The sequence below is a fragment of the Pseudomonas trivialis genome, assembly GCF_001439805.1.
GTDB lineage: Bacteria > Pseudomonadota > Gammaproteobacteria > Pseudomonadales > Pseudomonadaceae > Aquipseudomonas > Aquipseudomonas trivialis.
In genome coordinates this window covers 1-57,671 of the sequence record NZ_JYLK01000010.1, presented here as the reverse complement: position 1 = coordinate 57,671, position 57,671 = coordinate 1, and the positions used below count along the sequence as shown (strand labels likewise).

Below are 57,671 nucleotides of genomic sequence, written 5' to 3'. Positions count from 1 at the left end.
TTCTCGCAAAAGTGGCAAGGTCCCCTGACCCTGCGCGCTCTAATCAATGCAGCCTTTCCCAGGGAGCAATACGACCACGCTTCATCGCGCGTCGATAGGTGGAACGGCATTATCCTGCTTATGCTGGGCTTTCCCCTTGTCGGTGTCATCGCCATTAATGGCATCGCTATCGCCGACAACGCAGGCGCTTATCTAAACGCTGAATTCGGCGCCCAGGAGCCTGTGATCACAACGAGCTGGCTAATGGTCTCGGTTCAGTTTCTGGTCTATTTCCTGAGCGTGGACTTCGTGGGGTACTGGGTACACCGTTGGTGCCATACCCATGCACTGCTCTGGCATCTTCACAAGCCTCACCACACCGCTGAAACACTCACGCCCTGGACGCTCTTTCGACAACACCCCATCGAGTTCTTTGGCCTGAATATCATTCCGGCGATTTTTGGTGGGGCCTTCACCGGGGTTGTACTGTATGCAACGGGAAGCCAAATTCATCCGGGCATGGTCGCTGCAGTCACCACAACGGCCTATATCGCGTTCTTTGTGATAGATGTTTTTTCTCACGTCCATATGCCGATCTCCTATGGGTGGCTGAACAGGATCATTTTGGCTCCCGTCATGCACAACCTGCACCATAGTATGGAGCCCCATCACTGGGACAAGAATAACGCGGTCATACTGACACTCTGGGATTGGATGTTCGGCACACTGTACCTGCCCAAACAGGGCGAAACCTGGCGTTGGGGATGCAACGACGAAGAATATGGCGCCAACAATCCACACAAAACCCTGAAGGGGTTCTATATCGATCCTTTCAAGACCTTCTGGCGTCACTTGAAGGAAGGCGAGAGCCCAAATCCATAATGGGTACTGCGCTTGGCAAGCTAAAAGACAAGACCTCAATTCCAGTAAAGGAAATCACCATGGCATTGAAAGACACACTCCATTGGCGCTATGCAACCAAGAGCTACAACGGCGACAAGGTGGCGCAAGAGAAGATCGATCCGATCCTGGAAGCCATACGTCTGGCCCCCAGCAGCTCGGGCATGCAGCCTTTCAAGGTGTTAATCATTACTAACCCTGAGTTGAAGGCGCAGTTGCAGCCGATCTGCGCCAACCAACAGCAAATTACTCAATCGTCCCATTTATTGATTTTTGCTGCCTGGGATGAATATACGCCTGAGCGGGTCAACGGTTTTTTCGAATACAGCAATGCGATACGTAACCTGCCTGCCAGTGTCACCGATGATTACCGGCTATCGTTGCTCGACTCGTTAGGCAGCATGAGCAAAGAGCAGCAGTTTTTTCACGCTTCCAAACAATGCTACATCGCGTTGGGATTTGCGCTGCTGGCGGCTGCTGAACTTGGCGTGGATGCCACGCCCATGGAAGGGTTCGACAGCAGCGCGGTGGACGCGCTTCTGAAGCTTCCCGAACAGGGGTTGAACAGTTCGGTTCTTTTGGCCCTGGGGTACCGGGATACCGAAAGCGATTGGCTGGTAACACTCGAAAAAGTCCGGCGCGACAAGGCGCATATGTTCGTGGAGATTGCCTAGGGTCTACTCCCGTCTCTCGCACGCCACATCTGACTGACGTCAAGCGGGCGTGCGATCAGTAACTCTGCCGATAGGTTCGACGGACCAAACGTACGCACCTCGTACAGCGCTTCGAAGGCCTCGCTATCACCTAGCTGGGCCTTCAAGCGACTCAGTTCGGCACTGTTCGAGGCGATCTTTGCCGCTTCTATCAGGGCAGGATCCATAATGCCGGCCACGACGACGATGTGATTTCCTGCCGGTCCCGGGAAGCTGGCAAGGTACGCATAATCACGGCGCATGATTCTTTCAGTGGTTGGCTCGGCCCAATCGGATTGAAATTGATCCCCGCTCGCTCGATCCACAAGGGTATCGCCGCTGGCCGATAGCGAAAAACCGGAAAGGTCGAAGAACGGTTCATGCAGATCGCCGAGGGTGTCGAGCAAACCGACATAGACAATATCGTGATCGCTCAGCATCTCATTGGTGAAGCGTGATGTTGTCACATCCTTGATCAGGCTTGAATTGCCAGGCCTCGTTGCGGCCACGATTGGCGTCACCGAAACCAGAGCCGATGAGAGCCCACTCGGCAAGTGATGGGCATTCATGTCGACATACCTCTGGCCGGCCCCAGGCATCTGCTGCTTGTACTTATTGAGATCCTCGCTGGAAGCAATGGTGTAATCAGCGACCATGCGAAGAATGGAGCCATCAGCGCCTTGTTCACCGAATACGTAAAAATCACCGGAAACGATCAATAGCTCAGCTGGATTTTTCGTCAGACCACTCCAGAGAATGCTCTCGACACGCGCGTCATTGGGTGATTTCCCCGTCAGCCAGAGCCAGCACATTGCGTTGAACGCAAGGAAAAGCGCCACGCCGGCAAAATACCGCCAATCAAGCAAACGTCGGCGCGCAGGGTTGGAGTGGTTGTCTTGCTCATCGGGAGCAGCGACCACCAGACGGTATTCGCCACGCGGCAGGACAAGACGCTCGCCACGCTCATCGACGGGCGCAGCCTCGAGTTTTTTTCTCAGCCGATGAATATGCACTCGAACCGTGGCATCAGCCGCGAGATCCACGTTGGTGGGGCGACCAAACACAACGAGTGCAATCTCGACCTCCTTCGTTGGGGTCGCCGTGAGTGATCGCTCAAGCAGAAACTCGAAAAGACGAATGATCTGCCGCGATTTACCGAGCGCACCACTCTTTAAAAGTCGTTGAGCGTGCGCCGCGAGTCGATTGTCCTCTTCAACGTCTTGTGACTTATCCATTGCACATCCTCACGACGCCCGTCGCTATTGACGCAGGCCAATATTCTGCAGCCCCTGGACATCATGACGTTGGCGATCAGGTTATTTCATATCCCTGACTTGCACCCACAGCACCGCGTCCTGGGAAAGGGGTTTGCCTTTATAGGTTTTGGTCGCACCGATGTTGAGCGCGGCAATGCCCCACCAGCCGGCACGTGGCAGGCCGATCGTCACCACACCCTGGGCGTCCGAATAGGTACTCAGGGATTTGAACGAGGCTTGGGGGGCCTTGACAGAGTCCTGCTTGCCGAAGGCGTTGTCTTTGATGTCGACAGAATGGTTGACGTATTCGAGTTCTATCTCAGCGAACGGAACGGGCTTGCCGTCAGCCAGGACCACTGCGCGGAACACGCCGCCCGTCCAGTTTGCGTAGGGCTTGTTGAGGGGTTGGATCTCAACCGGCAACCCCTGGGGCTCTGACCCGTTACCGGGGACGCCACCCACGTTGACGACGAGCTTGGTGAACTGCTGGATGTAAACGTCTTCCTCCTTTTCCAGATAGGGCTCAGGCTCGAGCACGAAAATATGGTCGCCCAGTGAGCGCACCAACTCCCGTGGAATCGATGCACGATAGGCGGCCGCTTGATTGTCGCGGCTCTGCCACTGGACGGGCTTGAGGTATTGGCGCAGGTCGGTCTTTTTGCCGCCTTGGGCGCTGATGAGATTGAACGCGCGGGGTTCACCCATATTCATCGTCGGGCCGCCGGAGAACGGGTGCGTGAACACTATGGCGAAGTCCAGATCGGCCGCACGTTGCAACGCCGTTTCGTCGAGGTAGAGCATCTGGAAGTGAGCTTGCGCGGCGCAGGTCATGCAACTGAAGGTCGCGGTGGCAAGGGCTTGAAGCAGTCGTCGTTTGATCGGCATGGTCGGTTTCACTGTGTAATGTCGGAGGACTGAATGGTGGCGCCATGGTTTTCGCCGCCCAGAAACTCAACGGAGTACGCGCCGGCGGGGGCCTGGAACGTGTAGCTGTTGTCCTTGCCGACAGTGCCTTCAAGCAACAGCTTGTTGCTCGTGTCCTGGACATGGATTTTTCGACCCACGGCGGAACTGCCGTCGGTGTAGCCCGCTTCGCACTTGACCCAGTCGTCGTGCTCGATATAACAGTCGAAAACCGGGCCATGGGCCAGGGCGGCCTGGCAGAACAGCAGTGCACTTGCCAGCAGGATCGGGTGGGCAAACATTTGCGCTTTCATAAGGTTCAGCCTCTAGGGTCGAGATGAATCACTGCGGCGCCGCTGCTTGAATGGCAGCCGCAGGGGGACTGGCCGGCGCAAAAGCCGCCAGCAAGGCGTCCAGGTTGGAACTCAACAGCGCCTCGTAGCTGTTGGCCTTGTTGGCGAGCATGCCCGGATTGCCGATATCCAGGATCAGCAGGCGTGCGCCGCCGTCCTCGATGGCTCGTACAATCCTGGCGTCAGGCGCCCATTTGTGGACCACCACGCGGATATCACGCTCGCGAAGGTAGCGAGTCAGGGCGGCGCGGTCGGCGTCAGTCCAGTCGATGTCCTGGCGTACGAACCAACCGTCTACGTACACGCCGAACTCGCCGAGCAAGTAGACCGGCTCGCTGGTCAGCGACAGAACGCGCAGGTCCGGCACTTTCAGCAGCCGGTCACCGTAGTCGGCCTTCAGTTGGCGGATCCGGCCGTCGAGCGCGGCGAGGTTGCGCGCGATTCGTGGCGCGTCGTCCGGGGACAGCCGCGCCAGGTCAGCGGCAATCAGCGCCGACATGCGCATGGCATTCACGGGCCCCAGCCAGGCGTAAGGCGACGGGGGGCCTTCGGCGTTGCGAACGTCAGCCCAGGGCACATCATTGGCGGGCACACGGGTGGTGGCCACACCGGGCTTGAGGTTGTCCCATGAATGCGAAGCATCGATTTCGACGATCCGCAGAGTGTGGCGCCGCGCCGTCGCATACAGCGGGTCAGCGCGCCACAGGCTGCTCAGGGTGACCACGGCGACGGCCGTCTGGAACACGGTGGGGTCCAGGCGCGACAGCGCGTTGGCCTGGCTTTCCATGGGGACGGCGGCGTCCAGCGGAACACGTACGACCTCGAGGTGTGTGCCTTCGCCGAGTGCCGACGTGAGTGCATACACCGCCGGCAGGGCGACCAGCACTTTTTGTTGGTTGACGTCCGCGAAGGCTGACGGCGCGCCGCCCAGCAGCCATGCCAGCAGCACCAGCCAGGGGCGAATGGATGGGTTGAACCGTGTCATACGCTGGCCCCTCTGAACTGCGGCGCGGTGCCGCGGATGATGGTTGTGAACGCAAACACCAGGGCCGCGACGATCACGATGGCGCCGCCCGTGGGCACGGGAATATGGAACTGCATCGGTGCCAGAATGCCGACCACGCAGGAAAAGGTCGCAATCAGCACGGCCCATGTGACCAGGCCAGGCAATGAATGGCTGATGTTGCGGGCGGCCGCTGCCGGTATCAGCAGCAGGGCCTCGACCAGCACGGCACCGATGATCTTCAGGCAGGCGACCGTTACCAGGGTGACCAGCACCACGAACAGGTACTCGACGCTGCGCACCTTTACGCCGCGCGCATGGGCCAGGCTTGGATTGAGGCTGGAAAGCAACATGCCGTTGTAGAGGGGCAGGCCGATCAGCGTGCAAATCACGGTCACGCCCAGCAGTACGTTCATGTCGGTGTGGTCAACGGCCAGGATCGAGCCGAACAGCACACCCTCCATCACATGCGTGTTGATTTTCGCTGACACGAACAGCAGCAATGAGGCACCGACCGCCAGCGAGATGGAGAGGAATACGCCGATCAGCGTGTCATTGGCCAGGGTGGTGCGGTGCTGGGTGTACTTGAGCGTCAGGGCGAACAGCAGGCAGAAGCCGAACATCGAAAAGTAGGGCGAGGTGTACGACTCGCCGATCAGCACGCCAATGGCCACGCCGGTCATCGCCGCATTGCCCACGGACTGGCTGAAGAACGCCATCCGCTTGATCATCACCATCGAGCCCAACACCCCCAGCAACGGACCGATCAGCACTGAGCACATCAACGCATTGATCACGAACTCGTATTCGAAGGGTTGCGGCAACACGTGACTTGCGGCGAGCGCCTGGAGGTGATCGCGAATGAAGTCATACAAGGCATTCATCGAATGACCTCCAGTCGGCTGTCGATCTGCTCGGCGGGGCCGTGAAACAGCACCCGCTGGTTGATAACGGTCACGGACTGCGCGATGCGCTTGACCTGTTCGAGGTCGTGGTTGATCCACAGGATGGTCACCCCACGGGTGTTCAGCTCAGTCACCAGTGCCTCCACCAGGCGCACACCGGCTTCGTCGATCCCTGCGGTCGGCTCATCGAGGATCAGCAGCCACGGCATCGGGCTGATCGCCTGAGCCAGCAGCACACGTTGACGCTGGCCGCCGGACAAGCTGCCAAACGGTTTTTTACCCATTCCCGCCATGCCGGTACGTTCCAGGGCCTGGTCATTGGCTGCCCTGGCCGCGCGGCTTGCGCCCAGGAAGGCGGGCCGGCGTTGACCCAGCAGGGCCATGAGATCGTTGACGGTCATCGGCACATTGCGGTCGAAGTCCGGCAACTGCGGGACATACCCCAGGGGCGTGGTGAATTCACCCTCGAATCGGATCGTCCCCGAGTGCGGCATCTGGCCCAGCAGCGCACGCACCAGCGAGGTCTTGCCGCCGCCGTTGGGGCCTACCAGGCAGTGCAGGGCGCCGGCCTCGATGCGCAGGTTCACCTGATCGAGCACCTGCGTGCCGCCCAGTCGCAGGCAGACGTTGTCGAACACAATGGCGGGCCCGCGCATTGCGTATTCCTCCTTCAGCGCGTTCATTGCTGGGTGTACTCAACGGCTTGCGCCAGGGTTTCGAGGTTTTCGCGCATCGCCACCTCGAACTCGTCCGCGCTGTAGGTATCGCCGGTGATATGGGACAGGGCGAACACCTTCACGCCGGTGGCGGCTTCGATGGGTTTGGCCAGGTCGAGGGAGAAGTTCTTCTCGGCGAACAGCACCTTGACGTTGGCTTTCTTGATCGCCTCGATGGTGTTGGCCAATTGGCGAGCTGTGGGCGCGACGCCGTGGCGCGGCTCGATCACGGCGCTTACGAACAGGCCGAACTCCTGCATCATGTAGTCGTAGCCGGCATGGGTCGTCGCGCAGCGGAACGAAGACAGGTCCAGTGCGGCGAAGCGCGTCATGAAGCCTGCACGCAGCTCGCGGATACGGCCGGCATACGCCAGCGCATTTTTTCTATACGTGGCAGCGTTGTCCGGGTCCAGTTCACCGAGCCGGCGAGCGATCTCGAACACCTGTTGTATCGCCGCCGTGGTGGAGACGAACGTGTGCGGGTTGACCACCTTCACGCCTTCCTGGTCGCCGCCGATGGGAATCAGGGCCACCGTCGCATTCGCCTGGATAATCGGCAGGTTTTCCGTACGGCCGGCGGCCTTGATGATCTGGAAGGCCCATTCATCGTGGCCGATGCCGTTGACCACCAGCACATCGATATTCATCGCGCGGGTGATGTCATCGGGCTGCGGCTGGTAATTGTGCGGGTTGGCCTCTGCCGGGATGAGCGCAACGACTTGCGCCCGATCACCCACGATATTGGCCACGAAGCTGTAATAGGGATGCAGGGTGATACCGATTCTGAGTGGCTTCGCCGAGGCCAAGGCCGGGGCGGCGAGCGCGATGGCGGGTATCAGCACCCACAGCGCGATGCAACGGCGCCACAAGGCGCGGGGTTTCGTGGCAACAGTCATGGCTGGGTTCCTTTTACGCGTTCGATTTCGCTGGCGCCGTCGTACGGGATGACTTGGCGCCAACCCTCGCCGACCAGGGATTCGGGCTTGACGATGGCGGGGTAGGGCGCGTTTGGGTCGCGGTGGACCCAGATCGTCGCCTGGTTGGCCCACATCACACCGGCATGGGCATGCCCGATGATCAGCAGGTAGGCGCTCTGGCCGGGCGCGTGGCCGGCTGAGCCGTAGTAGACCGTCGCGCCCTGGCCCAGGGTGGCTTTAGACACGTCGCTGGCGGTCTGGTCTGCCGCCGTGGCATCGTCGTCGCCGCCCTTATGGGCCAGGTGGGTGCCGGGCAGAATCAATTGCCAGTGCACTTCACCATTGGCCTTCCAGAAGGCATCCCGGTAGAAGGGCGGCAGCAACAGTTCCTGGGCACGCTCCAGAGTGACCCAGCCGCCGGTATCGTTGTTGTTCCAGATGATTTCTTCACCGGCCGGCAGCAATGCGCTGTGGATGGCCTGATCGACCGCACCCAGGCCATCGAAGGAACGTACCTGCCAGCTCAACGGGGTGGGCGGGCCAACGCGTTCGGGGCGCAGCAGCACGTAGCCTGCCACGCTGGCGATGACGGCCAGGGTCGCCAGCACCAGGGCCAGCGACTCCCAGCCGCTGGAGCGTGGGCGCACCCGCGTGACGGCAGCGGCTGAACGCGCCATCAGAGAAATGCAATCCAGCGGCCGAGGAACACCACGCCCGCCCACAGCAGCAACGAGCTGAAGCCGGCGACACGCGCCTGACGGGGAGGCGGCAGTTGGGTGTCCCATTCGGCGATTCGGCGAAAGGCCCCCAGGTGGAACACCGCCATGTTGATGCCTGCCAGCATCAACAGGCCCATTTTGAAAAGGAACGCGGTGTTCTGCACATAGGTCGTGCCATTGGCGCAGAACATCAGCAGACCGGTGATCACACAGGTCACGAACGCAACCCAGGTGTAGGGCAGTAAATCCTGGATCAGCTTGAGCGCGCCGCGCCGGTGGGCGGTCACGCCAAGCAGGCGCAAGTCCACCACGGCGATGGTGCCGTAGACGATTGCAATGCCGATCACATGCACCGATTCGAGCATCGGAAAAGCCGAGCCTGACTCGCGGATGAGCGTCGCGACAGAGGTGTCCTGAACGGCTTGCAGCAGGGGTTGAATATCCATGGCGAATACCTGATAACTTTCGTTGAAAACGCTTAGATCGTGTAGGCGATCCAGCGACCGCAAATGATCACGACGCACCACAAACCGATCGACAGCCACGCAAGTGCCTTCACCGGACGCGATGCGTCGTCGCTGCCTGCATGGCTGGCGGGGCGCATCAACGGGCGGCGCAGCAACCAGGTCATGCTGAACGCTGTCACCACCAGGGCCATCTTCAGCCAGAACGTCGAGTTGACGAGCACCCGGTCGGGCTCGGCGATGATCATCACCAACCCGGTGCACAGCAGCACGATCAGCGCATTGCGCATCCACGGGTAGTAACGGCGTACGACGCCGCGCAAGGGCTCATCGCTGGCGAACACGCCCGCCAGGCGAAGATCGGAAATCAGTGCCGAGCCGAAGAGCACGGTGATGGCGATGATATGAATGCTCTGCACGGTGGGGATCACCCACAGGATGTCGCGGATCGCAGTGCTCAACGGTGACGCGTAGATCCAGGCAATGATGAGTGAAGATGACATCGGCTTTTCTTCCGCAGTGGGTTAGAAATCTTGAGGGGTTGCGATCGGATGCAGGCCCGCCGCATCCTCCGGCAGCAAATAGCCTTCCTTGATCGAAACGGCTTTGGCGTCTTCGAATTTCTGTGCGTAGCGGTTGAAATTTCCATAACGCTGGCCGAGCACTTCCTTCGAGTAAGGCACCTTGGTGTCGTAGATCAACCCGCAGCCGGTCTCTTGATCGGTGAGGTAGGTGGCGCTGGGCACCTGGATCCACGGCGGGCGCACGCCGCCTTGCAGGTTGCCGGTGGCGGGCGCACGGGCAGCGGCCTTGCCGTCACGGACCACCCGGGGCGCGTTGGGCATGGGTTTGCCGTCACGTACCCATTGGTCCATGCCATCGAGCAGCGCCGAGACCACCCGTTCGACCGGTTCGTCATACAGCGTCCGGCACCGCGGGTCGTCGCCCTTGCCGATGTCGGCAGCGAGCCGTTCGGTGTGCTCCGTACCAAGGTCGGCCAGGCGCAGATGGGGCATGCCAGTGACTTCGTAGTAGCGCAGTTGCGGAGTGTCGGTGTCCGGGGGCAGGGGGATGCCTTCGATCACGTCGTGCATCAATTCGGACTGGCTGAAGACCGTCACGAACGGCACGCCTTCGGGCATCTGGCGGGGCACTCGGATCACGTCGCCGCCCACTTCTCCGTAGGCCATGCGGCCGGTCATGTAGGCGTCGATCAGCGGCGTTTCGTCGGGCATGCGCCACTGCTGGTGACGACCCTGGTCGAGATAGTCCATCCAGACTTGTGCGGTGACGGCCCAGCTATTCACATAGACGCGCTGCACGTCGAGGCCGGCCAGTGGGCTCTGTGTCCCCTTGGTTTTAAGCAGCAACGCCAACTGCGCGCCGATGCCCTGGGATTGGGGTGCAAACGGATCGGGCGCTTCGCCACGTGTGAAGTGTGCCGGGTCGTAGTAGGTGCCCAGCGGCGCGTAGCGGGCAAAGTCGAAGCGGCGCATGAACTCGAAGTTCACGATCCGCCCGTACTGGGCGATCTGTTCGGCTTCGGCCGCCGGGGTTTCGGAGATGAACTTGGGGTCCACCGCCGGCTTGTTTACGTTCAGCGTGTACCCGACGTACGCGTAGCCGCGCCGCAGCAAATAGTCGCGGGTCAGGATCCAGCCCGCACCGCGCTCGCCGAACCAACTGAACGGCTCGATCACCACCGTGCCATTGAAACGCGCCGGGTCCGCCGGTTTGCGTACCAGAATGCGCGTGGTGTAAGGCGCTTCCAGCAGGGTTTTGCCGGCGGCAGTGATGGCCGGGGCGACGCCTTGCAGGTAGTACTCCTGCTCGACGTAACCATAGTGATTGAGGTCGCTGTATTCGGTGCCCGGGCGTGTCGCCGACGACAGCGGTGCCTTGTCGGAAGGCGGCACCGCGATAGCCGTGGGCATGCGCGGCACCTCGGCGAACGTGTTCGACGCGACAAGCAGCGACAACACAACGCTGATGCCGATAGGGGTCAGGCGTTCCATTCTTAGCGCTCCAGAGGGGGGGACGGGCGGATTCACTCAAGGCTCAGAGATGCCTTGCCCTCGCTGTCGATCACGATCTGGTTGTTCTCGCACACGTATTCTTGAATGGCGTAGTTGGAGCGCTTGTACTCGAACGTAAAGCGATAGGGGGTGTTGAGTACCTGCGGGTCTTCGATCAGGACCTGGTTTTCCAGGTGATCCGGCCCGCGCAGCCGGATGCGTTCGGTGATCTTCATCGCCGGCCCATGAGGCACGTCGTAAAAGCGCACGTCAGTGCGCACCCGTTGGGTCTCGACCACCAACGTGTCGCCCTCCCAGTACCCGCGCGAATGGCCCTGGTACAGCGGGTCGAGAGTGTCTGTCGGTGGCATGGGCTGGTTCAAAAGAATCCGCCGCACCTGCTGGAGATACTCGCCGAGGATGATCACCTGCTTGTCGTCGCGAATGATCTGGATCGGGAAGAGCGCTGCCATCATGGTCGGCATGCCCTCGGGCAGGCACTTGGAACTGGTGGTGGCAATCGGCGTTCCGGCTTCGTTGGCCACAGCCTCTTTCTTTTTGAGCTCAACGTACTCGGCGGCATAGGGTGCCTTGAGATCCATCGGACCGCCGGGGTGTACCGGGTCGTCCGGGTTTTCGCCGAACCAGTCGTCCGGGGTTCTTTCCCAGGTGCCGCTGATGTCTGGCCGGGTGGCCACGCTGTGCTTGTCGGTTTGCGGTTTTGACGCTGTCGCGGCGCTGCTCATCCCGGCGACAGTCACGAGCACCATTCCCAGGAAGAGCATGGCTGTGCTGCAGGTTCGTGCTGGTTTCATTGAAGTGTCTCCGCGTTGCTGGTTTGCCCAGTTCTGTTGTTGTCGCACTCGGGAGGGGTCGCGTTTAGCCGCCGCCCGAGAGCACCACGTCACCCATCTTGATCTCCACCAGCAGCCCGCCCGGTTCACCGTTTTTCAGCGGTTTGAAGGACACCTCGGCGGTTTCGCCAGCCTTGACCGAATTGGCTGTCCAGCCCGTGCGTTGCAGCGCATTGACGCTGCCGGTCTCGATCTTGAAGCGCTGGGCCGGTGGCCCGGGAACGTCGACATAGATGGTGATGTGCGGGTTGGTCCAGGCGAAGCGCTCGACCACACCTTTGATCGTGAGCGTCTGGGTCTGGTCGAACAGCGCAAAGGAATGGTGGGCACTGGCAACAGGCGCTAATGCACTGCAGGCGATGAGGGTCAAAAGACAAAGCCCCTGACGGAACAGCGGGGAGGGTGACAAAAGGGTCATGACGGGTGCCTCGGGTTTTTATGGTTCTTATGGGCCCAGCATAGGGCGCTCACGGTCAGAAGCCTTAGCCCAAAACGGCAACCAGTGAAGGCGCTGAGGCGTTGTTGCGCGCAAGGGGGCCGCTCGACGACGGATGGGCGATCTGGCCCTTGTACATGCTGATTTGGGTTACCGCATTGCCGAGCCAAGCCGGAACACTCCTGTTTCGCCTCACAACAATAAAAACAGGAGAGACGTTATGCGCATTCCCCCATACGCGCCGTTGCTGTCGCTGGTTGCACTCTGTGCAGTCGGCTCGCAGGCACATGCTTACGCGCTGTACAACGAAGACAACGGAGCAACCGTTTTGAATGCCGACCTGGGCGCCGCATTTGGCTGGTTTGGCGGCACCCATAACTACCTGGGCGATCCGCAGAAAAAATCCGGCGGCATGCATTGGCAGGAGGGTTACGTCAAATACGGCCTGAATGGCTCCACGGGCAAGCTGGTTGCCGGCTCGGTCTATGGTGGCTTCAGCCTGCTCAGCAGCGGGTCGTGGGGTGACGGAGACATGGGGGCGACCACGGCGGGCGATGAGCGACGAACCGCTGTGGAAGACGCGTTCCTGGGCTGGAAATCAGGTGACCTGCTACCCGCCCTGGGCAAGGATGGCGTGGATTTCTCTTTTGGCCGCCAGATTGTCACGGTGGACGGCTTTCTGATCACCGACGATGGCTTCGACGCGGGTAATGCGTTCAGTCCCATTGAGGGCGTGCGTGATGGCCGGTTCAACCGGGGTGGCGCCTTTTACCTGGGCCAACGCCTGGCGTTTGGCAACACGGCGGTGCTGAAACTGGGTGGCAAGGAAGGGCTGCACGGCAGCTTGATATGGTTGAAATCCGACAACGCCGGTCAGTCCAAGACCGAACTGGCAGTGGGCACGATCGACTACACCACCCCCATCGGTTCGATCGGTACGACCTACGTGCATGGCCTGGATGTGGACGAGAAATACGCCTTCGCCGATCGGCTTGAGCGCAAGGGCATGAACGTCTACAGCATCCGAGGGCAGGGCAATGCCGGGATCGAAAACGCCGATTTCGCGTTTGAGGTGGCCCGCCAGGAAAAACGGTCCGGCTCACAGCGAGCGATGTTCTTCGACGCGGGCTACACCTTCGTCGACACCCCATGGCAACCGACTGTCAGCTACCGTTATTCGCGCTACTCCGAAGGCTGGGACTTCCTGTTCCAGGGCGGTTATCGCAAACGACTCCAGGGGGAAATAGGGCTTAATTACGCGGGTTCCGTGACCTCGAACATGCAGATCAACGACATACTCCTGTCGGTCAAACCGACCGAGAAATTGACCCTTAACGCGATGGCGTTCGACTACCACCAGCTTTCCCGCCGTCATGAGCTGGATTTCGCTGCGCAGGAGCTCGATCTGTTTGTGGATTGGGCCGTCACGGATAACATCACGCTTTCGCCGCTGGTGGGCTTCTATAAACCGCAGAAGTGGCTGGGCAACGGCGGCCGACAGAGCGGCGACGCATCAACCAACACGTACATGCAGTTCATTGTGTGGGCGACGTTCTGAGTCGTTATTGAGCTTTGTCGCGGCTCCAGGCAGGCGTTGACGCTTTGCGCCAACGCCTCATACCGTCTGAGTCTGCGGCGCGGTCTCGCCTCTGATGTCCATCGTCTGTTCGTGCAGCGCCTTGATGAGGGTGTCTGCAACGGGCGTTCTCAGCCCGTTACGCAGCAGAATGATACCCACCGGCGGTAATTCGATCGGCACCTCCAGCGGCACGGTGTAACCCAGTCCTACGGACTCGAGGTAGTGCGCGACTTTAGTGGCGACGAAACAGACGCAGCTTCGTTGCCTCATAAACGTCATCATCACCAAAAAGGACGAGGTTTCGATGATGTCGGCGGGTGGTTGCAGGGTGTGTTTGTAGAACATCTGATTGAGCTTGACCCGCGAGGATGCCCACGCTGGGGGAACAACCCAGGGCAGCGTCGCCAGATGCTCCCAGGTGGGGTGGGCCAACGTGGCCAGCGGATGATCGGCGGCGACGACGACGCGCATGGTGTCGGTGTATAACGCCTGCGTTTCAAGGTCAGGAGAGCTGTAGCCCGGCTCCAGCCGACCCACGATCAAATCCAGCTCGCCTGTGCGCAGCCTCGGCAACAGGCGCGTGAGATCACCTTCCTCGATGGACACCGTCGTGTGTGGCGAGCTGAGCTTGAGGCGGCCGACGGCGCCAGCCAGCAAGCCAGGCGTGGCGACGACCATTGCGCCGACACGGATACGGCCGGCGCCGCCGCTGGCGACAGAGGCGATGTCTTCACAGGTGCGGTCAAAATCCACCAGCACCGAACGCGCAAAGCGCACAACCTGCTCGCCATAGGCCGTCGGCCGGGTCCCTCGCGTTGAGCGGATGAATAACTCAAGCCCGAACATTTTTTCGATTTCCGCCAGCGACTTGCTGACTGCCGGCTGGGTGAGCGACAAGAATTCCGCTGACCGCCCCAGATGACGGAATTCATCCAGTGCAACGACGAGCTGCAGATGCTTGAGTTTGAGATTGGAGCGCAAAACTCTATCGATGTCGCTCACCTGTTTTATCCCCGGCAGAAAAGCTTAGATGTCAAAAGGGTTATGAAGTATGTCCGCTTATTCATTGTTCAGCAATGTAGGCGCGAGTCAGTATTGAAGAACAAAAACAAAAACCGGAGACAAGCAATGCGCACTCCAATGCCTACAAAACCGTTAAATGACACCGCAGTGAAGCAAGGCAGGAAATCCAACGCTCGTTGGGTGGTGGCAGGTCTGATGTGGTTTGCCATCGCCATCAACTATATCGATCGCACCGTTCTTTCCGTCGCTGCACCCGAACTCATCAAAGAGTTCAGCCTCACCCCCGAGATGATGGGGATCGTGTTGTCCGCGTTTTTCTGGTCCTACGCGCTGCTACAAATTCCTGCCGGCTGGGTGGCAGACAAATTCGGGCAGAAAATGGGGCTTGGGATAGCCGTAGGCTCATGGTCGCTTGCGACGGCGGCGACAGGACTTGCGACAGGTTTTGCCTCCCTGGTTGGCCTGCGCGTGGCACTGGGCGTCGGTGAAGCCGGCGCTTATCCGGCCAACGCCGGGATCGCGTCAAAATGGTTTCCCGACAAGGAACGGGCAACTATTTCCGGGCTTTTTGACAGTGCCTCGAAATTCGGCGGTGCCGTGGCGATGCCGCTCATCGTGACCTTGATGATGACGTTCGACTGGCGCATGACTTTTGTGATCGTGGGCTTGACCGGTCTGGTCTGGAGCCTGATCTGGTGGTGGTACTTCTCGGACACGCCGGAGACGCACAGAAGCGCAAACGCCGCCGAGGTGCAATACATTCGGGGTGGTCAGGCCCAGCAGCACGGTGTCGATACCACGATTGCGATGAAGTGGTACGAACTGCTCAAGCACCGCAATATCTGGGCGATGTGCCTGGGCTTCTTCACCATCAATTACATCTCGTACTTCTTCATCACCTGGCTGCCCACCTACCTTGTGAAAGAGCAGGGGATGGGCCTGCTCAAGATGGGCATGGTTGCTTCGCTTCCGCTGATCTGCGGCCTCTTCGCCGAGATCGCGGCCGGGTGGCTTTCCGACAGGGTGGTCCACAGTGGACGCCTGTCGCTGACCGCGACACGCAAACTGTTTCTCATCGTGGGCCTTTCAATGGCGCTGTGTATCGGCCTGGCGCCGTTGACCACGTCGGTCGGGCTCACGGTCCTGCTGCTGTGCATCGCAAAGGCCGGAACCACCGTCGCAGCCTCGCAGGTCTGGGCGCTGCCGGGAGACGTCGCGCCGAAGAACATGACGTCCACCGTCGCCGGGTTGCAGAACATGGTGGCGAACTTCGGCGGCGTACTGGGGCCGGTGATTACCGGCTTCATCGTGGCCTCGACCGGATCGTTCAAAATGGCGCTGGTCTTCTCGGCGGTGCTCGGAATGCTGGGCATCCTGAACTACGCCCTGCTGCTGAAGAAGGTCGAGCCCATCGTTGCGTCCACACCAACCGAGCCTCGGCACGCCGCCGCCCCCCCCCCCCCCCCCGCAGGTGTTGAATGAACCCTATAGCCGCTAAGCGCCAATGCCGGGATGACACCGGCGTTGCAACCCCGACGCCGTAATCTGATGCCAGGATTGTTTTATGACCCCTACCTCGACCCATGCCACTCACCGACTGATACGTCTGCATGCCAATGACAACGTCCTTGTCGCCCGTCAATTGATCGGCCTTGGCGACGAGTTACCCGAGCTGGGCGTACGCATCCGCGCGCAAGTGCCGGCCGGGCACAAGGTTGCAGCGCAGGACATCCTGTGCGGCGAACCCGTGCGCAAGTACGACACGGTCATCGGCGTCGCTTCGCGCAATATCCTCAAGGGCGAGCACGTTCACTCCCACAACATCGCCCTCATCGATTTCGACCGAGACCCGGGCTTCTGTGAGGATGTGCGCCCGGTGGACTACGTAGCAGTCGATAAGCGCGCGACCTTCATGGGTATCGTGCGGGCAGACGGCCGTGTCGCCACGCGCAACTTCATCGGGCTGCTGTCGTCGGTGAACTGCTCGTCGACCGTGATCAAGAAGATCGCCGAACACTTCACGGCCGAGCGGCTCGCCGCGTACCCGAATGTGGACGGCGTCGTCGCATTCGCCCAGACAAGCGGATGCGGCATGTCGTCCCCCAGTCATCATTTCGACGTGCTGCAGCGCACCATCGCCGGGTACGCACGCCATCCCAATCTGGCCGCTGTACTGATCGTCGGGCTGGGTTGCGAGCGAAACCAGGTGGCCAGCCTGGTCGATGCTCAGCAACTGGTGCCCGACAGCCATCTGCGCACATTCGTGATGCAGGATACCGGCGGCACACGTGCAACCATCGCTCAAGGCATTGCAGCGATCGAAGCGATGCTGCCCGAAGCCAACGCTGTCAAGCGTGTCCCGGTCAGTGCGGCGCACCTGAAGATCGGCTTGGAATGCGGCGGCTCCGATGGCTTCTCGGGCATCACCGCCAACCCGGCATTGGGGGCTGCGATGGATATTCTGGTGCGTCATGGCGGCACCGCCATTCTGTCCGAGACGCCCGAGATCCACGGTGTGGAGTTCATGCTGACGCGCCGTGCGATCAGTCCCGAGGTGGGCCAGAAGCTACTGGACCGCCTGGCCTGGTGGGAAGAATACACGCGAGGTCAGAATGGGCAGTTCAATGGCGTCGTAGGCCCCGGTAATCAGGCCGGCGGTCTGGCCAATATCTTCGAAAAATCCCTGGGGTCCGCCATGAAAGGCGGCACGACACCGTTGCAGGCGGTGTACGAGTACGCTGAGCCGATTGACAAGGCCGGGTTCGTGTTCATGGATTCACCGGGCTACGACCCTGTCGCGGCAACCGGTCAAATCGCCAGCGGTGCAAACCTGATTTGCTTCACCACGGGAAGGGGCTCGATGTTCGGCAGCAAGCCGGCGCCTACGATCAAACTCGCCAGCAATACCGCGATGTTCAACCGTCTGGAAGAAGACATGGACATTAATTGCGGCCTCATTCTTGACGGTGAGTTGTCGGTTGAGCAGATGGGCGAACGCATCTTCGAGCACATCTTGCAGGCGGCTTCAGGCGCCTCGACCAAGAGCGAATTGTTGGGGCTTGGGGATCATGAGTTCGTGCCCTGGCACCTGGGCATCGTCAGCTGATCCAACCCGTTTTCACACATATTGAGGAACCTCGGCATGAGCTTGAAACTGACCCGCACTGACCTGATTCGAACGCAGAATTTCATTGGCGGTCGTTGGCGCAGCAGCGATTCGCAGACGCTGCTGACGGTCACCAACCCGGCCGACGACAGCCACCTCGCCCAAGTGCCCGACAGCAACGCGATTGACGCCCGTGACGCCGTCGATGCCGCTCATGCGGCTTTTGCCGCCTGGCGAAATACACCTGCCAAGCAGCGCGCGCAATTGATCAAACGCTGGAACGATCTGATTCTGGAGCACCAGGAAGACCTGGGCAGGCTCATTTCGCTGGAGCAGGGCAAGCCGCTGGCAGAGGGAAGGGGCGAAGTGGCTTACGCCGCCAGCTATGTCGAGTGGTTTGCCGAGGAATCGACGCGCTCCTACGGCGATGTGATCCCGGCGCCGGTTTCGGGTCGCCGCATGACGGCAATCAAGGAACCTGTCGGCGTAGTGGCAGCGATTTCACCCTGGAATTTCCCGGCGGCGATGATTGCCCGCAAGATCGCGCCAGCACTGGCGGCCGGTTGCACCGTCGTCTGCAAGCCCGCCGAAGACACGCCACTGACCTCCCTTGCGCTTGTGCGCCTGGCTGAGGAAGCCGGTTTTCCGGCAGGCATACTGAACATCGTCACCGCTTCGCGCGAGCGTACACCCGAAGTGGTCAACGCTTGGCTGGCTGATTCACGGGTGCGCAAGATCACCTTCACAGGGTCGACCCCAGTGGGCAAAGACCTGGCCCGAATGTCGGCCGACACCTTGAAAAAGTGCTCGCTGGAGCTGGGCGGCAATGCCCCCTTCATTGTGTTTGACGACGCGGACCTCGACGCTGCAGTGGACGGCCTCATGGTTTCCAAATTTCGTAATGGCGGTCAGACCTGCGTGTGCCCCAATCGAATCTACGTGCAGAGCGCCGTTCACGATCAGTTCGTTGAAAAGCTGGTGGCACGCGTCAGTGCGCTGAAGGTTGGGCCGGCCTCCCACGGCGATTCCCAGATCGGTCCGATGATCAACGCGCGCGCCATCGACAAGATCGCCCGCCATGTGGATGACGCGGTTGCAAAAGGCGCAGAAATAGCCACGGGTGGTCGCCGTATCCGCGATGCAGTGGCTGACGGCCCGAACTACTACGCGCCGACCGTGTTGATCAATGCGGCCTCGCACATGGAACTCTGCAATGAAGAGACATTCGGCCCCGTGGCCCCCGTTTTCCGCTTCACGACTGAAGCGCAAGTGATCGAACTGGCCAACGACACGCCATTCGGGTTGGCGGCCTACTTTTACACCCAGGACGTCAAACGCGTATGGCGTGTGGCCGAGGCGCTGGAGTCGGGCATCGTGGGCATCAACGAAGGTGCGCTCGCCGCAGAGGCCGCGCCGTTTGGGGGTGTCAAAGAATCGGGGTATGGCCGAGAGGGTTCACGCTACGGCCTGGAGGACTACATGCACATCAAATACCTGTGTCAGGGCGGCCTGAACTAGTTCCGACAACGACAACAGAGGAGTACAGGCAATCATGGCAAATCCGTTCAAGACCGCGCTTTCGCGAGGCGACAAGGTCATCGGCCTCTGGCTTTCACTGGCCAATGCCTACAGCGCCGAAATTTGCGCCACGGCAGGTTTCCAGTGGGTGCTGATCGACGGTGAACACGCACCCAACGACGTGCGCAGCACACTGGCACAGTTGCAGGCTGTTGCACCTTACCCGGCCCATCCCGTGGCCCGCACGGTGGATGGCAACCCGGCAATGATCAAGCAGTTGCTCGACATTGGTGTGCAAACGTTGCTGGTGCCCATGGTCGATACCGCCGAGCAGGCCATTGCGCTGGCGGCCGCGACCCAATACCCGCCGCAGGGCACCCGAGGCGTGGGTGCAGCGGCCGCGCGTGCTTCGCGTTGGGGAGGGCACGCGGACTACCTGGAGACAGCCAATGACGATGTATGCCTGTTGGTGCAGGCTGAATCCAGGGTCGCGCTTGAGAATCTTGAAGCCATCTGCGCCGTCGACGGCGTGCATGGCATCTTCATCGGGCCGGCTGATCTGGCCGCATCCATGGGGCATCGTGGGCATCCCGAGCACCCTGACGTGCAGCAAGCGATAGAGAACGCTATACGCACCATTGTTGCCAGTGGCAAAGCCGCCGGCACGCTGACAGGCGATGTCACTCTCGCTCGGCACTATCTCGAACTGGGCGCCAGCTTCGTCGCCGTGGGGCTGGATCTGACCCTGCTGGCACGGGCCACCCGCAGACTGGCAAACGATTTCGGTCTCGGTGTGTTTGCGACACCTCACGCAGGCGGGGCTTCGCCTTACTGACGAGTCGTGGATAGCGATTAGCGATTCCATGCCAGGCTATGCTCGACGACCCAACTGGCGGGTTTGATCACGCCCTGCGGTCCGAACACCAGCGGTCGCTGCGCCAGTGGTCCCATCGAAGGGGTAGCACCGGTGCGGTGCGCGGTATCCCATACACCCCAGGTCAAAACGGCGGATACCGTGCCCGTGCCGAGCACGAGGTCCAGGTATCGCTTGTAGGTGCCGGCCACGATGGCGTCGCGTTGATTCGCGTCGCCCGTCACGTGGCTGTCGTCGACGTCGAGTTCGGTAATGTAGACGCTGAGGCCCAGGTCATGCACCTGCCGCAGGAATGCGGCGAGCCCGGGGCCGAAGCCATGCGGGTCCGCTGCGCGCAAATGGGACTGGATGCCCAGCGCATGCACCGGCGCGCCGCGCTGCTTCAGGGTTCGCAGGAGGGCAAGCACGGCGGCGCGCTTGCCCGCGCCAGCGGGTGAGTCGCTTTCCAGTCCGTATTCGTTGTAGCAGAGTGCGGCGTCCGGATCGGCGCGGTGCGCGGCCTCGTAGGCCAGGTCGATATAGCCGGGACCGAGCATCCGGTACCAAAAGGCGTCGCGCAGCCCGCCTGCCTGCCCGTCGTCAACTTGAATGGCCTCGTTGACGACATCCCAGGAGGCAATCCTGCCCCGGTAGCGGCCGACCACCGCGGCAATGTGTTGCGTCAGTACCTCCTTCGCGTTGGCGGGTGTCACCGTGCGGGTGACCCAGTCGGGCAGGGCGCGGTGCCAGCACAGTGTGTGGCCGCGCATGCGCTGATGGTTCGCCTGCGCAAACGCGAGGATAAGGTCCACGGGGGCGAAGGTGTAGCGGTCCGAGGCGGGGTGGACCTGGGCCCACTTCAACGCGTTTTCCGGCACCACGATGCCCGCTTGCCGGGCCACGACGTTCCGATACGACGGGTTGCTATCGAGCAGGGCGGGATCTACCGCGAAGCCGAACGAGAGCCCGTGTTGCGCAGCGACTGCGCGCAATGGCCGAAAGGTGTCGTCGGCAAGCGCGGGGCGAACACGCAAAAGCGGCGTGAGGGCCATGGCCTGCAAAATCGAAGTGAGGAAGCGTCGGCGATTAAATGGCTTCATGCGTGGGCGCTCCGAGCGTGGGAGCTGTGAACTCCATTGGATCGGGATAGATGGCGGTGGACTGAAAGTGCCCATAACTTATTGTTATAAAAATCTTTATGGGGCTCGGTTACAGGCTGTCAGGGTCGCCAAAGAACATTTTGACTGGGCTCTGGGACGGTGGTTTCAGGTCGAGAAATTTTTAGCTGCCCCCCATTTTTGCCCCCAACGCTCACCGGGCTCAGGCGGAAGGCAAACCTTCATCCAAAATACGGTTCTGAGCAGGCCAAAATAGTCCTTCCGGCCCTTTGGCCTTATGGTAGATAAGTCCAGTAAATTGTGGCTAAAGCTAGAAATTAAGCGATAAGGCACAGATTTAGTGAATTAAGTCACTTGATAGGGCTGTGCGTTAATTCTATAATTTTGGGGACTAACTGGCACAGAATGGGCTGGGTACACACTATGTTGGATTTAAGCTTCAGCAAGCCGAGCGAAGTCGTCAAGCGCCTCTGCGATCGCTTGCGCACAGAGCGCTTGGCGCTGGACATGACACAAGCCGACTTGGCCGGACGTGCCGGCATCGGCACAAACACGGTGTCCAACCTTGAAGCAGGGCGCAATGTCGGATTCGAGAACGTCGTTCGTGTGGCGATGGCTCTTGGTCGAACCAAGGAACTTGAAGGCCTGTTCCTGCCAAAGCTGGACAGCATCGAGGATATTCGGCGCTACGAAAACAGCGCCAATCGTCTCCGTTCAAAGAGGAAGTCCGGCAATGCTTGAGCAGGTGAACGTCTTCTACGAGGGCTGGGGTGAGCGATGGCAATGGGGGACGCTGGTCTCCACGACCGCCTTGACCGGTCGCCCGCTGATCGTGTTCGAGTACAGCAATGAAGCCAGGCAAAGGGGCTTGGAACTGTCCTCCTACACGCTCCCGTTGGCGGGGGCTCAGTTGCGCCAAGATTTTCCAGACCACCAACTGTACTTGCCAGGGCCTGTTTACGACTCCTTGCCCGATGGGTGGGGCATGTTACTGATGGACCGTATGTTCAGGCGCCGCGGGCTCACCACGGCGCGCATCGGCTCACTGGAACGGCTAGCCTACATCGGTAGCAATGCAATGGGGGCCATAACGTTTGAGCCCGTGGCACCAGAAGGGCAGGAGTCTGAAGTCCATATCCCGCTGGAGCAGCTTGCCGCCGAAGTGCAGGAAGTGCTCCATGGAGACGGTGGCGAGTTCCTGCAGACGTTGCTGCTGGTGGGTGGCTCGCCTCAAGGTGCAAGGCCTAAGGCCCTCGTCTATCGCGATCCAGAAACTGGCCGTTTTACCACTGCCGTTACGGCGGGCTTTGAAGCTTGGTTGGTCAAGTTCCCGGCGAAAGAAGAGCATGCCGAGGTGTGCGCTATCGAAATGGTCTACGCCGAGTGCCTGCGCATGTGCGGCATCGAGACCCCTGACACGCAGTACTTCAGTCTGCCTAATGGGTTGGCAGCGTTTGCCAGTAAGCGATTTGACCGTCGGAATGGTCTGCGCGTACCCATGCAAAGCCTAGCGGCCTTTACGGGGGCAAATTACCGGTCTCCGGGGGTGTTGGACTACGTCAACTTCTTGCGGGCAACACAGATGTGTACCAACGACGTGCGAGAGATGGCGGTGGCCTTCGAACGTGCCGTCTTCAACGTTGCGTTCAACAACAGAGACGATCATCCCAAGAACTTTGCCTACATCATGTCGCAAGACGGTCAGTGGAGACTGTCGCCGGCTTACGACGTGACCTTCTGCGAGGGGCCAAGTGGATATCACCAGATGGATGTGATGGGCGAAGCCCTGTCGATTTCCCGCACGCAAATGCTTCGGCTTGCCGAGGAAGCCGAGGTGCCCCCGGACGTTGCCGGCAGAATGATTGACGGCATTTGCGATGTGGCGAGCCGGTTTGCAAGCATCGCCGAGAACCTATGCCCACAGGTTATTACTCAAGACACCTTGCGCACGATCCAAGGCCGCATCGATCAGAACGTAGCTCGGTTACACAGCGGTCATGCGGGCAGCGGTCGCCGCTGAAGATCGGGAGGAGCGTGCGACTCTCATAATCAATGCTGTACCAGATTTTTAAGTTAACCCATAAAAATCAGGCGTTGAATGAAAAAATGTTGGCCTTCCAGGATCTGGATGTACGTGAGAATGCGATCAACGAGGCGGCCGAGGCACTGAAAGCGCGGATGACGGCGTTAGGCGTGCGTAAGCCCGATGAGATCATGAGCAAGCTGGTGGACGCATCGAAAGCAACTGCAGAGCTGGATCGCTTGAAAGTACTCATGACCCAAAAAGATCAGGAGCTGACTGCACTCGTGGCAATCGAAAAAGCCTTGATAGAGGTTGCTGGGCAGAAAAAAGGCGCCGACGCCAAACAGCTCATTTTAGAAACGATGATGTCGTTTGAGCAGCTAAAAAAGCTGGTCGTCGATCCTGCTGATGAAGAGGCGTACAGCCTACGGATGTGGTGAAACGCATCGCGGCGCTCAAGGCTCAGGACGACATGCTAGCGGCTGCATTCGGGACAAACGCCGACCAAACGAAGGACCAGCTCCAAGAGGCGATCAAGCACGCCGTTGCCATCGCACAGGCGGAAAAAAGCGGTACGAGTCCAATTGAATTAAAGAAGGCCAATAAAGACTTACGAGGCCAGGTTCAGTTCTTGCATAACCGCTTGAATAAGGGCCGGGGTGGTGACCTTTCGCCGTGTTGGGTGAATGAAGTCACCGGTAAAGCGCAGATGTTTCTCACGGTAAATCGGCGCCGACTTATGGTTGAGAATTTGTTTTACAAGGTTGAAGTCAGGCGATAGGGGCGTGTTGGCGAAGTAAGGGGGTGTGCGTCCGCGCAGGTATCTACGTAGGCGTTACCTGAGCAAACGGTAAATACGCCTACTGAACGCCAGAATTAAGGTCGATGGTGTCCGCCTGTTTTAGACCTGGGGGCATCCTTTTCAAACCATCCATAGCATGTCCCCAGATGCCTCGTGCTCTGGAAATGGGTAGATCTCCATGGCCTATGAAAAGCCGGAAATGATCAGGCTGAACAGCTTCCTGACGACACCTAAAGACTCTCAGGATCCCCAAAAAACATCTGAATCCGCGACCTCAACCACCGCTCCCCCGGATCATTATCCTGTGACCCGCGCCACGCCATGTGCAGTTCAAAGCTGCGCACCGGCAGCGGTGGGTCTTCGGCGCGCAAGCCGCCGGCCGAGGTCAGGGCTTCGGCGGCGTAGTCGGGCACGGTGGCGAGTATGTCGGTGCCCGCCAGCAAGGTGCCCAGGCCGTTGAACTGCGGCACGGCCAGCACCACATGACGCTTGCGACCGAGCTTTTCCAGTTCTTCATCGATAAACCCGCTCAGGTCGCCGGCAAACGACACCAATGCATGGGGGCGGCTGCAGAAGTCGTCCAGGCTCAGGGAGCCGGGCACGCTGTCGGCGCGCAGCAGTTTGGGCAGGCTGCGGCGCAGGACCTTGCGCTTGGCGTTGGCGGGCAGGTCGGCGGTGTAGCTGACGCCGATGGAGATTTCGCCCGAGGCCAGCAGGCCTGGCATCAGGATGTAGTTGACGCGGCGCACCACCAGCACGATGCCGGGGGCTTCGGCGCGCAGGCGTTTGAGCAGTTGGGGCAGCAGGGCGAACTCGACGTCGTCGGACAGGCCGATACGGAACACGGCGGTGCTGGTGGCCGGATTGAATTCGGCGGCGCGGCTGACGGCGGTGGAAATCGAGTCCAGGGCTGGGGAGAGCAGGGCGAAGATCTCGACCGCGCGGGCCGAGGGCTCCATGCTGCGGCCGGTGCGCACGAACAACGGGTCGTCAAACAGCCCGCGCAGGCGCGACAGGGCGGCGCTGATGGCCGGCTGGCCGAGGAATAGTTTCTCGGCAGCGCGGGTCACGCTGCGCTCATGCATCAAGGTTTCGAATACGATCAAGAGGTTAAGGTCGACACGACGCAGGTCGTTACGGTTCATCTTGTGTCCTGGAAGAGTCTGCAAACTTGACGAGAGCGGTCGTGTGTAAACAATGACCGGCATGAATCTTACGGGGAAAGGCTGATACTCTGCACAAGATAATTGAGTTTTCCTACGAAAGCTGAGGTCTGTAGCTTAGTCGCGGAATCAATGACAAGCATGTCGACTATTAATGGCGACCGGTGGCCTTACCCGCAAAGCCCAGATAAAGTTCATGGCATTAGAGGTTACTTTGACGAGGTTTGCGATGTCCCGCACGATCCGTTTTCACAAGTTTGGTCCGGCCGAGGTGCTCAAATGCGAAGAGCATGCAGCCGCGCAGCCCGCACCGGGCGAAGTGCAGGTGCGTGTCGAAGCGATTGGCATCAGCTGGTACGACATCCTGTGGCGCCAGAACCTGGCGTCCTCCCATGCACGTTTGCCGTCCGGCCTTGGTCATGAAATGGCCGGCGTGGTGGTCGCCCTCGGCGAGGGCGTGGATGACCTGGCGGTGGGCGATAAAGTGGCCAGTTTTCCGGCCGAGAGCCCCAATGATTACCCGGTGTATGGCGAACAGATCGTCCTGCCCCGTTCGGCCCTGACCCGTTACCCGGATGTGCTGAGCCCGATTGAAGCCAGCGTGCATTACACGCCGCTGTTGATCGCCTACTTCGCCTACGTGGACCTGGCGCGGGTCAAACCCGGCCAGTTCGCGCTGGTGACCGATGCCAGCCACTGCGCCGGTCCGTCCTTCGTGCAACTGGGCAAGGCGCTGGGCGTGCGGGTGATTGCGGCGACCAAGGACAGCGCCGAGCGTGACTATCTGCTGTCTCTCGGGGCGGAAAAGGTGATCGTCACCGAGGAGCAGGACCTGCTGATGCAAATCAACAAGTTCACTGACAATCGCGGCGTCGACGTGGTGTTCGATGGCCTGGGCGGCCCGCAGATGTCGTTGCTTGGCGATGTGCTGGCGCCGCGTGGCAGTCTGGTGCTCTATGGCCTGCAAGGCGGTAATCAGACACCGTTTCCGGCCTGTGCGGCGTTCCAGAAGAACATTCAGTTCTTTGTGCACTGCATTGGCAATTTCACCGGCAAGCCGGAGCTGGGCATTATCCAGGACCAGGTCGCCATGCAGCGGGCGTTGCGTGATATCAACCAACTGACCGCCGACCGTGTGCTGGTGCCGCTGAAAACCACGGTGTTTGCCTTTGACCAGTTCGTTGAAGCGCACCGTTATATGGATGAATGCCCGTGCCGTGAGCGGGTGGCGCTGCAAGTTTAAGCTGTTTCGTGTGTAGGAACATTCGTAAACGACTGTTCCACGCCCTGGGCGTATGGGACAAAACCGCCATTTGACAGGGCTTACCCCGCGCGCTTTCCACGGTGTGCAATCGCCCCTCAGCCCCGTAAACGATACCTTTGCCCCGGACGCCGCCCTGAATTCCAGCGCGGCGTTGTCGTGTCTGGGTGATCCACCCTGCGCTTGAGCCTGAACTGAACTGGTTTTCGGCCGGCTTCTGTATCTGTTAATCATTATTCCAGCCTTGATAATTGTGTTCTTACTTTCAACTCAAGGACCGAGTAATGATTGACGCATTGATACGGCGGCGAGTATTTCCTGCGGCGTTTAATAATGGCGCATTTGCTGCGGGCCCAAGTGCCGGGCAATTTTATGCTGACGCTCAATCAACTGACATTCATGGAGCACTGCCTGACAAATTTTATTTGTCGGATAGATCTTTTAATTCGGGGTTAAGGGAATGTAGGAGATTGTCTGAATATTCCTAGGAAGGTCGCCAATCCCCACGGGCGGCGTGGATGTCGGCGTTCGAGGCCATGGAGGTCCGGGCAAAACGCTCTGCGCAGTCAATGTCGATGGGTTGCAAGGTGCTAGTGTTCGGTCACTGTCAACACGATACCGCAAACGACTTTCCTGGCAATTCAATAGACCAAGCAACTCGGTTTGATAGTTGTTTGAAAGTTATATTTCAACTCAGGTAGTAGAGCTATGAGCGCTATTCACGAACAGGCTATGACGTATGTTTACCAGCAAGTTCAGCAACGCTTGATCGGGTACTTCAGTCGCGCGGAACGCACGGCGCTTCAATTGTTGATCCAGCGTATTGTCGTGGCGGCAGGGGGGATGGAGTACATCGGCAATTACAAGGTGCTGGTCGCCCACGGTGGCGGTGAGGTCAGCAGTTACACGTTGGCGATGCTGCGCGCCGCGCAATTGAGCATCGCCGGGCGATCACCGACGACGTTCCAGCTGCGGGTAGCGACGTTGCGCCATGCCGGCATGACCCAGCGCACACTCGATACCCTCAACAACGGTTATAGCCGCCTGTTTTTCCATGACGATGATCGCGTGGAACTGCTGATGGTGGAAAACCATGAGGTGCTGCCATTCAATCATCAGCGCCCGGTGTCAACCCAGGGCTGTGAAGCGGCGCAGCGCAACCGGCTGATGGTGGGGCACCTGAGCGGCGGCGATATCTGCGCAACGCTGTGCAACGACACCTACCTTGCCCTGGGGGATTTCTATCAGCGCGTCACCGCGTGGGACGGCGGTGTGCATGTGCTGGTCAGCGGCGACTCTGCGAGTAAACAGAGCCAACTGCTGGCGTGGCTGAAAAAGGCGGCTCAGGCCGGTTCGGACAAGGTCCGGGCAGCCAGGCCCCTGTCCCTCGACCGGCTGTTTGCGCGAATGGACCAATGGAGCGAAGACTTCTATCGCGACCTGTATGGCGAGCACTATCAGCCCAGGGCTGACATCAGCACCGGTGGGTACCGTCCCCTGGCGTATATCGGCTTTGCCGACCTGCTCGAGGACATAGACCCTGCCAGTGCACCTTTGCTGACCGAGTTCATGGCCTATACCCCAGACCCCTTGGGGTTTCATTTCAGCCATCCGGCGTTTGCCAACCCCGTGTTGATGGCGCACCTGCGTGGCCTCAAGGCCGAATGCCTGCGTGAATTGCCGTATGGGGAAGGTGTGGAAGAGTTCCTGCTGCTGGCACAGGAGCAGCTCAAGCATGTGCAGATCCCGCAGGAGCTGTTGGTCCAGGCCGGCAGCGATGAAGGACGCGCAGCGGCCACCGCCTACGCCCGGCAGTTTTTTGGGCTGGATGAAAGCCAGCTGATCTGCCTGATGTTTTCGCCCTTCATCCATCATGGCGAACGGCTGGAAAGCTACCTGCGCCAGTGCCATCCAGGCATGCTCGTGGCACTGCCCGAACTGCACAAGGTGCTGCAGGGCAAGCCGGCTGCCGAGATGCTGCAACAGTGGGTGACTGTCGCCAGCGGTTTGCCGCTGCCCTTGCTCCAGCATCTGTATCGTCAGCGGCCAATGAACCTGCTGCCCGGCAGCAGTGCGCGCAAGCACGACCTTGAGCGCGACCTGACCTGTGACGACATGGCTCGGCAGCTGTCCGCTCGATGACGTTGCGTGGCACGCGACAAGCGGACTTCGCCTACCAGGCGGTGTATCGCTACATGATCAACCTGATCAATGAGGTGAGTACCGATACTCGGGTAAAACTGCCGTCGCTGCGAGAGCTGTCGCAGCGCCTGAACGTCTCGATTTCCACCATCCAGTACGCCTATTCGCTGCTGGAGAAGGAGGGGCGGGTGTACTCGGTGGCCAAGTCCGGGTATTACGCCTGGCCCCTTGCCAACAGCACCGCGACATTTGCCAGCGGCGACTTGCTCGAACGGCTGTACGTGGCCGCCAGGAGCCCCGCCATGGCGGTGCTCAGCGGTGATGAACCGGCGTTGCTGGCCAATCTGGACGATACCTTGCTGCGCCTGGAGCGCGAACTGGTGCGTCAGTATCCGCGCCAGTCGCAGCACAGCTCCCAGTCGTGCGGCGTGTGGGAATTGCGCGCGGCGCTGGCGGCGCGCTACACCTCATCGCCCACGCGCTGCTGGCACGCGGATGATGTGTACGTGGGGGCCGACCTGCGTGGCGTGCTCGACATCCTCATCGAAGTGCTGGGCTTGCGAGGGGCCACTGTGCTGGTCGAGTCGCCCTGTGACTGGTTGATCCTGCGGCTGCTGCAGGATGCCGACGTGCGAGTGATCGAGTTGCCCTGGATGCACGGCGGCCGCCTGAATCTGGTGTCCCTCGAACGGGCGCTGCGCGAGGAGTCCGTGCAACTGTTATTGATGTCATCGTCGCTGAGCCTGCCGGCGGGGGTGGCCGTGCAGCCACAGGACCGTCTGGAATTGGCGCAGTTGCTGGACCATTACGGCTGCTGGCTGCTGGAAAACGACCTGTATGGCGAATTGAGCTTCGTGCCGACTCAAGCGCCATTGCGCGACCTGGTCAACCCCGAGCGGCTGATCGTGTTTTCCTCGTTCGAGAAAACCCTCGGTCCGGAAGCGCCCTACGGTTATCTGCTGTCGCGGCACATGAGCAGCCAGTTGCAGCGCCAGTTCCTGCTGCGCTCGTTTCGGTTATCGGCGATCCGCCAGCGCGCGATTGCGCGGCTGTATCACAGCGGGCGCATTGATCTGCACCTGCGTAGCTTGCGCGCATTATTGCTGGAGCAAGCCAGCGCCATGAGTGAGCTTCTCGATCAGCATCTCGGGGGGCTGGTCACGTACCGGATGCCGGTCGGCGGCGCGACATTCTGGCTGGAGTCCGCCAGAACGGTGGATATGCGCCAGGTGTTCCAGTATTTGCTGGCCCGCGCCGTGGTCGTTGCGCCCGGCGAACTGTTCAGTATCAGCGGCCTGCATCACCAGCACCTGCGCGTGAGCCATACGTTTCAGGGGCTGCCAAATCTTCACACAGCCCTGGCTGCGCTGGGTGAGGCACTGCGCCAGGCACATCAGGGCTAGTTGCGTGAAATTTCTCATCATGAGGTAGGATCGATACCGTCGCGCAGTAGTCCAAGTGCCAGTAAACTGCCTTTTTCCGACTTCTTCTTTTCGAGGTTCATGCATGACAATCAGTCCTTTTGCGGGCAAACCGGCGCCGGCTCAGTTGCTGGTGGATATCCCGCGACTGGTCACGGCCTATTACACCGGCCAGCCTGATGCAGCGATCTCCACCCAGCGCGTGGCGTTTGGTACGTCCGGGCACCGTGGCAGCTCCCTGGAACTGAGCTTCAACGAATGGCATGTGCTCGCCATCAGCCAGGCGATCTGCCTGTACCGCGAAGCCCAGGGCATCGATGGTCCGCTGTTTGTCGGCCTGGACACCCACGCACTGTCGACCCCGGCCGGCGCCAGCGCGCTGGAAGTGCTTGCCGCCAATGGCGTGCACGTGATGCTCGCCGAGGGCGATGAATACACCCCGACGCCGGCGATTTCCCACGCCATCATCTGCTACAACCGCGGCCGTACCCGTGGTCTGGCGGACGGTATCGTCATCACGCCGTCGCACAATCCACCGCAAAGCGGCGGCTACAAATACAACCCGCCCAATGGCGGGCCGGCCGATACCCACGTCACCAAGTGGATCGAAGCCAAGGCCAACGAGCTGCTGGCCAACCAACTGGCCGGGGTCAAGCGTATTACCCACGCCCAGGCGCTCAAGGCCGACACCACCCATCGCCATGACTACCTCAATACCTACGTGGCGGACCTCATCAATGTGATCGACATGGACGCTATTCGCAGCGCCGACCTGCGCCTGGGCGTCGACCCGCTGGGTGGAGCAGGGGTGCGCTACTGGTCGGCGATTGCCGAGCATTACCGCCTGAACCTGGAGGTGGTGAACACCGAAGTCGATTCGACCTTCCGCTTCATGAGCGTCGACTGGGACGGCCAGATCCGCATGGACCCGTCCTCCAGCTACGCCATGCAAGGCCTGATCGGGCTCAAGGAGCGCTTTGACGTGGCGTTTGCCTGCGACCCGGACCACGACCGCCACGGCATCGTGACGCCGTCCGGCGGGTTGCTGGCACCGAACAACTACCTGGCGGTGTCGATTGACTACCTGTTCCAGAACCGTCCCCACTGGCGTGCCGATGCGGCCGTGGGCAAGACCGTGGTCAGCAGCGGCTTGATTGACCGGGTGGCGGCAAACATCGGCCGTCGCCTGTATGAAGTGCCGGTGGGCTTCAAGTGGTTTGCCGATGGCCTGTTCGAAGGCTCGCTGGGCTTTGGCGGTGAAGAAAGTGCCGGTGCGTCGTTCCTGCGCAAGGACGGCACGGTGTGGAGCACCGACAAGGATGGCCTGATCCCGGCTTTGCTGGCGGCCGAAATGACTTCGCGCAAAGGCCAGGACCCGAGCCAGATCTACCGTGGCCTCACCGATGCGCTGGGCGAGCCGTTTGCCATTCGTGTCGACGCCAAGGCCACACCGGCGCAGAAAGCCCTGCTGGGCAAGCTGTCGCCGGAGCAGGTTACGTCCACCCAATTGGCCGGGGAGAGCATCCAGCAGATCCTCAGCCACGCGCCGGGTAACAACCAGGCCATCGGTGGTTTGAAAGTGATGACCGAAAACGGCTGGTTCGCCGCGCGGCCATCGGGCACCGAGGACATCTACAAGATCTACGCCGAGAGCTTTATCGGCGAAGATCACCTCAAGCAGTTGGTGGAGGAAGCGCAAGTGCTGGTTGATGGCGCTATTTCTCAATAACCCCCCCCCTGTAGAGCGGGCCTGTTGTGGCGAGCGGGCTTGCCCCGCGTTGGGGTGCGAAGCGCCCCCAATCCAGCAAAACGCGGTGTACCTGATACGGCTCAGCGCCTGGTTTTGGGGCTGCTGCGCAGCCCAACGCAGGACAAGCCTGCTCGCCACAGGGAATCTGCGCTTAACTGAACGGCATTAGGACAAGCCCGCTCGCCACAGAGACCCCGGTTTGCTGCGCGACAGCGCTAAGTCGAAGACTTGGCGGAGCCTTCCATGTGAATCAGGCCAGGTCGACCAGCACAATCTCGCTGTCTTCAATCGCGGTTACCCGCAGCACTGGCTCATCTTCCACCGCCACACCGTCCCGCGCCTGGGCACGCAGGCCATTGACCTCAATCACCCCCGTGGCCGGCACCAGATAGGCGCGGCGTCCGCCGTCCAGGCGGTACTCGGCACTTTCTCCGGCTTTCAGGTTGGCCGCCACCAGGCGGGCATCGGCGCGTATGCGCAGGCTTTCGCTGTCGCCGCTCTTGCCGCTGGCCAGGGTCACAAAGCCCTCACGACCGTCCTGCGGAAACGGCTTGGCGCCCCACGACGGTGGCAGCCCGGCTTCATTGGGAATAATCCAGATCTGGAAAATCTTCGTCGGCGTGGCTTCCAGGTTGTATTCACTGTGGGCAATCCCGGTGCCTGCGCTCATCACCTGCACGTCACCGGCTTCGGTGCGGCCTTTATTGCCCAGGTTATCGGCATGGCTGATGGCGCCTTCGCGCACATACGTGATGATTTCCATGTCCCGGTGCGCATGCTGCGGAAAACCGGTGCCCGGCGCGATGATGTCGTCGTTCCATACGCGCAGGTTGCCCCAGTGCATGCGTTTGGGGTCGTGATACTCGGCAAACGAAAAGTGATGATGGGCGTCGAGCCAGCCGTGATGGGCGCCGCCCAGGGAAGTGAAAGGTCGAAGTTCAAGCATGATCGTCTCCTCTGAATGCACTCCATCATCCTTGAGCTCTTGATCGGTAAAAAGCGTAAAAACTGCCTGATTCCTATCAATCGATTAGATGGATTAACCGGGTTTTGACTTTCACTTCGTCGCCTAACTGCATGACGGCAAAGCAATTGGCTGGTACTGAGCGGCAATTCCGGCGACCATGGCCCATTCGCCAGAATCACTACCATCGCTGGAGTTCGCGTGCCGCAGCAAAAGCCTGATTTGCCCCCTGATCTGCTTCCGCCTGCAGAAATGCCCTTGTTCAAACGCCTCGCCGCACGCCTGTTTGGCCATGGCCTCACACGGCTGCGTGCCCAGCACCGGTTTTCGTGGTTGCACGGCCAGGCCGATGGGTTTCGCAGCGGGCATGAGGCGGGCGTGGAATACGGCTACCGTGAGGGCATGGCCGAAGGCATCGAGCAAGGCCGGCAAGTCCTGCTGATTCGTGATTTCCGCCCGGATGAGCACCGCGCGCCGGGGGTGGACGACAATCTGTTTGACGATTGGCGCCTGCCGCTCACCGCCGAGATCAAAAAGCGCATCAAGGCCGACGTGGCGCGCCTGCTGCCGGCCCATGCCCAGCCCAGCACCGCGCAGTGGAAGATGATCTTCAGCGATACGCCGTCCACCTCGGTGATTGCCGGGGCCGGTGCCGGCAAATCCACCTCGCTGGTGTTGCGCATTCTGCTGCTCACCCATTACCTGGGCTTTGAACTCAGTTCGATGACGGTGGTGACCTTCACCCGTGAGTCGCGAAAGGACTTCGTCAACAAGTTGATGGACATCCTCGCGCTGTGGGGCCAGCCCCTTGCCTTGAAAGAGGCTCAGGCCGTGGTGCGCACCTTTCACTCACGCATTCTGCCGATGGTGCGCAGCCTGCCGGGGTTTGAGCGTCTGCAGGCCTTCGAAAACCTCAGCGCCGGCGTTAACGACGCCGACAGCAACCCCTTCGACCTGCGCATCAACGACGCCCAGCGCCAGCAGATGAACGCCTGCTACCACCGGCTGCACAGTCGCCACGCGCGATTTCGCGAATTGATCGCGCCGCTGGCCCGCCATGGCCTGCAGCTCAAGGAGCTGGAGCGCGACCACCCGGACGTGCAGAAGCGCATCGCGGTGACGGAGCTGGCGGCCAAGCGCGATGAAGAGCTGTGCGATTTGATCGAAGACCTGTGGTTTCGCGCGGGCGCCTGGCCGATCAAGGGCATCGAGCCCAGCCGTCAGACGTTTGAAATCAACGGCGCGACCTTTCACTGTCACGGCTATATTCCCGAGCTGGACGCCTGGGTGGTGCTGGGCTTCGATGCGCGGGAAAACCCGCAGATCAGCCGACCCAACGCCAAGCTGTCGGTACGCGCCGAGTGGGCGGTAAAGCGCACCCTGTTTCAAGCTTTCTGTCGCAAGCCTTTGATATGGCTGGACAGTTATGAATCATCAAGGCGTCTCATAAGCAGCTTGGCGGGTGACGCTACCGCTGGACCCGGCTTTGATTACAAGGTCAAGGGCGAACTGGCCTCCGCGCCGTTGCTGGACTGTTTTGTCACCGCAGCGGGCTTTATCGAGAACCTTGGCCTGGACGTGCCCACCGCCGTCGGCCAGATGACGTTCGCCAGGGATGATCCCGACCGCTTGTTCTTTGAGGCACTGAGCCTCTTCTGGAAAGCCCTGGAAGAGCATCTGCTCGAACAATCGCCGCCGATCATGACCTATAACCGCATGTTCTCCCTGTTTGGCGAAAACATGCCGGAAAACCTCACGTTGCTCAGCGACCCACTGCTGCGGCCAATGTCGCACTTGATGATCGACGAATTCCAGGATGTGTCGCCGCAGATCGTCTCGTGGATCCGCGCCAGCCTGCGCGAAATCCGCAGCCGCGGCCCGGCCATGCACGTGGGGCGCGGTGCCCAGCGTTCTTCGTTGCTGTGCGTGGGCGATGACTGGCAGTCGATCTATGGCTGGCGCGGCAGTTCGCCCAAGTACTTCATGGACTTCAACACCGAATTCCCGTCCCCCGGCACCACCCGCGTGATGCTGGGTGAGAACTACCGCAGCCATCAGCACATCATCGATGCCGCTGAGCATATCGTGCGCGCCGCGCCAGCGATCCCCGGCAAGAAGGCCAAAGCCAGCGGCGTGCCCAAGGCGCTGGTGCCCGTTCAAGTGCTGACCCGAGACGATGCTGAACTGGGGCGGCAGTTGCAGGCGCACTATCAGCAGGGCGATTCAGTATTGATGCTGTATCGAAAAGGCAGCGATAAGCTATTGATTCAAGAGCATATTCAGGCTGTAGTTAATGCTGATTCGAGCCTGCCGGCGCCAGCGCGCAGATTGAAACAGCTGACCTACCACAGCGCCAAGGGCCTGCAGGCGGATGCGGTATTTCTATTGGGCGATTGCCAGCACGTCACCAGCTCGCCGTACAAGAATCAGGTGTACCGCATGGCGGGCCTGGGCAAGGCTGGCGACAGCGAGCCCTATGACACGGCGCAAAAAGACGAAGTGCTGCGCCTGGCCTATGTCGGCATTACCCGGGCCGTCAGCCATTGCTATTGGTATGTGGAAAAGCCCGAAGGCGCAGCGGTCAATGTGCCGAGGGCGTCCGAGCGGGTAGACGGCAAAAAGGCGTTTTTCGATGATCAACGGATTTGAACGTAAAGTTGGTCAATGTGGGAGGGAGCAAGCCCCTCCCACAGGCTCAGGCCCGTAATGACTGCGGCGGCACAAACGACGCCAGTTCATCCTCAATCGCTTCGATGATGCGCTCCACATCGGCAGCGTTCATCACCGAGGCGCAGGGAATGCCGGCAATCGCAATCAGCGTTTCACCGCTTGTGCGATCGAACAGCCGGGCGACCATGCTGCCGGGCGCGTCCATGCTGCCCTCGAAGCCGGTCGGATGAAAATGCCAGCGCATCAGCTGGCAGGCATTCGGGAACGTCACTTTGTTCATGTTGCCCACCTTGTTCATTGAGCACTTCCTTTAGCTCGCGGCAGGGGCCAGACCCTTGTGTGGTCATGGCGTCGTGAGCTTAAAAATAGCATCCGCTCGCAGAGGCCAGGTGAAAATTTTCGCTCCGTTCGGCGGTTGTTCGCCCGGGCATTGACCTGGGTCATGAAACGTCATCAGACGAGGTCTGGAAGCAGGTCCGCCGTGCAAAACCGACACAAACAACGGGATAAGTTATTTGTCCCGGTAATAGGGGGCAATATTCACCGTAAATAATAAGTAGTGGCTCTTTAATGTTGCCAATGACACCGTGACAATAATTGGATCCATTATTCGGCCGTGCGACGCAAGTTGAACACTGTTGCAGCTATTTAATATTTAAATAACAGCGTCCGTTATTTTGTAGGACAAAAACCACCACCCCCAATAAACATTGCCAACTACTTGCCAACCTGCAATGCCCATCACATGTTGATTGCAGAAATAGAGGTAGACGAAAGATTTCAAGTTGTGTCAGTTTTCTTACGCCTTCAAAAGAGGCGAGTGATAGGACGATCTCGCCCGCGAGGTTCCTGTCGACCCAAGACTGATGCACTTGCAAACAAGGAAGTACGTTTATGTCAAAAGTAAAAGACAACGCTATTGTATCTGCCGCTCAGGCCAGCACCGCCTACTCGCAAATCGATAGCTTCAGCCATTTGTATGACCGTGGCGGCAACCTCACGGTCAATGGCAAACCGTCCTACACCGTGGACCAGGCAGCGACCCAGCTGCTGCGGGACGGCGCGGCGTACCGCGACGCCGATGGCAACGGCAAGATCGACCTCACCTACACCTTCCTGACCTCGGCCACCACCAGCACCCTGAATAAACACGGGATCTCGGGCTTCAGCCAGTTCAGCGCCCAGCAGAAAGCACAGGCAGCGCTCGCCATGCAATCCTGGGCGGACGTGGCCAAGGTCACCTTCACCGAGAAGGCCAGCGGCGGTGACGGCCACATGACCTTCGGCAACTACAGCGGCGGCCAGGACGGCGCGGCGGCCTTCGCCTACCTGCCCGGCACCGGCGCAGGCTATGACGGCACCTCGTGGTACCTGACCAACAACAGCTACACGCAGAACAAGACGCCGGACCTGAACAATTACGGACGGCAGACCCTGACCCACGAGATCGGCCACACCCTCGGCCTGGCGCACCCTGGCGACTACAACGCCGGGAACGGCAACCCATCCTACAAAGACGCGACCTACGGACAGGACACGCGTGGCTACAGCCTGATGAGCTACTGGAGCGAGAGCAACACCAATCAGAACTTCAGCAAAGGCGGGGTTGAAGCCTATGCCTCCGGCCCGCTGATCGACGACATTGCCGCGATCCAGAAGCTCTACGGTGCCAACTTCGCCACCCGCGCCACCGACACGACCTACGGCTTCAACTCCAACACCGGGCGTGATTTCCTCAGCGCGACCTCCAACGCCGACAAGCTGGTGTTCTCGGTGTGGGACGGTGGTGGTAACGATACCCTGGACTTCTCCGGGTTTACCCAGAACCAGAAAATCAACCTCAATGAAACCTCGTTCTCCGACGTGGGCGGCCTGGTGGGCAACGTGTCCATTGCCAAGGGCGTGACCCTCGAGAACGCGTTCGGTGGGGCGGGTAACGACCTGATCATCGGCAACAATGCCGCCAACCTGATCAAGGGCGGGGCCGGCAACGACCTCATCTACGGCGGTGGCGGTGCAGACCAGTTGTGGGGCGGTGCGGGCAATGACACCTTCGTGTTCGGCGCCAGTTCCGACTCCCGTCCTGGGGCTGCGGACAAGATCTTTGACTTCACCAGCGGTGCAGACAAGATCGACCTGTCCGGCATTACCAAAGGCGCGGGCCTGAGCTTCGTCAGTGCCTTTTCCGGGCATGCCGGCGATGCGGTGCTGACCTACGCCTCAGGCACCAACCTGGGCACGTTGGCCGTCGACTTTGCCGGCAAGGGTGTGGCGGATTTCCTCGTCACCACCGTTGGCCATGCAGCCGTCAGCGACATCGTGGCGTGATGCACGGGTGCGGCGCTTCGGCGCCGCGCTTGCAGGCGGGAGCGTGAAGATGCAGTGGTTATCCAAAATGATCGCCTGTGTTGTGCAGGTGGTGTTCGTGTCGGCAGGAGCCCACGCAATGGCGAGCAGTCTGGTTTTACCCACCCCCGCGCAATTGGCGGGGCATTGGGAATTGAAACAGCAGGATCAGGTGTGCAGCCTGGAATTACTGGAGCAGGCCAACGCCCTGGGCGGCGATGTGGCGTGTGTGGCGCAGTGGCTGGGCGACAAGCCCTCGAGTTGGTCACCCACTCCGGACGGAATCTGGCTGATGAACGCCGAAGGCAGCGGTATTACCCACTTGAATCGCCAACACGAAGGCGAGTACGAGGGCCGCACTCGATCCGGCGGTGTTGTGGTATTGCAGCGAAAACCTTAGTTATCGTTATAACCCTATAACTTGATTGATTGGTTGACCGGCCCTGATCAAGGGTTGCGCCAACTAGTGCGCGTAGTTTGCTTCAAGGAAGATAAGAAGATATGGCCAGGCCCCATAACGTTGCACCCTTGTTCAAGGCGCTGGGTGAATACAAGAGCATCTTGATCAGTATTGGTTGTTTCACCGCCTTGATTAACCTGTTGATGCTGGTGCCGTCGATTTACATGCTGCAAGTCTACGACCGCGTGCTGTCCTCCCGGAATGAAACCACCCTGGTGATGTTGACGCTGATGGTGGTCGGCTTCTTTGCGTTTATTGGCCTGCTCGAAGTCATTCGCAGTTTTATCGTGATCCGCATCGGCAGTCACTTGGAGCGGCGTTTCAACTTGCGCGTCTACAAGGCCGCCTTTGAACGCAACCTGCACAGCGGCCAGGGCCATGCCGGGCAATCCCTGGGGGATCTGACCCATATCCGCCAATTCATCACCGGGCCTGCATTGTTCGCGTTTTTCGATGCGCCGTGGTTTCCCCTCTACCTGTTCGTGATTTTCCTGTTCAACGTGTGGCTGGGGGTACTGGCCACGGCCGGGGCGGTGCTGCTGATCGGCCTGGCCTGTCTCAACGAATACCTGACCAAAAAGCCGCTGGGCGAGGCCAGTGGCTACTCCCAGCAGTCGACCCAACTGGCCACCAGCCATTTGCACAACGCCGAGACCATCCAGGCCATGGGCATGCTCGGTGCGTTGCGCGCCCGCTGGTTTGCCGTGCATTCGCAGTTTCTCGGCCTGCAGAACCAGGCCAGCGACACCGGTTCGGTGATCACCTCCCTGAGCAAATCCCTGCGCCTGTGCCTGCAATCGCTGGTGCTGGGCCTGGGCGCGTTGCTGGTGATCAAGGGCGACATGACCGCCGGGATGATGATCGCCGGTTCCATCCTGATGGGCCGCATGCTCAGCCCCATCGACCAGTTGATCGCGGTGTGGAAGCAATGGAGCTCGGCCAAGCTCGCCTATCAGCGCCTGGATGAGCTGCTGCGGGCTTTCCCGCCGGGGGGCGAGCAGATGGCCTTGCCGGCGCCCCACGGTCAGGTGAGTTTTGAAGACGTCAGCGCCGGCCCGCCGGGGCTGCGTCTGGCGACGCTGCACCATGTCAGTTTCAACCTGGGTGCCGGCGAAGTGCTGGGCGTGCTTGGCGCCTCGGGTTCCGGCAAGTCCACCCTGGCGCGGGTGCTGGTGGGCGTGTGGCCGACCCTGGCCGGCACGGTGCGCCTGGATGGCGCGGACATTCACCGCTGGGACCGTGACGACCTCGGCCCGCACATCGGCTACCTGCCTCAGGACATCGAGCTGTTCAGCGGCAGCATTGCCGACAACATCGCGCGTTTTCGCCAAGCCGACCCGGCGTGGGTGGTGAAGGCGGCGCAACAGGCCGGCGTGCATGAGCTGATCCTGCGCCTGCCCCAGGGCTACGACACGTTGCTGGGCGATAACGGCGGTGGCCTGTCCGGCGGCCAGAAACAGCGGGTCGCCCTGGCGCGCGCGCTGTACGGCGGGCCGCGGCTGATTGTGCTGGATGAGCCCAACTCCAACCTCGACACCGTCGGTGAAGCGGCGCTTGCCAGCGCCATCGTGCAAATGAAGGCCCAGGGCAGCAGCGTGATTCTGGTGACGCACCGGTCCTCGGTGCTGGCCCAGGCCGACAAGCTGCTGGTGCTCAACGAAGGACGCCTGCAGGCATTCGGGCCGAGCCAGGACGTGCTGCGGGCGCTCTCCGGCCAGCAGGAAGCGGCGAAGGAAAAAACCGGCGTCAGTTTCAGCCGCCAGTATCAAGCCGCAAGGAATCCAGGCGCATGAACAGTATGACGTTTGAACAACGCGACGCCCGCTACTTCACTCGCATGGGCTGGCTGCTGACCGTGGTCGGTGCCGGTGGGTTTTTCCTTTGGGCGAGTCTGGCGCCACTCGATCAGGGCATTCCGGTGCAGGGCACCGTGGTGGTCTCCGGCAAGCGCAAGGCGGTACAAAGCGTCAGCCCCGGTGTGGTCAGCCGGATCCTGGTGCGCGAAGGCGAGACGGTCAAACAGGGCCAGCCGCTGTTTCGGCTCGACCAGACCCGCAACCAGGCCGACGTGCAGTCGCTGCAGGCCCAGTACCGCATGGCCTGGGCCAGCGTGGCACGCTGGCAGAGCGAGCGCGACAATCAAGCGGCGATCAGCTTTCCCGCTGATCTGAGCGCCGACCCAGACCCGGCGCTGGCCCTGGTGCTGGAAGGCCAGCGCCAACTGTTCAGCAGCCGCCGCGAAGCCTTCGCCCGTGAACAGGCGGGCATTCGCGCCAATATCGAAGGTGCCGGCGCGCAGCTGAACGGCATGCGCCGCGCCCGCACCGACCTGACCGCCCAGGCCCAGTCCCTGCGCGACCAACTGGCCAACCTGCAACCGCTTGCCGACAACGGCTACATCCCGCGCAACCGGCTGATGGACTACCAGCGCCAGCTGTCCCAAGTGCAACAGGACCTGGCGCAGAACAGCGGCGAAAGCGGCCGGGTGGAGCAGGGCATCCTCGAATCCAGGCTCAAACTGCAGCAGCACGGCGAGGAGTACCAGAAGGAGGTGCGCAGCCAACTGGCCGACGCGCAATTGCGCAGCCTCACCCTGGAACAGCAACTGACCTCCGCCGGTTTTGACCTGCAACACAGCGAGATCAACGCGCCGGCCGATGGCATCGCGGTCAACCTCGGCGTGCACACCGAAGGCGCCGTGGTGCGGGCCGGCGAAACCCTGCTGGAAATCGTGCCCCAGGGCACGCGTCTGGAAGTGGAAGGGCACTTGCCGGTGCACCTGGTGGACAAGGTCGGCACCCACCTGCCGGTGGATATTCTGTTCACCGCCTTCAACCAGAGCCGCACCCCGCGCGTACCGGGGGAGGTGAGCCTGATTTCCGCCGACCAGATGCTCGATGAAAAGACCGGCGCGCCGTATTACGTGCTGCGCACCACCGTCAGCGAGGCGGCGCTGGAAAAACTTCACGGCCTGGTGATCAAGCCCGGCATGCCCGCCGAGATGTTCGTGCGCACCGGCGAGCGTTCGTTGCTCAACTACCTGTTCAAGCCGCTGCTGGATCGCGCCGGCTCCGCATTGACCGAGGAATGAGCATGAAGCCCGTATGCCTCGCCTTGCTGTTGAGCTGCGCCAGTGCCCAGGCCGCGATGGGCCCGTTCGATGTGTATGAGCAGGCCCTGCGCAACGATCCGGTATTCCTCGGCGCGATCAAGGAACGCGACGCCGGCCTGGAAAACCGCACCATTGGCCGCGCCGGCCTGCTGCCACGGCTGTCCTACACCTACAACAAGGGCCGCAACAACGCCGAGGCGCACCTGCCTGACGGGCGCGGCGGCAGTTATCGCGACGACCGCAACTACAACAGTTACGGCTCCACCTTCAGCCTGCAACAGCCGCTGTTCGACTACGAAGCCTATGCCAACTACCGCAAGGGCGTGGCCCAGGCGCTGTTTGCCGATGAGAGTTTTCGCGAAAAGAGCCAGGCGCTGTTGGTGCGCGTACTGAGCTATTACACCCAGGCGCTGTTTGCCCAGGACCAGATAGACATTGCCCGTGCCAAGAAAAAAGCCTTCGAGCAGCAGTTCCAGCAGAACCAGCACCTGTTCCAGCAGGGCGAGGGCACCCGCACCGATATTCTCGAAGCCGAATCCCGCTACGAGCTCGCCACCGCCGAAGAAATCCAGGCGCTGGACGAGCAGGATGCGTCCCTGCGCGAGCTGGGCGCGCTGATTGGCGTGCAGAGCGTCAACATCGACGACCTGGCGCCGTTGAACCAGCGTTTCGGCGCCTTCACCCTCACGCCCGCCAACTACGACACCTGGCACGCACTGGCCCTGAGCAACAACCCCACGCTCGCGTCCCAGCGCCAGTCCCTGGAAGTGGCGCGCTACGAGGTGGAGCGCAACCGCGCCGGGCATCTGCCCAAGGTCACCGCGTATGCCAGCTCGCGCCAGCAGGAGTCCGACAGCGGCAACACCTACAACCAGCGCTACGACACCAACACCATCGGCGTCGAAATCAGCGTGCCGCTGTATGCCGGCGGCGGCGTATCGGCCTCAACCCGCCAGGCCAGCCGTGCCATGGAGCAGGCCGAATACGAGCTGGAAGGCAAAACCCGCGAAACCCTGATCGAACTGCGTCGCCAGTTCAGTGCGTGTTTGTCGGGGGTGAGCAAGCTGCGCGCGTATCAAAAGGCCCTGACGTCGGCCGAGGCGCTGGTGGTCTCGACCAAACACAGCATCCTCGGCGGCGAGCGGGTCAACCTCGATGCGCTCAACGCCGAGCAGCAGCTCTACAGCACCCGCCGCGACCTGGCCCAGGCGCGTTACGACTACCTGATGGCCTGGACCAAATTGCATTACTACGCGGGCAATTTGCGCGACACCGACCTTGCGAAAGTGGATGAGGCCTTCGGCCCTGTGAACCAACGCCCCTAACAACACACACAGGATGGCTCTGATGATCACCGATTCGTCGCGTTTCAAACCCTTTACCGCAGGCTCCTTGCTGCTGTTGTCCGTGGCGGCGCAGGCGCAATACACCGAGACCGGCCAACCCGGTAATCCGGCCAGTTGGCGTTCCGCCGAGTTCCAGAGCGACTGGGGCCTGGGACGCCTGAAGGCCGATGAAGCCTACGCCGCCGGCATCAACGGCAGCGGGGTGAAGATTGGCGCGCTGGATTCAGGCTTCGATGCCAGTCATCCAGAGGCTTCCACCGATCGTTTTCACCCGGTCACCGCCACGGGCACTTACCTGGATGGCAGCGCCTTCAGCACCACCGGCGCACTCAACCCCAACAACGATTCCCATGGCACCCACGTCACCGGCACTATGGGCGCCGCCCGTGATGGCGTCGGCATGCACGGCGTGGCCTACAACGCGCAGGTTTATGTGGGCAACACCAACGCCAACGACAGCTTTCTGTTCGGTCCCACACCCGACCCCAAATACTTCAAGGCCGTGTACAGCGCCCTGGTGGACTCGGGCGTGCGCGCCATCAACAACAGTTGGGGCAGCCAGCCCAAGGACGTCAGCTACCAGACACTCGGCGATTTGCACGCCGCCTACGCCCAGCACTACAACCGTGACACCTGGCTGGACGCGGCGGCCGATGTGGCCAGGGCAGGGGTGATCAACGTGTTCAGCGCTGGCAACAGCGGCTACGCAAACGCCAGCGTGCGTGCGGCGCTGCCGTACTTCCAGCCGGATCTGGAAGGGCACTGGCTGGCGGTATCGGGCCTGGATATCGCCAATAACCAGAAGTACAACAAATGCGGAATCGCCAAGTACTGGTGTATTTCCACCCCCGGTGCACTGATCAACAGCACCGTCCCCGGTGGCGGTTACGGGGTGAAATCCGGCACCTCGATGGCGGCGCCCCATGCCACCGGCGCGCTGGCGCTGGTGATGCAGCGCTACCCCTACATGAGCAACGAGCAGGCCCTGCAGGTGCTGCTGACCACCGCCACCCAACTCGACGGTTCGCTCACCCAGGCGCCCAACACCACGGTGGGTTGGGGTGTGCCCGACCTGGGCCGGGCGATGCACGGGCCGGGGCAGTTGCTCGGCGCGATGAACGTGAACCTCGCCGCCGGGCAGGGCGACGTGTGGAGCAATGGCATCTCCGACCAGGCGCTGATCCAGCGCCAGGCCGAGGACCGCGCCGAACAGGCGGCGTGGCAGCAAACCTTGCGCGACAAGGGCTGGCAAAACGGCGTGGGCGCGAACGCCAGCCAGCAGGACCAGACCGATTACGCGGTGGGCACGGCACGCGATCAGGCCGCCGCGCGGCGCAGTTATGAGGGCAGCCTGATCAAGTCCGGCGCGGGCACGCTGGTGCTCAGCGGCGACAGCACCTATCGCGGCGCAACCACCGTCAACGGCGGGCTGCTGGCGGTCAACGGTTCGCTCACCTCGGCGGTCACCGTCAACGACAGCGGCACCCTCGGTGGTTCCGGGCGTATCGCCGCGCTGTCGGTAAACAGCGGCGGGCGCGTGGCGCCGGGCAATTCCGTGGGCACCTTGCAGGTGGCGGGCGACGTCAACCTGGCGGCGGGCTCCACCTATGCAGTGGAGCTGACCCCCAGCAGCAGCGACCGCATCGTCGCCGGCGGCCGCGCGATCCTCGGCGGTGGCAACGTGACCCTGGCCCTGGAAAACAGTCCGGCCCTGCTCAGCGCGGCGCAGGCACACAGCCTGATTGGCCGCCAATACACCATCCTGCAAGCGGCCGGCGGGATTCAGGGGCAGTTTGGCCAGGTGCTGCCCGACTATCTGTTCCTCGGCGGGCGTCTCGATTACGCCGCCACGGGGGTGCAACTGAAGGTGGTGCGCAATGACGCCGCCTTCGCCAGCGTCGCCGCCAATCGCAATCAGCGCGCCGTGGCCACCGCCGCCGAGCAGCTCGGCGCGGGCAACCCGGTGTATGAAAGCGTGCTGCGTTCCGACTCCCTGGCAGAAGCGCAACAAGGCTTGCAGCAGTTGTCCGGTGAAATCTATCCGGCCGTGGGCGCCATGCTGATCAACGACAGCCGTCAGGTGCGCGATGCCGTGGGTGAACGCTTGCGCCATGTGCCGGTTGCCGGCGAGCGCAACCTGTGGCTCAAGGCCCTGGGCGCCTGGGGCAAGAGCGACAACCGCAGCGAAACCGCGGACGCCACCACCTCCCTCGGCGGACTGCTGTTGGGCGTGGACGGCGCGCTCGATGAGCAGACCCGTGTCGGCGTGGTCGCCTGCTACAGCGACAGCTCGCTGAACCTGGGCGGCGGCAACCATGCCTCGGCGTCGGTCGACAGCTACCACTTTGGCGCCTATGCAGGGCGTGAGATGGGTGCCTGGCGCCTGAGCCTGGGCGGTGCCTACAGCTGGCACCGCGGCGATGTGAAGCGCGACCTGCAATACGACGACGTCAGCGGCAAGCAGAAGGCCAGCCTGGACGCGCGCAGTGCGCAACTGTTCAGCGAAGCAGCGTATCGCCTGCAGCTGCAACCGCTGGCACTGGAACCGTTCGCCAACCTGGCCTATGTGCATCTGGACAGCGATTCGTTTCACGAAAAAGGCGACGCAGCCGCGCTGGAACGCGGCAGTGATCGACGTGATGCCGTGCTGGGCACCCTGGGGCTGCGTGCGCTGAAAACCCTCGCGCTCAACGATCACCAGCAGCTCGAGCTGTCCGGGTCGCTGGGCTGGCAACACAGTCTGACCGCCGTCGAATCCGAAGAGCATCTGGCGTTTGTGGCCGGTGGTCCCTCGTTCGCCGTGCGCAGCGCGCCGTTGCTGCGCGATGCGGCGCTGCTGGGCGTGCAGGCCAGCCTGGCGCTGAGCCAGGCGACGCGGGTCAACCTCGATTACAACGGGCAGTTGGGCGGCAGGGCGAAAACCCAGGGCGTAGGCCTGAGCCTGAACTGGCAGTTCTAAGGTGGCAGGGGGCTTGCCCCTCCCACAGGGATCTCTATATCCGTAATAAAAAACTAAGGAAGGTCACCGTGAACACACGCAAGTCAGGGTTAACAACCGCCATCCACAAAGCCTTGCGCCACCCGCGCAGCGCGCCCTGTGGCGCATTGCTGTGCTGCCTGGCCAGCCTGGGCACCGCCCACGCCGCACCCTATGTGGAAACCGGCAAGCCGGGCGATGCCGCCAGTTGGCGCAGCGCCGAGTTCAACGCCGACTGGGGCCTGGGCGCCGTGCATGCCGACACCGCGTACGCCGCCGGCTACACCGGCAAGGGCGTGAAACTGGGCATCTTCGACCAGCCGGTGTACGCCGCGCACCCGGAGTTCGCCAGCCCCGGCAAAGTGGTGACGATTGTCACCGAGGGCATCCGCCAGTACACCGACCCCTATATTCCGGTAAAGGCCGGCGATGCGTTTCGCTATGACGGCACGCCGTCCCTGGGTTCCAACGGCAAGCTGGGCAACCACGGCACCCACGTCGGCGGGATCGCCGCAGGCAACCGCGACGGCGGGCCGATGCACGGCGTGGCCTACGGTGCGCAGATCATCAGCGCCGAGAACGGCGACCCCGGCCCCGAAGACGGCATCATCCTCGGCAACGATGGCGCGGTGTACAAGGCCGGTTGGGACGCCCTGGTGGCCAGCGGCGCGCGCATCATCAACAACAGCTGGGGCATCGGGATCGGTGACCAATATGCCAAGGGCGGCCGGGATCCGGCGTTCCCCAATTTCACCGTGAATGAAGCGCAGGCCCAGTTCAGTAACATCCGCCCGATCCTCGGCACCCTTGCCGGCGGCGCCTACCAGGGCGCAATCGACGCCGCGCGCAGCGGCGTGCTGACCATCTTCGCCGCCGGCAACGACTACAACCGCAACAACCCGGATGCGATCTCGGGCCTGGCGTACTTCGTGCCGGAGATTGCGCCCAACTGGCTGTCGGTGGCCGCCTTGCAGCAAAACCCGGACACCGCGAGCGCCAACCCCTATGTGATCAGCACCTTTTCCTCGCGCTGCGGGTATGCGGCGAGTTTCTGCGTGTCGGCCCCCGGCACGAAGATCTTCAGCTCGGTCATCAACGGCACCAACCTGGACAACCTCACCACCGACTACGCCAACTTCAACGGCACCTCCATGGCCGCGCCCCATGTGGCGGGGAGTGCGGCGGTGTTGATGGAGCGCTTCCCGTACATGAGCGGCGACCAGATCTCCACGCTGCTCAAGACCACCGCCACCGACCTTGGCGCGCCGGGCATCGATTCGCTGTACGGCTGGGGCATGATCAACCTGGGCAAGGCCATCAATGGGCCGGGGATGCTGGTGACTGCCGAGAATATTCCGGCCGAGTTCCGCATCGACGGCGCCTATGGCAGCGGCCAGTTCGTCGCCGACCTGCCGGGCATCGGCGCGGTGGTGGATGCCGGCAAACCGACGCAGCGGGTGTGCACCGATGTGCATTGCGGGCTGGACGTGTGGAGCAATGACATTGCCGGGCACGGCGGCCTGACCAAGCTGGGCATCGGCACCCTGGTGCTGAACGGCACCAACACCTACAGCGGCCCGACCCTGGTCAATCAGGGGCGGCTGGCAATCAACGGCTCGCTGACCTCGGACGTCACCGTCAGCCAGAGCGGCGTGGTCGGCGGCTCCGGGCGCATCGGTTCGCTGCTGGCCAAAAGCGGCGGCACCGTGGCGCCGGGCAACTCCATCGGCACCCTGAACGTGGCCGGGGATGTGACCTTCGACGCAGGTTCCACCTACGCCGTGGAACTGTCGCCCACCCGCAGCGACCGCATCGTGGCCGGCGGCACCGCCACGCTCAACGGCGGCACCGTGACCCTGGCCCTGGAAAACAGCCCGACGTTGCTCAGCACGGCGCAGGCGCAAAGCCTGATCGGGCGCCAGTACAACATCCTGCAAGCGGCCGGCGGCATCAACGGCAGTTTTGCGGCGATACTGCCCGACTACCTGTTCATCGGCGGCAACCTGAACTACACCGCCAACGGCGTGCAACTGGATGTGGCGCGCAACGCCAACAGCTTTGCCAGCGTGGGCGTCACTGATAACCAGCGCGCCGTGGCCGCAGCCGCCGAGCAGTTGGGCGCGGGCAATGCCGTGTACGAAAGCCTGCTGCTGGCGCCGACAGCCGCGTCGGCCCGCAGCGCGTTCCAGCAATTGTCGGGGGAAATCTACCCGGCGCTGGAGACCGCGCTGGTCAATGACAGCCGCTACGTGCGCGAGGCGGTGGGCGAGCGTTTGCGCAACGGTGAGATGGGCGCTGCCAGCGACACCGTCGACAGCCGGGGCAACGTCTGGGTCAAGGCCCTCGGCGCCTGGGGCAAGACCGACAGCCGCAGCGACACGGCGGGCTACACCACCTCCATTGGCGGCATGCTCGCCGGGGTTGACGGGGCAGTGGATGAGTCCACCCGTATCGGCCTGGTGGCGGGCTACAGCGACACTTCACTGAACATGGGCAGCGACACCCATTCGCGCGCGTCGGTCGACAGCTACCACTTCGGTGCCTACGCCGGGCATGAGATCGGTGCCTGGCGCCTGAGCGGCGGGGCGACCTACAGCTGGCACCGCGCCGACGTGAAGCGCGACCTGCAATACGGCGATGTCGCCGGCAAGCAGAAAGCCAAGGTCGATGCCCGCAGCACGCAAGTGTTCACCGAGGCGGCCTACCGCGTAAATCTGCCGGCGCTGGCGCTGGAACCCTTCGCCAACCTGGCCTACGTGCACCTGGACAGCGATGGGTTTACCGAGAAGGGCGATGCCGCCGCGTTGAAAAGCCGTGACGACACCCGCGACCTGGTGCTGAGCACCCTGGGCCTGCGTGCATTGAAGACCTTCACTGTGAATGACCACCAGCAACTGGCGCTGTCCGGCACCCTGGGCTGGCAGCACAACCTGGGCAGCAGCGATTCCGAGCAGCACCTGGCGTTTGCGTCGGGCGGCCCGTCGTTTGCGGTGCAGAGTGCGCCGATGGTGCGTGATGCGGCACTGGTGGGCGCGCGGGTGAGCCTGGCGTTGAGCAAGGATGCGCGGGTGAACGTCGATTACAACGGCCTGTTGGCCAGCAAGGAGAAGGTCCACGGGGTGGGGTTGAGCCTCGACTGGACGTTCTGACGCGTGAAGCGTTCCCGCGCCCGACGCGGGAACGATCGATTGGCTTTCTCGACAACATCAACAAAAGAGAGGCACGAGCGATGGGTATCTTTGACTATAAAAACCTCGGCACCGAGGGCTCCAAAGCATTGTTCGCCGATGCCATGGCGATCACGTTGTACACCTATCACAACCTGGACAACGGCTTTGCCGTGGGCTATCAGCACAATGGGCTGGGCCTCGGCTTGCCCGCCACGCTGGTGGGCGCCTTGCTCGGCAGCACCGATTCCCAGGGGGTGATTCCCGGTGTGCCGTGGAATCCGGACTCGGAAAAAGCGGCCCTTGAAGCGGTGCAAAATGCCGGCTGGACGCCGATCAGCGCCGCCGCCCTGGGCTATGCCGGCAAGGTCGACGCCCGGGGCACGTTCTTTGGCGAAAAGGCTGGCTACACCACGGCGCAGGCCGAGGTGCTGGGCAAGTACGACGATGCCGGCAAGCTGCTGGAAATCGGCATCGGTTTTCGCGGCACCTCCGGCCCTCGTGAAAACCTGATCAGCGACTCCATCGGCGACCTGATCAGCGACCTGCTGGCCGCGCTGGGCCCCAGGGATTATGCAAAAAACTACGCGGGCGAAGCCTTTGGCGGCTTGCTCAAAAACGTCGCCGACTACGCCGGCGCCCATGGCCTGAGCGGTAAGGACGTGCTGGTCAGCGGGCACAGCCTTGGCGGGCTGGCGGTCAACAGTATGGCCGACCTGAGCGGCAATAAATGGTCAGGTTTCTACAAGGACGCCCACTACGTGGCCTATGCTTCGCCGACCCAGAGCGCCGGCGACAAGGTGCTCAATGTCGGCTTTGAGAACGACCCGGTATTCCGTGCGCTGGACGGTTCATCGGTCAACTTCGCGTCCCTGGGCGTGCACGACAAACCCCATGAGTCGACCACCGACAATATCGTCAACTTCAATGACCACTACGCCTCGACGCTGTGGAACGTGCTGCCGTTTTCCATCGCCAACCTGCCCACCTGGTTCGCTCATTTACCCAGCGGCTATGGCGACGGCATGACGCGCATCCTGGAGTCCGGCTTCTACGGGCAGATGACGCGCGACTCCACGGTGATCGTCGCCAACCTGTCGGACCCGGCACGGGCCAGCACCTGGGTGCAGGACCTCAACCGCAATGCCGAGCCGCACAAGGGCAACACCTTCATCCTCGGCAGCGACGACAACGACCTCATCCAGGGCGGCACGGGCGCCGACTTTATCGAGGCGGGTAAAGGCAATGACACGCTCCGCGACAACAGCGGGCACAACACCTTTCTGTTCAGCGGGCAGTTCGGCCATGACCGGGTGATCGGCTATCAGCCCACCGACACGCTGGTGTTCAGCGGGGTGCAGGGCAGCACGGATTACCGCGATCACGCCAGGGTGGTTGGCGCGGATACGGTGCTCAGCTTTGGTGGGGAGTCGGTGACGCTGGTGGGGGTGGCGAGTTTGTCGGGGGAGGGGATTGTCATCAGCTAAGGACTGAATGCGTTCGAAGCGGTGTGAGGGGGCTTTGAACGCACTGCTTGAAACAATGAAGATCAAAGGTGGGAGGGGGCTTGCTCCCGATAGCGGCGGGTCCGCAACAGATGGGCTGTCTGATACACCGCTATCGGGAGCAAGCCCCCTCCCACAGGATCGGTTAGAGGCTAGTCTTCCTTGCGCACCGTGGCCACGTCATCGGCCTTGATGCGAATGCGCTTGCCGGCAATATCGGTGAACTCATAGAAGCCGTCGGCGGTCTTGGCGTTGGGGGCGTCCTTGGTCAAGTATTGCGTGCCGTTTTGCAGCGTGACGACCGTTTGCGTGGCGCAACCGGCCAGCAGCAGAAAAGTGAGTGCAACCAGGGGCAGACCCAAATTCTTCATGTTCATAACCCTTACCTTCACTCTGAAAAGTCCCGCAGCAGCTGGCTGCGGGCCATAAATGGTACGCCATCGATCCTCCTATCTGATCACTTTTATACAAAAAGTTGCGTGCGCCATTTATCTATTACTGATTGCAACAACGCCTGCGCATCGGCACTCTGTATGCATAACCAGTACTTGATTGTTTTGCGCCATGGCCAACCCCCTCGACGATCCCCTGTATTACTTGCACAACTTTCGCCAAGTGCTGCATTGGCTGGGGCAGCGCTATGCCGATTTGCTCGACGCCGACGAAGAGCATTTCATTCAGCAATTTGACAGGTTGCCGCAGCCGTCCCAGGCATTGTTGGTGCGCATGGTGATGCGCAAGGGTGTGCATTTTCGCGCGGGCAAGCTCAACTACCTGGAAATCGGCTGCCCCCATGCGGCGGCGGCGCCGTTGCTCGGGCTGGGCTGGGTGGAGGATCAGAGCCCGCTGGCGTTTGAGGTGCTGTTCGGGGTGCTGCAAAAAAGCGAACTGCTCGCAGCGTTCAAACCCTGGATCGAACACCCCAGAGGCAACAAGGCCGACTGGCTGGAACACCTGGCCGCGCAGTTCCCCGACAGCCGCAGTTTCGCCCAGTGGTGCCCGGCGCTGCCCGACACCCTCTACAGCCTCACCGTGATGCAGTTGTGCGACCGCCTGCGCCTGATGTTCTTCGGCAACCTGCATCAGGACTGGTCCGAATTCGTACTCGCCGACCTGGGCATTCATACCTATGAAAAAGTTGCCTTCTGCGACGAGTCCCGGGGCCTGCGCAGCCGTGATGATGTGCATGGCTATCTGTTTTTGCACCAGTGTCAGCAGGCTTTCGAGACAGGCGAATCAGTGGAGGACGTGCTGGAGCAGATCGCTACGCTGCAAACCGATAACCCCTGGCTGGAAAAACGCCGCGCCAAGCTGCTGTTCCAGATCGGCCAGCTGTGCGAGCGCAGCGCCGAACTGATGCTGGCCGAGCAGATTTACCGGGCGTGCAGCCACCCCGGTGCCCGTGCGCGCCTGATCCGCGTGCTGGAACGCCAGGAGGCCTACGCCCAGGCCATGGCGCTGGCGTGCCTGGCGCAGCAGGCTCCGCACAGCGCGGCCGAGCAGCAACACCTGCTGCGCGTGCTGCCGCGTCTGCGCCGCAAGCTGGGCGAGCCGGCGCTGCCCAAGGCCAGGCCGCGGCCGGTCACGCGGCTGGACCTGGCGCTGGCGGTGCCGACGCCGGTGATGGCGGTGGAGTACTGCGTGCAGGCGCACCTCAGTGAGCCTGATGCGCCGGTGCATTACGTGGAAAACGGGCTGATCAACTCACTGTTCGGCCTGTTGTGCTGGGATGTGATTTTCGCGCCGCTGCCGGGGTCGTTTTTTCATCCGTTCCAGCGCGGGCCCGCGGACCTGCACAGCGAAGACTTCCATCAACGCCGCGCGCCGCTGTTCGCCGCGTGTTTCGAGCAATTGCAGGATGAGCGCTACAAAACCAGTATCCGCCAGCGCTATGTGGAGAAATGGGGCATCCAGTCACCGTTCGTGTTCTGGAACCTGCTCAGCGACGAGTTGCTGGAGCAGGCGCTGACCTGCCTGCCCGCCGAGCACCTGCGTTGCTGGTTCGAACGCCTGCTGCTGGATATTCGCGCCAACCGTGCCGGGATGCCGGACCTGATCCAGTTCTGGCCGGCGCAGAAGACCTACCGCATGATCGAGGTCAAGGGCCCCGGCGACCGCTTGCAGGACAATCAATTGCGCTGGCTGGAATTCTGCGGCGAGTACCAGATGCCGGTCACCGTCTGCTACGTGCGCTGGGCGGAGCAGCCCGCTTGAGCTACAGCGTGGCCGTACGGGCGCTGTGTGAGTTCACGGCCAAGGTCGGCGACCTCGACTTGCGCTTTACCCCGTCGCCCAGTGCCCAGGAAGGCATCATCGGCCACCGCACGGTGGCGTCCCGGCGCAGCGCGCATTACCAGAATGAAGTGGCCCTTGAGGGCGAGTACCAGCAGCTCAAGGTGCGGGGCAGGGCGGATGGCTACGACCCCGAGAGCAATCGCCTGGAAGAGGTGAAAACCTATCGCGGCGACCTCGATGCCCAGCCTGCCAACCATCGGCTGCTGCATTGGGCGCAGGTCAAGGTGTACGGCTGGCTGATGTGCCAGAAGCTTGGGCTGAGCGAGATCAACCTGGCGCTGGTGTATTTCGATATCGTCGGCGAAGGCGAAACCCTGCTCAGTCAGCCCTTCCAGGCGGCGCAACTCGAAGCGTTCTTCAATCATCACTGTGCGCTGTTCCTCGATTGGGCGCGCCTGGAAATGCAGCACCGCGAAGCCCGTAATCAGGCGGCGCAAACCCTGGCCTTCCCCCATGCCGCGTTTCGCCCCGGCCAGCGCGTGCTGGCCGAGACGGTGTACAAGGCGGTGAGCACCGGCCGCTGCCTGATGGCCCAGGCGCCGACCGGCATCGGCAAGACCGTCGGCACGATTTTCCCGCTGCTCAAGGCCCTGGGGCCCCAGCAACTGGACAAGCTGTTCTTCCTTACCGCCAAGACGCCCGGGCGCAAGCTGGCCCTGGATGCGGCGCAGGTCCTGTACGACAGCCACCCGCAGTTACCGCTGCGTGTGCTGGAACTGGTGGCGCGGGACAAGGCCTGCGAGCACCTGGACAAGGCCTGCCACGGCGAATCGTGCCCGTTGGCCAAGGGCTTTTATGATCGCCTGCCCGCCGCCCGTGCCGCCGCGTCCAGGGTGCGCCTGCTCGATCAACGCAGCCTGCGCGAGGTGGCCCTGGCCCATGACGTGTGCCCGTATTACCTGAGCCAGGAAATGGCGCGCTGGAGCGACCTGGTCGTCGCCGACTACAACTACTATTTCGACTTTGGCGCCATGCTCTTTGGCCTGGCCCAGCTCAATCAATGGCGCGTGGCCGTACTGGTCGACGAAGCCCACAACCTGGTCGAACGGGCCCGCGCGATGTACAGCGCGGGCCTCGACCAGTACCGGCTCAAGACCTTGCGCGACACGGCGCCGGAGCCCTTGAAAAAATCCTTGCAGCGCCTCAACCGTGAATGGAATGCGCTGCACAAGGATCAGATCGCGCCGTATCAGGCCTATGGAACGCGGCCGGAAAAGCTGCTGCAGGCACTGAGCCTGTGCGTCGGCGCGATGGGCGACTACTTCAACGAGCGTCCCGAGGCCCTCAGCGGTGACCTGCAGGCCTTCTATTTCGAGGCGCTGCAATTTGCCAAGGTGGCGGAGCTGTTCAACGAACACTTCATCTTCGATATCAGCAAACGTCAGCTCACCGGCAAGCGCAGCAGCTCGACCCTGTGCCTGCGCAATGTGGTGCCCGCCCAATTCATTGGCCCAAGGCTTACCGCCGCGCGCAGCAGCGTGCTGTTTTCCGCGACCCTGAGCCCCCGGCATTACTACGCCGACCTGCTGGGTCTGCCGGCGGACACGGCCTGGGTGGATGTCGAGTCGCCGTTCAAGGCCGAGCAGTTGCAGGTGCACATTGTCGAGCGTATCTCCACGCGTTTTGTGCATCGCCAGGCGTCGCTGGCGCCCATCGTCGAGTTGATCGCTCGGCAGTTCACCGCGCAACCGGGTAACTACCTGGCGTTTTTTTCAAGCTTCGATTACCTGCAACAGGTCGCCCAGCTGCTGGCCGAACGGCATCCGCAGATTGCCCTGTGGCTGCAGTCGCGCGGCATGGCCGAGGCCGAGCGCCAAGGGTTTCTCGAACAGTTCACCCAGCACAGCCAGGGCATTGGCTTTGCCGTGCTGGGCGGGGCGTTCGGCGAAGGCATCGACCTGCCCGGCGCGCGTTTGATCGGCGCGTTTGTGGCGACCCTGGGCCTGCCCCAGTTGAACCCGGTCAATGAGCAGATGAAGCTGCGCATGGGGGCGATCTTCGGCGCCGGGTATGACTACACCTATTTGTATCCCGGGATTCAGAAGGTGGTGCAGGCGGCGGGCAGGGTGATTCGCAGCCAGCAGGACCGGGGCGTGGTGATGCTGATCGACGACCGCTTTGGCGAGGCGCGGGTGCGGCAGTTGTTGCCCAGGTGGTGGGTAGTGCAATCCAAAGAGGTCTGATGGTTTCAGGCAGCCACATTCCCGTGGTGAGTGGGCTTGTTGTGTGGAATGGGCTTGTTGTGGCGAGCGGGCTTGCCCCGCGTTGGGCTGCGCAGCAGCCCCAAAACCACGCGCTGCGCAGCCTCCCTTTCAGACCACTTCCAGGTAGGAGCTTTGGATGGATCGGGCCAGTTCGCGCACGGTGTCGATGAACTCGATCAAGCGGGTGTGCAGGCCGTCTTCCAGAATCTCGTCGATGCCGGTGTAGCGCAGCCGCGCCTCGAACTCCGCCGCCAGGCGTTGCGCGGTGCGGCCGTAGCTGCCGGGCAGGTCGGCGAGGATCTGGCTCAGTTCCTCGATACAGGCGTGCAATGAGCGCGGAACATCGCTGCGCAACAGCAGCAATTCCGACACCGAGCGCGCGTTGAGGGCGTTCGGGTACAGCTCGGTATACGCCTCGAAGGACGACAATGCGCGCAGCAGGGCGCTCCACTGGTAGTAGCCGCGTGCCGACAGGTCGCTGACTTCTTCGGACTCTTCGCCGAACATCTCGTAGCGCGCATCCAGCAGGCGCAGGGTGTTGTCGGCGCGCTCGACAAAGGTGCCCAGGCGAATGAAGCGGTAGGCGTCATTGCGCATGATGGTGCCCGAGGTGGCGCCGCGAAACAGGTGCGAGCGCTGCTTGACCCAGTCGCAGAAGTGGCTGATGCCATGTCGCGCGAGGCCGCCGGCGGCGATGCTGCGCATTTCCAGCCAGGTGGCGTTGAGGTTTTCCCACATGTCGGCGGTGATGCGCCCGCGTACCGCATGGGCATTGCCGCGTGCGGCGCGCAGGCAGTTGTAGATGCTGGCCGGATTTTCTTCGTCGAGGGCGAAGAAGTGCAGCATGCGTTCGGCGTCCAGGGTCTGGTGGCGCTCCAGGTAATCCTCCAGCGTGCCACTGCTGAGCAGCGACATGGCCAGTTCGTCCAGGCCGTCGCTGCGCCCGGCCTGGGGCATCAGTGACAACGAATAACTGACTTCGAGCATGCGCGCCAGGTTTTCGGCGCGCTCCAGGTAACGTGACATCCAGTACAGATCTGCGGCGGTTCTACTCAGCATGTTCAGTCCTCCACCACCCAGGTGTCCTTGGTTCCGCCGCCCTGCGACGAGTTGACGATCAGCGAGCCTTCACGCAGCGCCACCCGCGTGAGACCACCGGGCACCAGACGGGTTTCCTTGCCCGAGAGGACAAAGGGGCGCAAGTCGATATGCCGGGGCGCAATGCCGTTTTCGACGAACGTGGGGCAGGTGGACAGGCTCAGGGTCGGCTGGGCGATGTAGGCATGAGGGCGCGCCTTGATGCGTTGGCGGAAGTCCTCGATCTCGGCGGCCGTGGACGCCGGGCCCACCAGCATGCCGTAGCCGCCGGAACCCTGGGTTTCCTTGACCACCAGATCGCCGAGGTTGGCCAGCACGTGGGACAGTTCATCAGGCTTGCGGCACTGGAAGGTCGGCACGTTCTGCAGGATCGGTTCTTCGTCCAGGTAAAACTTGATCATCGCCGGCACGTAGGGGTAGATCGACTTGTCGTCGGCCACGCCGGTGCCGATGGCGTTGGCCAGCACCACATTGCCGGCGCAGTAGGCGGCCACCAGACCGGGCACGCCGAGCATGGATTCGGCGTTGAACGCCTGCGGGTCGAGGAACGCGTCGTCGATGCGGCGGTAGATCACGTCGACGGGCCTGGGCCCGTCGGTGGTGCGCATGAACACCTTGAGGTCGTGCACGAACAGGTCGGCGCCTTCCACCAGTTCCACGCCCATTTCCCGCGCCAGAAAGGCATGCTCGAAAAACGCACTGTTGAAGCGGCCAGGGGTCAGCACCACCACATTCGGGTTGTCGAGGCGGCTGGAACTCTTGAGGGTCTTGAGCAGCAGGTTGGGGTAGTGGTCCACCGGCGCGATGCGCTGTCTGGCGAACACTTCGGGGAACAGGCGCATCATCATCTTGCGGTCTTCGAGCATGTAGCTCACGCCGCTGGGGGTGCGCAGGTTGTCTTCGAGCACGTAGTAGGTGCCGTCGCCGTCGCGCACCAGGTCGACGCCGGAGATGTGCGAGTAGATGCCGCGGTGCAGGTCCAGCCCGACCATTGCCTTTTGATAGCCTTCGTTGCCCAGCACCTGTTCCGCCGGAATGATGCCGGCCTTGATGATGCGCTGGTCGTGGTAGATGTCGGCGAGGAAGCTGTTCAGCGCATTGACGCGCTGGATACAGCCGCGCTCGATCACGCTCCACTCACTGGCGGGAATGCTGCGCGGGATGATGTCGAAGGGGATCAGGCGCTCGGTGTCCTGTTCATCGCCGTACAGGGTGAACGTGATGCCGGCGCGATGAAACAGCAAGTCAGCCTCACGGCGACGCTGGGCCAGCAGTTCCGGCGGCGTATTGGCCAGCCAGCGGGAGAAATCCTGGTAATGCGCACGGCACTCGCCGTTCGCGTCATTCATTTCGTCAAAGAAAGATCGAGCCATTCCGATACCTTGTCAGTGCCCAGGGGTGCATTGGGTGGCACTGCCGCTTTTAAAAACGCATTTTTTATGAGCCCGTGGCGCAGGGTGCCAACAGGCCTGGTCCTTTCTTTCTTGTGGGGGTGGCTCTGGGTCGGGGGGTAACGCTTGCTCCTGTTTACGGGCAGATGAAAGGGTTAAGCAATGCATGTGCCGAAATGGCCTTCAGGTGCCGATTACTTGTGGCGAGCGGGCTTGCCCCAGAAGCCCGTTCGCCACGATAGGGCGTTCCACATTACATTGCACC

47 protein-coding genes (1 of these 47 running past the window's edge) are annotated in these 57,671 nt (G+C 61.6%); 26 read left to right on the top strand and 21 right to left on the bottom strand.

The features are described from left to right. On the top strand, nucleotides 1-861 hold the 3' portion of the coding sequence (locus TU79_RS15645) for a sterol desaturase family protein (protein ID WP_057008814.1). 120 nt of this gene lie to the left of the window's left edge; only the last 861 of its 981 coding nucleotides appear in the window; the start codon falls outside the window, past its left edge; its stop codon occupies nucleotides 859-861. A gap of 59 nt (nucleotides 862-920) precedes the next feature. Next, a complete protein-coding gene (locus TU79_RS15640) occupies nucleotides 921-1,553 on the top strand; it encodes a nitroreductase family protein (protein WP_057008813.1) in 633 nt (210 codons plus the stop codon). Here the strand turns inward: TU79_RS15640 and TU79_RS15635 are convergent. From TU79_RS15635 to TU79_RS15575, 13 genes are all read right to left on the bottom strand, one after another. Beyond that, nucleotides 1,550-2,806, bottom strand: a complete 1,257-nt coding sequence (locus TU79_RS15635; protein WP_057008812.1) for a helix-turn-helix domain-containing protein — start codon at nucleotides 2,804-2,806, stop codon at nucleotides 1,550-1,552. The two genes, TU79_RS15640 and TU79_RS15635, sit on opposite strands and share 4 nt — an antisense overlap. Nucleotides 2,807-2,887: 81 nt before the next feature. Beyond that, a complete protein-coding gene (locus TU79_RS15630; RefSeq protein ID WP_057008811.1) occupies nucleotides 2,888-3,712 on the bottom strand; it encodes a DUF4198 domain-containing protein in 825 nt (274 codons plus the stop codon). 8 nt (nucleotides 3,713-3,720) lie between these two features. After that, complete coding sequence (locus TU79_RS15625) at nucleotides 3,721-4,044, bottom strand: hypothetical protein (RefSeq protein WP_057008810.1); 324 nt, start codon at nucleotides 4,042-4,044, stop codon at nucleotides 3,721-3,723. A 28-nt stretch (nucleotides 4,045-4,072) separates the two neighbouring features. Next, nucleotides 4,073-5,068, bottom strand: a complete 996-nt coding sequence (locus tag TU79_RS15620; RefSeq protein ID WP_231986809.1) for a metal ABC transporter solute-binding protein, Zn/Mn family — start codon at nucleotides 5,066-5,068, stop codon at nucleotides 4,073-4,075. After that, entirely contained in the window at nucleotides 5,065-5,970 is a 906-nt protein-coding gene (locus TU79_RS15615; protein ID WP_057008809.1) for a metal ABC transporter permease, read from the bottom strand. The genes TU79_RS15620 and TU79_RS15615 overlap by 4 nt, the downstream gene beginning before the upstream one ends. Further along, the gene (locus TU79_RS15610; RefSeq protein WP_231986811.1) at nucleotides 5,967-6,647 is read right to left on the bottom strand and encodes a metal ABC transporter ATP-binding protein; all 681 of its coding nucleotides are present in this window, start codon (nucleotides 6,645-6,647) and stop codon (nucleotides 5,967-5,969) included. Before TU79_RS15610 ends, TU79_RS15615 begins: the two co-directional genes overlap by 4 nt. Before the next feature lie 23 nt (nucleotides 6,648-6,670). Then, nucleotides 6,671-7,603, bottom strand: a complete 933-nt coding sequence (locus TU79_RS15605) for a metal ABC transporter solute-binding protein, Zn/Mn family (RefSeq protein WP_057008807.1) — start codon at nucleotides 7,601-7,603, stop codon at nucleotides 6,671-6,673. Then, complete coding sequence (locus TU79_RS15600) at nucleotides 7,600-8,301, bottom strand: DUF6162 family protein (protein ID WP_057008806.1); 702 nt, start codon at nucleotides 8,299-8,301, stop codon at nucleotides 7,600-7,602. The genes TU79_RS15605 and TU79_RS15600 overlap by 4 nt, the downstream gene beginning before the upstream one ends. Then, entirely contained in the window at nucleotides 8,301-8,789 is a 489-nt protein-coding gene (locus TU79_RS15595) for a DUF6644 family protein (RefSeq protein ID WP_057008805.1), read from the bottom strand. The genes TU79_RS15600 and TU79_RS15595 overlap by 1 nt, the downstream gene beginning before the upstream one ends. A gap of 32 nt (nucleotides 8,790-8,821) precedes the next feature. Further along, nucleotides 8,822-9,310, bottom strand: a complete 489-nt coding sequence (locus TU79_RS15590) for a DUF6644 family protein (protein WP_057008804.1) — start codon at nucleotides 9,308-9,310, stop codon at nucleotides 8,822-8,824. A 21-nt stretch (nucleotides 9,311-9,331) separates the two neighbouring features. Further along, a complete protein-coding gene (locus TU79_RS15585) occupies nucleotides 9,332-10,822 on the bottom strand; it encodes an alpha/beta hydrolase domain-containing protein (protein ID WP_082638519.1) in 1,491 nt (496 codons plus the stop codon). A gap of 32 nt (nucleotides 10,823-10,854) precedes the next feature. Continuing rightward, nucleotides 10,855-11,637 (bottom strand): hypothetical protein, encoded by a 783-nt coding sequence (locus tag TU79_RS15580; RefSeq protein ID WP_057008803.1) that lies wholly within the window; start codon nucleotides 11,635-11,637, stop codon nucleotides 10,855-10,857. Between the two features lie 64 nt (nucleotides 11,638-11,701). Next, the gene (locus tag TU79_RS15575; protein WP_057008802.1) at nucleotides 11,702-12,094 is read right to left on the bottom strand and encodes a DUF6152 family protein; all 393 of its coding nucleotides are present in this window, start codon (nucleotides 12,092-12,094) and stop codon (nucleotides 11,702-11,704) included. A gap of 238 nt (nucleotides 12,095-12,332) precedes the next feature. On the opposite strand from TU79_RS15575, the gene TU79_RS15570 reads away from it, so the two are divergent. Beyond that, complete coding sequence (locus tag TU79_RS15570; RefSeq protein WP_057008801.1) at nucleotides 12,333-13,670, top strand: alginate export family protein; 1,338 nt, start codon at nucleotides 12,333-12,335, stop codon at nucleotides 13,668-13,670. A 57-nt stretch (nucleotides 13,671-13,727) separates the two neighbouring features. Here the strand turns inward: TU79_RS15570 and TU79_RS15565 are convergent, their stop codons facing one another. Next, the gene (locus TU79_RS15565) at nucleotides 13,728-14,693 is read right to left on the bottom strand and encodes a LysR substrate-binding domain-containing protein (protein WP_057008800.1); all 966 of its coding nucleotides are present in this window, start codon (nucleotides 14,691-14,693) and stop codon (nucleotides 13,728-13,730) included. Between the two features lie 126 nt (nucleotides 14,694-14,819). Between TU79_RS15565 and TU79_RS15560 the strand changes: the two genes are divergently transcribed. The 4 genes from TU79_RS15560 to hpaI all read left to right on the top strand — a co-directional run bounded on the left by TU79_RS15560 (nucleotide 14,820) and on the right by hpaI (nucleotide 20,173). Further along, nucleotides 14,820-16,196, top strand: a complete 1,377-nt coding sequence (locus tag TU79_RS15560; RefSeq protein ID WP_248842904.1) for an MFS transporter — start codon at nucleotides 14,820-14,822, stop codon at nucleotides 16,194-16,196. Nucleotides 16,197-16,278: 82 nt separating this feature from the next. Further along, nucleotides 16,279-17,820: a UxaA family hydrolase gene (locus tag TU79_RS15555; RefSeq protein ID WP_057008798.1), complete on the top strand. Its 1,542-nt coding sequence runs from the start codon at nucleotides 16,279-16,281 to the stop codon at nucleotides 17,818-17,820. Between the two features lie 36 nt (nucleotides 17,821-17,856). Next, complete coding sequence (locus TU79_RS15550) at nucleotides 17,857-19,338, top strand: NAD-dependent succinate-semialdehyde dehydrogenase (protein ID WP_057008797.1); 1,482 nt, start codon at nucleotides 17,857-17,859, stop codon at nucleotides 19,336-19,338. A gap of 34 nt (nucleotides 19,339-19,372) precedes the next feature. Beyond that, entirely contained in the window at nucleotides 19,373-20,173 is an 801-nt protein-coding gene (hpaI, locus tag TU79_RS15545; RefSeq protein WP_057008796.1) for a 4-hydroxy-2-oxoheptanedioate aldolase, read from the top strand. Nucleotides 20,174-20,190: 17 nt separating this feature from the next. On the opposite strand, the gene TU79_RS15540 is transcribed toward hpaI, so the two are convergent. Continuing rightward, complete coding sequence (locus TU79_RS15540; RefSeq protein WP_057008795.1) at nucleotides 20,191-21,291, bottom strand: endo-1,4-beta-xylanase; 1,101 nt, start codon at nucleotides 21,289-21,291, stop codon at nucleotides 20,191-20,193. A gap of 441 nt (nucleotides 21,292-21,732) precedes the next feature. Between TU79_RS15540 and TU79_RS15535 the strand changes: the two genes are divergently transcribed. The 4 genes from TU79_RS15535 to TU79_RS15520 are packed head-to-tail and all read left to right on the top strand — an operon-like array spanning nucleotide 21,733 to nucleotide 24,113. Continuing rightward, nucleotides 21,733-22,050, top strand: a complete 318-nt coding sequence (locus TU79_RS15535; protein WP_057008794.1) for a helix-turn-helix domain-containing protein — start codon at nucleotides 21,733-21,735, stop codon at nucleotides 22,048-22,050. Then, nucleotides 22,043-23,329 (top strand): type II toxin-antitoxin system HipA family toxin, encoded by a 1,287-nt coding sequence (locus TU79_RS15530; RefSeq protein ID WP_057008793.1) that lies wholly within the window; start codon nucleotides 22,043-22,045, stop codon nucleotides 23,327-23,329. Before TU79_RS15535 ends, TU79_RS15530 begins: the two co-directional genes overlap by 8 nt. 32 nt (nucleotides 23,330-23,361) lie before the next feature. Beyond that, entirely contained in the window at nucleotides 23,362-23,772 is a 411-nt protein-coding gene (locus tag TU79_RS15525; RefSeq protein WP_057008792.1) for a hypothetical protein, read from the top strand. Further along, nucleotides 23,769-24,113 (top strand): hypothetical protein, encoded by a 345-nt coding sequence (locus TU79_RS15520; protein ID WP_139136821.1) that lies wholly within the window; start codon nucleotides 23,769-23,771, stop codon nucleotides 24,111-24,113. The genes TU79_RS15525 and TU79_RS15520 overlap by 4 nt, the downstream gene beginning before the upstream one ends. Before the next feature lie 251 nt (nucleotides 24,114-24,364). Here the strand turns inward: TU79_RS15520 and TU79_RS15515 are convergent, their stop codons facing one another. Then, nucleotides 24,365-25,279, bottom strand: a complete 915-nt coding sequence (locus tag TU79_RS15515; RefSeq protein ID WP_057008790.1) for a LysR family transcriptional regulator — start codon at nucleotides 25,277-25,279, stop codon at nucleotides 24,365-24,367. Nucleotides 25,280-25,526: 247 nt separating this feature from the next. On the opposite strand from TU79_RS15515, the gene TU79_RS15510 reads away from it, so the two are divergent. The 4 genes from TU79_RS15510 to pgm all read left to right on the top strand — a co-directional run bounded on the left by TU79_RS15510 (nucleotide 25,527) and on the right by pgm (nucleotide 31,850). Next, nucleotides 25,527-26,540: a zinc-dependent alcohol dehydrogenase family protein gene (locus TU79_RS15510; protein ID WP_057008789.1), complete on the top strand. Its 1,014-nt coding sequence runs from the start codon at nucleotides 25,527-25,529 to the stop codon at nucleotides 26,538-26,540. Between the two features lie 726 nt (nucleotides 26,541-27,266). Continuing rightward, nucleotides 27,267-28,700: a hypothetical protein gene (locus tag TU79_RS15505; protein ID WP_057008788.1), complete on the top strand. Its 1,434-nt coding sequence runs from the start codon at nucleotides 27,267-27,269 to the stop codon at nucleotides 28,698-28,700. Then, nucleotides 28,697-30,103 carry an aminotransferase-like domain-containing protein gene (locus TU79_RS15500; RefSeq protein ID WP_057008787.1) on the top strand — a complete coding sequence of 469 codons (1,407 nt, stop codon included), beginning with the start codon at nucleotides 28,697-28,699 and terminating at the stop codon, nucleotides 30,101-30,103. Before TU79_RS15505 ends, TU79_RS15500 begins: the two co-directional genes overlap by 4 nt. A gap of 103 nt (nucleotides 30,104-30,206) precedes the next feature. Then, nucleotides 30,207-31,850 carry a phosphoglucomutase (alpha-D-glucose-1,6-bisphosphate-dependent) gene (gene pgm, locus TU79_RS15495; protein ID WP_057008786.1) on the top strand — a complete coding sequence of 548 codons (1,644 nt, stop codon included), beginning with the start codon at nucleotides 30,207-30,209 and terminating at the stop codon, nucleotides 31,848-31,850. A 271-nt stretch (nucleotides 31,851-32,121) separates the two neighbouring features. Here the strand turns inward: pgm and TU79_RS15490 are convergent, their stop codons facing one another. Next, entirely contained in the window at nucleotides 32,122-32,817 is a 696-nt protein-coding gene (locus tag TU79_RS15490) for a pirin family protein (RefSeq protein WP_057008785.1), read from the bottom strand. 219 nt (nucleotides 32,818-33,036) lie between these two features. Here TU79_RS15490 and TU79_RS15485 point away from each other — a divergent pair, with 219 nt between their 5' ends. Beyond that, nucleotides 33,037-35,484, top strand: a complete 2,448-nt coding sequence (locus TU79_RS15485; RefSeq protein ID WP_057008784.1) for a UvrD-helicase domain-containing protein — start codon at nucleotides 33,037-33,039, stop codon at nucleotides 35,482-35,484. Nucleotides 35,485-35,530: 46 nt separating this feature from the next. On the opposite strand, the gene TU79_RS15480 is transcribed toward TU79_RS15485, so the two are convergent. Continuing rightward, nucleotides 35,531-35,803, bottom strand: coding sequence for a DUF1652 domain-containing protein (locus TU79_RS15480; RefSeq protein WP_057008783.1), 273 nt, complete (start codon nucleotides 35,801-35,803; stop codon nucleotides 35,531-35,533). A 596-nt stretch (nucleotides 35,804-36,399) separates the two neighbouring features. Here TU79_RS15480 and TU79_RS15475 point away from each other — a divergent pair. The 8 genes from TU79_RS15475 (at nucleotide 36,400) to TU79_RS15440 (ending at nucleotide 50,400) form a co-directional block, all read left to right on the top strand. After that, nucleotides 36,400-37,833 carry a serralysin family metalloprotease gene (locus TU79_RS15475; protein ID WP_057008782.1) on the top strand — a complete coding sequence of 478 codons (1,434 nt, stop codon included), beginning with the start codon at nucleotides 36,400-36,402 and terminating at the stop codon, nucleotides 37,831-37,833. 49 nt (nucleotides 37,834-37,882) lie between these two features. Further along, a complete protein-coding gene (locus TU79_RS15470) occupies nucleotides 37,883-38,251 on the top strand; it encodes a protease inhibitor Inh/omp19 family protein (RefSeq protein WP_057008781.1) in 369 nt (122 codons plus the stop codon). A gap of 101 nt (nucleotides 38,252-38,352) precedes the next feature. Beyond that, nucleotides 38,353-40,104, top strand: coding sequence for a type I secretion system permease/ATPase (locus TU79_RS15465; RefSeq protein WP_057008780.1), 1,752 nt, complete (start codon nucleotides 38,353-38,355; stop codon nucleotides 40,102-40,104). Beyond that, on the top strand, nucleotides 40,101-41,402 hold the full coding sequence (locus TU79_RS15460; protein ID WP_057008779.1) for an HlyD family type I secretion periplasmic adaptor subunit: 1,302 nt from the start codon (nucleotides 40,101-40,103) through the stop codon (nucleotides 41,400-41,402). The genes TU79_RS15465 and TU79_RS15460 overlap by 4 nt, the downstream gene beginning before the upstream one ends. Before the next feature lie 2 nt (nucleotides 41,403-41,404). Beyond that, nucleotides 41,405-42,748 carry a TolC family outer membrane protein gene (locus TU79_RS15455; RefSeq protein WP_057008778.1) on the top strand — a complete coding sequence of 448 codons (1,344 nt, stop codon included), beginning with the start codon at nucleotides 41,405-41,407 and terminating at the stop codon, nucleotides 42,746-42,748. Nucleotides 42,749-42,770: 22 nt separating this feature from the next. Continuing rightward, nucleotides 42,771-45,728 (top strand): autotransporter serine peptidase EprS, encoded by a 2,958-nt coding sequence (gene eprS, locus TU79_RS15450; RefSeq protein ID WP_057008777.1) that lies wholly within the window; start codon nucleotides 42,771-42,773, stop codon nucleotides 45,726-45,728. A 68-nt stretch (nucleotides 45,729-45,796) separates the two neighbouring features. Continuing rightward, nucleotides 45,797-48,895: an autotransporter serine protease gene (locus TU79_RS15445; protein WP_082638515.1), complete on the top strand. Its 3,099-nt coding sequence runs from the start codon at nucleotides 45,797-45,799 to the stop codon at nucleotides 48,893-48,895. A gap of 80 nt (nucleotides 48,896-48,975) precedes the next feature. Next, nucleotides 48,976-50,400: a polyurethane esterase gene (locus TU79_RS15440; RefSeq protein WP_057008776.1), complete on the top strand. Its 1,425-nt coding sequence runs from the start codon at nucleotides 48,976-48,978 to the stop codon at nucleotides 50,398-50,400. Nucleotides 50,401-50,570: 170 nt separating this feature from the next. Here the strand turns inward: TU79_RS15440 and TU79_RS15435 are convergent, their stop codons facing one another. Further along, the gene (locus TU79_RS15435; protein WP_057008775.1) at nucleotides 50,571-50,795 is read right to left on the bottom strand and encodes a YgdI/YgdR family lipoprotein; all 225 of its coding nucleotides are present in this window, start codon (nucleotides 50,793-50,795) and stop codon (nucleotides 50,571-50,573) included. A 187-nt stretch (nucleotides 50,796-50,982) separates the two neighbouring features. Between TU79_RS15435 and TU79_RS15430 the strand changes: the two genes are divergently transcribed. Continuing rightward, nucleotides 50,983-52,632 (top strand): VRR-NUC domain-containing protein, encoded by a 1,650-nt coding sequence (locus tag TU79_RS15430; RefSeq protein ID WP_057008774.1) that lies wholly within the window; start codon nucleotides 50,983-50,985, stop codon nucleotides 52,630-52,632. Beyond that, the gene (locus TU79_RS15425; RefSeq protein WP_057008773.1) at nucleotides 52,629-54,896 is read left to right on the top strand and encodes an ATP-dependent DNA helicase; all 2,268 of its coding nucleotides are present in this window, start codon (nucleotides 52,629-52,631) and stop codon (nucleotides 54,894-54,896) included. Before TU79_RS15430 ends, TU79_RS15425 begins: the two co-directional genes overlap by 4 nt. Before the next feature lie 129 nt (nucleotides 54,897-55,025). On the opposite strand, the gene TU79_RS15420 is transcribed toward TU79_RS15425, so the two are convergent. Both TU79_RS15420 and TU79_RS15415 read right to left on the bottom strand, forming a co-directional pair. Further along, nucleotides 55,026-55,976, bottom strand: coding sequence for an alpha-E domain-containing protein (locus tag TU79_RS15420; RefSeq protein WP_057008772.1), 951 nt, complete (start codon nucleotides 55,974-55,976; stop codon nucleotides 55,026-55,028). A 2-nt stretch (nucleotides 55,977-55,978) separates the two neighbouring features. Beyond that, nucleotides 55,979-57,388: a circularly permuted type 2 ATP-grasp protein gene (locus tag TU79_RS15415; RefSeq protein WP_057008771.1), complete on the bottom strand. Its 1,410-nt coding sequence runs from the start codon at nucleotides 57,386-57,388 to the stop codon at nucleotides 55,979-55,981. Nucleotides 57,389-57,671: the final 283 nt, after the last annotated feature.

Coding starts and splice junctions, on each gene's coding strand:
- TU79_RS15640 (WP_057008813.1), top strand. CDS start 921: ATGGCATTGAAAGACACACTCCATTGGCGCTATGCAACCAAGAGCTAC.
- TU79_RS15635 (WP_057008812.1), bottom strand. CDS start 2,806: ATGGATAAGTCACAAGACGTTGAAGAGGACAATCGACTCGCGGCGCAC.
- TU79_RS15630 (WP_057008811.1), bottom strand. CDS start 3,712: ATGCCGATCAAACGACGACTGCTTCAAGCCCTTGCCACCGCGACCTTC.
- TU79_RS15625 (WP_057008810.1), bottom strand. CDS start 4,044: ATGAAAGCGCAAATGTTTGCCCACCCGATCCTGCTGGCAAGTGCACTG.
- TU79_RS15620 (WP_231986809.1), bottom strand. CDS start 5,068: ATGACACGGTTCAACCCATCCATTCGCCCCTGGCTGGTGCTGCTGGCA.
- TU79_RS15615 (WP_057008809.1), bottom strand. CDS start 5,970: ATGAATGCCTTGTATGACTTCATTCGCGATCACCTCCAGGCGCTCGCC.
- TU79_RS15610 (WP_231986811.1), bottom strand. CDS start 6,647: ATGCGCGGGCCCGCCATTGTGTTCGACAACGTCTGCCTGCGACTGGGC.
- TU79_RS15605 (WP_057008807.1), bottom strand. CDS start 7,603: ATGACTGTTGCCACGAAACCCCGCGCCTTGTGGCGCCGTTGCATCGCG.
- TU79_RS15600 (WP_057008806.1), bottom strand. CDS start 8,301: ATGGCGCGTTCAGCCGCTGCCGTCACGCGGGTGCGCCCACGCTCCAGC.
- TU79_RS15595 (WP_057008805.1), bottom strand. CDS start 8,789: ATGGATATTCAACCCCTGCTGCAAGCCGTTCAGGACACCTCTGTCGCG.
- TU79_RS15590 (WP_057008804.1), bottom strand. CDS start 9,310: ATGTCATCTTCACTCATCATTGCCTGGATCTACGCGTCACCGTTGAGC.
- TU79_RS15585 (WP_082638519.1), bottom strand. CDS start 10,822: ATGGAACGCCTGACCCCTATCGGCATCAGCGTTGTGTTGTCGCTGCTT.
- TU79_RS15580 (WP_057008803.1), bottom strand. CDS start 11,637: ATGAAACCAGCACGAACCTGCAGCACAGCCATGCTCTTCCTGGGAATG.
- TU79_RS15575 (WP_057008802.1), bottom strand. CDS start 12,094: ATGACCCTTTTGTCACCCTCCCCGCTGTTCCGTCAGGGGCTTTGTCTT.
- TU79_RS15570 (WP_057008801.1), top strand. CDS start 12,333: ATGCGCATTCCCCCATACGCGCCGTTGCTGTCGCTGGTTGCACTCTGT.
- TU79_RS15560 (WP_248842904.1), top strand. CDS start 14,820: ATGCGCACTCCAATGCCTACAAAACCGTTAAATGACACCGCAGTGAAG.
- TU79_RS15555 (WP_057008798.1), top strand. CDS start 16,279: ATGACCCCTACCTCGACCCATGCCACTCACCGACTGATACGTCTGCAT.
- TU79_RS15550 (WP_057008797.1), top strand. CDS start 17,857: ATGAGCTTGAAACTGACCCGCACTGACCTGATTCGAACGCAGAATTTC.
- hpaI (WP_057008796.1), top strand. CDS start 19,373: ATGGCAAATCCGTTCAAGACCGCGCTTTCGCGAGGCGACAAGGTCATC.
- TU79_RS15540 (WP_057008795.1), bottom strand. CDS start 21,291: ATGAAGCCATTTAATCGCCGACGCTTCCTCACTTCGATTTTGCAGGCC.
- TU79_RS15535 (WP_057008794.1), top strand. CDS start 21,733: ATGTTGGATTTAAGCTTCAGCAAGCCGAGCGAAGTCGTCAAGCGCCTC.
- TU79_RS15530 (WP_057008793.1), top strand. CDS start 22,043: ATGCTTGAGCAGGTGAACGTCTTCTACGAGGGCTGGGGTGAGCGATGG.
- TU79_RS15525 (WP_057008792.1), top strand. CDS start 23,362: ATGCTGTACCAGATTTTTAAGTTAACCCATAAAAATCAGGCGTTGAAT.
- TU79_RS15515 (WP_057008790.1), bottom strand. CDS start 25,279: ATGAACCGTAACGACCTGCGTCGTGTCGACCTTAACCTCTTGATCGTA.
- TU79_RS15510 (WP_057008789.1), top strand. CDS start 25,527: ATGTCCCGCACGATCCGTTTTCACAAGTTTGGTCCGGCCGAGGTGCTC.
- TU79_RS15505 (WP_057008788.1), top strand. CDS start 27,267: ATGAGCGCTATTCACGAACAGGCTATGACGTATGTTTACCAGCAAGTT.
- TU79_RS15500 (WP_057008787.1), top strand. CDS start 28,697: ATGACGTTGCGTGGCACGCGACAAGCGGACTTCGCCTACCAGGCGGTG.
- pgm (WP_057008786.1), top strand. CDS start 30,207: ATGACAATCAGTCCTTTTGCGGGCAAACCGGCGCCGGCTCAGTTGCTG.
- TU79_RS15490 (WP_057008785.1), bottom strand. CDS start 32,817: ATGCTTGAACTTCGACCTTTCACTTCCCTGGGCGGCGCCCATCACGGC.
- TU79_RS15480 (WP_057008783.1), bottom strand. CDS start 35,803: ATGAACAAGGTGGGCAACATGAACAAAGTGACGTTCCCGAATGCCTGC.
- TU79_RS15475 (WP_057008782.1), top strand. CDS start 36,400: ATGTCAAAAGTAAAAGACAACGCTATTGTATCTGCCGCTCAGGCCAGC.
- TU79_RS15470 (WP_057008781.1), top strand. CDS start 37,883: ATGCAGTGGTTATCCAAAATGATCGCCTGTGTTGTGCAGGTGGTGTTC.
- TU79_RS15465 (WP_057008780.1), top strand. CDS start 38,353: ATGGCCAGGCCCCATAACGTTGCACCCTTGTTCAAGGCGCTGGGTGAA.
- TU79_RS15460 (WP_057008779.1), top strand. CDS start 40,101: ATGAACAGTATGACGTTTGAACAACGCGACGCCCGCTACTTCACTCGC.
- TU79_RS15455 (WP_057008778.1), top strand. CDS start 41,405: ATGAAGCCCGTATGCCTCGCCTTGCTGTTGAGCTGCGCCAGTGCCCAG.
- eprS (WP_057008777.1), top strand. CDS start 42,771: ATGATCACCGATTCGTCGCGTTTCAAACCCTTTACCGCAGGCTCCTTG.
- TU79_RS15440 (WP_057008776.1), top strand. CDS start 48,976: ATGGGTATCTTTGACTATAAAAACCTCGGCACCGAGGGCTCCAAAGCA.
- TU79_RS15435 (WP_057008775.1), bottom strand. CDS start 50,795: ATGAACATGAAGAATTTGGGTCTGCCCCTGGTTGCACTCACTTTTCTG.
- TU79_RS15430 (WP_057008774.1), top strand. CDS start 50,983: ATGGCCAACCCCCTCGACGATCCCCTGTATTACTTGCACAACTTTCGC.
- TU79_RS15420 (WP_057008772.1), bottom strand. CDS start 55,976: ATGCTGAGTAGAACCGCCGCAGATCTGTACTGGATGTCACGTTACCTG.
- TU79_RS15415 (WP_057008771.1), bottom strand. CDS start 57,388: ATGGCTCGATCTTTCTTTGACGAAATGAATGACGCGAACGGCGAGTGC.